Below are 56,277 nucleotides of genomic sequence, written 5' to 3'. Positions count from 1 at the left end.
AATAGTCTTCCAGGACGGCCGACATCTTGCCCACGTCCCTGACGGAATCGGCGTCCTTGAGGATGGTGCTGTGGCAGTACTCGCACACGGCAAGCACGGAAGCGTGCGAGCGGAAGTGGACTTCCGCGCCGCAGCTGGGACAGGAAACAGTTTGCATGCAGTCGTATTTCGCTAATATTTAGCCGATCAGTTTTTTCAGCAGTTCAGCCTTGGCGCCGTCGTAGTCGGCTGGCGAAATGAGACCTTTGTCGAGCAGGCCCTTGAGCTTTTCCAGGCGCGCCTCGATCGGCTCTTCCACGGGGGCCGGTGGCGCGGCCGGCGCTGGCGCCGGGGCAGGCTGCTGCAGCGCATTGCCCATGCCTTGCGCCATCACCTGACCGATCGACAGGCCGGCGCCGAGGCCCGCGCCGATGCCGGCCATGCCGCCTTCATTCTGCGCCGCCAGCGGGATGGCGTTGGCGACCTGGAATTTGGTGTAGCCGCTCATCTTGTCGGCCCCCAGGCCGCCCTTCATGCCGGCCGAAATGCGCTCGTCGAGCGCCGCCTGCAATTCCTCGGGCAGGCTGATGCTGGCCACGTTGAACTCGTCGAGGCCCACGCCGTAGCGCGCGAAGGCCTGCGCCAGGCCATCCTTGACCTCCTGCGCCATCAGCGCCTGGTTGGCCGCCATGTCGAGGAAGGGCACGTTCGCGCCGCCCAGCGAGCTGGCCATGCTGGACATCAGAATGCCGCGCAGCTGGTCTTCCACTTCATCGCGCGTGTAGACCTCGCGCGTGCCGCTGATTTCGGTGAAGAAGGTGCGGGCGTCGGCGATGCGGTACGAGTACATGCCGAAGGCGCGCACGCGGATCATGTCGAAATCCTTGTCGCGGATGGTGATCGGCTGCGGCGTGCCCCACTTGCGGCCCGTCTGCACGCGGGTGCTGAAGTAATACACGTCCGACTTGAAGGGCGAGTCGAACAGCTTGTCCCAGTTTTTCAAGTTGGTCAGCAACGGCAAGGTCTGCGTCGTCAGCTTGTGCGTGCCGGGGCCGAAGACGTCGGCGATCTTGCCTTCATTGACGAAGACGGCTACCTGCGATTCGCGCACATTGAGGATGGCGCCGTTCTGGATCTCGAAATCCTGCATCGGAAAACGCCAGGCCAGTACGCCTTCCGTCTCTTCGTTCCACTGCAGTACGTCGATAAACTGCTTCTTGATAAAGCTGCCGAGGCTCATGATGGATGTCCTTGAAGAAGATAAAGCGGTGTCAGGAAATGCAGGCGGCGTTGATGGCGCCGAGCGACAGGGAAATGGCGCCCAGCAGCCCGCCGAAGGCGCTGTTGTTCGATTCGATCTGGTCTTTCGACATGCGCAGCAGCCGCGTGGTTACCACATACACGAGCAGCTGCACCACCATGGCGCCGAAGGCCCAGGCGAAAAACTGCTGGTAGTCGGCCGTGTGCATCAGCGACGAGGCGATGGTGGCGGAAAAGCCCAGCAGCGCGCCGCCCAGCGACAGGGCCGCCGCGTGATTCCCCTGGCGGATCAGCAGCACTTCATTGTAGGGCGTGACGCGTGTATAGATGATAAAAAAGGCAATCAGCAGCGTGGCGGCCAGTATAAGATGGATCAGATAGTTTAGGATGGCGGGCACGGCATTCCTCGCAATGAGCATTTGATAACGTCAACGCATATTAGAACAAAAAAAGTCCCATGAACAAAAAGATTCTGATTTTGTCTGTCTTCGTGGTCGCCTCCTGCGGCCTCGCGTATGAACTGATCGCCGGCGCCATGTCCAGCTACCTGCTCGGTGATTCCATCCTGCAGTTTTCCACCATAATCGGCTGCTACCTGTTTGCCATGGGTGTGGGCGCTCACTTTTCAAAATATGTGAAGGACGACGACGTGCTCTCGCGCTTTGTCGACATCGAGCTGGCAGTGGGCTTGATCGGCGGCTTGTCGGCCGCGATCCTGTTCATGACATTTTCGTGGATGGCGGCGCCGTTCCGCACCTTATTGTATGTGATGGTGTTCCTGATTGGCGCACTGGTCGGCATGGAAGTACCGCTGGTGATGCGCGCCCTGAACACGCGGCAGACGGAATTTTCCGAGCTGGTCAGCCGCGTGCTGACCTTCGATTACCTGGGCGCGCTGGCCGTCTCGCTGCTGTTCCCGCTGGTACTGTCGCCGTATCTGGGCCTGGTGCGCACAGGCTTCTTGTTTGGCATGCTGAATGTGGGCGTGGGCCTGTGGAGCATCTATGTCTTCCGCGCGGAGCTGAAAAACCTCACGGGGCGCCTGCTGCGCGCCTGCGCCGTGATGCTGCTGCTCGTCGCCGGCTTTGCCATGTCGGACCGCATGGTGGCCTGGGGAGAGCACGGCCTGTTCGGCGACCAGATCGTGTATTCCACCACCACGCCCTACCAGCGCCTGGTGATCACGCGCTGGAAGGACGATACGCGCCTGTACATCAATGGCAATTTGCAGTTTTCCTCGCGCGACGAGTACCGCTACCATGAAGCGCTGGTGCACCCCGTGCTGGAAGCGCTGCCGTGGGCGCGCCGCGTGCTGGTGCTGGGCGGCGGCGACGGCCTGGCGCTGCGCGAAATCCTGCGTTATCCACAGATCGAACACGTCACCGTGGTCGACCTCGACCCGGCCATGACGGCCGCGTTTACCACGCGCCCGGAACTGGCCAAGCTGAATAATGGTTCGTTCTCGGACAAGCGCGTCACCGTCATCAACGCGGATGCCGCCGTCTGGCTGCGCAATAACCAGGAGATGTTCGATGCGGCCATCGTCGACTTCCCCGATCCGTCCAGTTTCGCGCTCGGCAAACTGTATTCGGTGCCGTTCTACGACCTGGTGAAAAAGCACCTGGCCGCCAAGGGCCTGATGGTGGTGCAATCGACGTCGCCATTTTTCGCACCGCACGCCTACTGGACCATCAATGCGACCTTGCACGAAGTGGGCATGCGCACCTGGCCCTATCACGCCTACGTGCCCTCGTTCGGCGAATGGGGTTTTATCCTGGCCTCGCCGCAGCTCGACTACACGCCGCCGACGACCTACCGCCTGCCCATGCGCTACCTGAATGCGGACACCACGCGCGAGATGTTCATCTTCCCGCCCGACATGCAGCCCTTGCCGATGGCGCCCAACCGCCTCAATACCCAGTCGCTCGTGCATGAGTTCGAGCAGGACTGGAACCGGGTGATCCGCTGATGCAGCGCCGTTCCTTCATGCTGTGGGCTGCCGGCGGCACTGCGGCGGCGGCAGCCGGCATCGGCAGCATCGCCGCCTATCTGCGCTGGCAGGAAATCACGCCAAGGGTGCTGTATCCGGGCCGCACGGAAGGCCATTATCTGCGCGAACTGCTGCGCGAGCACAAGGCCTTGCCGCCGCCCTCCGAGACCATCGTTACCGACGTGGCCATCCTCGGCTCCGGCATCGCCGGCTTGACGGCCGCATGGCGCCTGAACAAGCTGGGGCACCGGGACTTTCTCATGATCGATGGCCCGCAGCCGTATGGCAACGCGGCCGGCGGGCAGTTCGGCGAGCTGGCGTATCCGACCGGCGGCCATTACCTGCCGCTGCCGTCGCCCGAATCGACGCATGTGCGCGAAATCCTCTTCGACCTCGGCATCATCGAGCGCGACCCGATGGCGGAAAAACCCTATTACGACGAGCGTTATATTTTGCACGCGCCCGAGGAACGCCTGCTGTTCAACGGCCAGTGGCAGGACGGCTTCATTCCCACCGAAGGCGTCTCTGCCGATGAACTGGCGCAGCACGAGCGCTTTTTTGCCGAGGTGCGGCGCCTGCGCCAGACGCATGGCAATGACGGCAAGCGCGTGTTTGTCTTTCCCACCGTGGAGTCGTCGCAGGACCCCGCCTGGCGCTCGCTCGATGACATCACCCTGAAGCAGTGGATGGAGCGCGAGGGTTATACCTCGCCCACCCTGCACTGGTACCTGAACTACTGCTGCCGCGACGATTACGGCACCCGCTACGACCAGGTCTCGGCCTGGGCCGGCCTGCACTATTACTGCAGCCGCTGGGGACAGGCGGCAAATGCAGGCAATGGCGCCTGGCTGACCTGGCCCGGTGGCATGCAGCCGGTGGCCACGGCCATGGAACACGCCTCTGGTGTCAAGCGCCGCGCCGGCACGGTGGTCTCCGTGAAGACCACGGCGCAGGGCGTCGAAGCGCTGTGCCTGGAGCTGATCGATGGCCAGCCGCGCACCTATCTGCTCAAGGCGCGCAAGGCCATCTGCGCCATGCCCGTGTACGTGGCGGCCCGCGTGGTGGAGAACATCGCCAGCTATGGCTTTGACGCGAAGCGCGACACCCCCGCGTATGCGCCATGGATGGTGGCGAACTTTTTACTTAAACGCTTTCCCGACGAACTGCCGCATGCGCCCCTGTGCTGGGACAACGTGGTGTACCAGGAACCGGGTCTCGGCTATGTCGTCGCCACGCATCAGGATATCCGCGTGCGTCCGCCCGAGAAAACCGTCTTCAGCGCCTACGTGGCCCTGTCCGACCGCACGCCGCAGCAAGCCCGCAAGTGGCTCGATACGGCCAGCCCCGAAGAATTGCTGGCGCTGGCCAGCGTCGATTTGAAAACGGCGTATGGGCGCGATTTCGCCAGCTGCGTCGAGCGCGTTGACATCACTTTGCGCGGCCACGCCATGGCCGCGCCGCTGACGGGCTTTCGCAGCAATGCGGGCCTGAAAGCCCTGCGCGAGCATGATGGCGCGATTCTGTTTGCGCATGCCGATTTGTCGGGCTTTTCCGTGTTCGAGGAAGCGGCGTGGTGGGGTGACAGGGCGGCGCGGCTGGCGATCACATAAATGAAAAAGGCCGGCGCAAGCGCCGGCCAGAGCCCCCTAAGGCTCGAACCTGTGCTTCCTTGTTCTTCTCATTTATTTTTATTTATGACGTCGATGAACACGGCCGCCAGCAGCACAAGGCCCTTGATCACTTGCTGGTAGTCGATGCCGATGCCCATGATGGACATGCCGTTGTTCATCACGCCCATGATGAAGGCACCGATGACAGCCCCCATCACCTTGCCCACGCCGCCCGAGGCCGAGGCGCCGCCGATGAAGCAGGCGGCGATCACGTCCAACTCGAAACCCGTGCCCGCCTTGGGCGTGGCCGTGTTCAGGCGCGCGGCGAAGATCAGGCCGGCCAGTGCGGCCAGCATGCCCATGTTGACGAAGGTGTAGAAGCTGACACGTTCCGTCTTGATGCCGGACAGGCGCGCCGCCTTTTCATTGCCGCCCACTGCATACACGCGGCGACCCAGCACCGTGCGGTTGGTAACGAAGGTGTAGGCGACGATCAGCACCGACATCACGGCCAGCACATTGGGGAAACCGCGGTAGGACGCCAGCAGGTAGCTGAAATACACCATCACGGCGGCAAAGATGCCGTTCTTCAGCAGGAAGAAGGCGCGCGGTTCGTTTTCCATGCCGTGCCTGAGCTGCTTGGCGCGGCTGCGCAGCGAGGTGAGCAGCAGCGCGCCAGCGGCGATCACGCCCAGCAGCAGCGAGAAGCCGCGCAGGTTCTCGCCGCCGAACGGGTCGGGCAAAAAGCCCGAGCTGAGCATCTGGAAGCCTTCCGGGAAGGGGCCGACCGACTGGCCGGCCAGCAGCGCCAGGGTCAGGCCCTTGAACACCAGCATGCCGGCCAGGGTGACGATGAAGGACGGAATTTTAAAGAAGGCGACAAAATAGCCTTGCGCACCGCCAATGACGGCGCCGGCCAGCAGGCAGACGATGCTGGCGGCGACAAAGTTCATTTCATAGTTGACGATCAGGACGGCCGCCAGCGCGCCGACGAAGCCGACCACGGAGCCGACCGACAGATCGATATGCCCGGCCACGATGACCATCAGCATGCCAAGCGCCATGATGACGATGTAGCTGTTCTGCAGCACCAGGTTGGTCAGGTTCAGCGGCTGCATCAGGGTGCCGTCCGTCATGTACTGGAAAAAGCCCATGATGACGAGCAGCGACAGCAGCATGCCGTAGTCGCGCATATTGTTCTTCAGGAAGCCGGCGTAGCTCTTGGCTTGCGGCGCGCTGACGGGCGCGGCGCCCGGCACCGCGTCCGCGGTCAGTTTATTGTCCATGGTGTTCTCCGTGTGTGACGATGGCGCGCATGATTCTTTCCTGTGACGCCTCTGCTGCGCTTAATTCGGCCGCGAAGCGGCCTTCGTTCATGACATAGATCCGGTCGCACATGCCCAGCAATTCGGGCATTTCCGAGGAAATCATGATGATGCATTTGCCTTCGGCGGCCAGCTCGCTGATGATGCTGTAGATTTCGTACTTGGCGCCCACGTCGATGCCGCGGCTCGGCTCATCGAGGATCAGGATGTCGGGGCGTGAAAACAGCCACTTCGCCAGTACCACTTTCTGCTGGTTGCCGCCGGACAGGTTGACCACTTTTTGCAGGATGCTCGAGCAGCGGATTTTCAGCTTGCGGCGGAAATCGTCGGCCACGCCGAATTCGCGCGCCTCGTCGATCACCATATGGCGCGACACGGCGTCCAGGTTGGCCAGGCTGGTGTTTTTCTTGATGTCTTCTTCCAGGATCAGGCCCAGGCCCTTGCGGTCTTCCGTCACATATGCCAGGCCATGCGCGATGGCCTTGCCGATGGTGCTGACGTCGATTTCCTGCCCGTTCTTGAGCACCGTGCCGCTGATGCGCTGGCCATAGGCGCGCCCGAAAATGCTCATCGCCAGTTCCGTGCGTCCTGATCCCATCAAGCCGGCGATGCCGATGATCTCGCCCTTTTTGGCGTGCATGCTGATGCCCTTGATGACAGGGCGGTCGGCGTGCTCGGGATGGAACACGCGCCAGTCGCGCACTTCGAAAATGGTCTCGCCGATGCTGGGCGTGCGGGCCGGATAGCGGTCGGCCATTTCGCGTCCGACCATTTTCTCGATGATGCGGTCTTCGCTGACGGGCTCAATGCGACAGTCGAAGCTGTCGACCGTGTTGCCGTCGCGTAGCACCGTAATGGCATCGGCGACGCGCGAAATTTCGTTGAGCTTGTGCGAAATCAGGATCGAGGCGATGCCCTGGCGCTTCAGTTCCAGCAGCAGGTCGAGCAGGGCCGCGCTGTCGCTTTCGTTCAGGCTGGCCGTCGGCTCGTCGAGGATCAAGAGCTTGACGTCCTTGCACAGGGCCTTGGCGATTTCGATCAGCTGCTGCTTGCCCACGCCCAGGTTGGTGATCAGGGTGTCGGGCGACTCTTTCAAGCCGACCTTTTGCAGCAGTTCGCGCGTGCGGCTTTGCGCATATTCCCAGTCGATCACGCCCATGCTGGCCGGCTCGTTGCCGAGGAAGATATTCTCGGCGATCGACAGCAAGGGCACCAGCGCCAGTTCCTGGTGGATGATGATGATGCCGATTTCCTCGCTGTCCTTGATGCCGCGGAAATGCCGCGTCTGGCCCTGGTAATCGATATCGCCCGTATAGCTGCCGTGGCCGTAGACGCCGCTCAGCACTTTCATCAGCGTCGACTTGCCGGCGCCGTTTTCCCCCACGATGGCGTGGATTTCGCCGCTGCGCACCCGCAGGTTCACATTGTCGAGTGCTACGACGCCGGGGAAGGTCTTGCGTATCCCGCGCATTTCCAGGATCGTGTTTGTCATATAACCTCTCTGGGCCCGGCAGTGCCGGGCCTTGCATGCCGTCGATGCTTATTTCACTTGCGCTTCGGTGTAATAGCCGCTGCCCGTGACCAGCACCTGCTTCCAGTTCGCCTTGTCGACGGTGACGGGTTTGAGCAGGTAGGACGGCACGACCTTCACGCCGTTGTTGTAGGTCTTGGTATCGTTGACGGTCGGTGCCTTGCCCGACAACATGGCGTCGACCATGTTCGCCGTCACCTTGGCCAGTTCACGCGTGTCCTTGAACACGGTGGACGACTGCTCGCCACGGATGATGGATTTGACGGACGGGATTTCCGCATCCTGGCCCGTGACGACGGGGAACGGTTGTTTCGGCGTGCCGTAGCCGACGCCTTTGAGCGACGACAGGATGCCGATGCTCAGGCCGTCATATGGCGAGAGCACGGCGTCGACACGCGCATTGCCGTAGTAGGCGCTGAGCAGATTATCCATGCGCGCCTGCGCCACGGCGCCATCCCAGCGCAGGGTCGCCACCTTGTCCATGCCCATCTGCTTCGAGCGCACCACCAGCTTGCCGCTGTCAATGTAGGGTTTCAGCACCGACAGCGCGCCGTTGTAGAAGAAGTGCGCATTGTTGTCGTCGGCCGAGCCGCCGAACAGTTCGATATTGAACGGGCCCTTGCCTTCCTTGAGTTTCAGCGCCGATTCGATATAGCCCGCCTGCAGCACGCCGACCTGGAAGTTGTCGAAGGTGGCGTAGTAATCGATGTTCTTGGTGCCGCGGATCAGGCGGTCATAGGAAATGACCTTGATGCCCTTGTCGGCCGCCTTTTGCAGTACGTTCGACAGGGTGGTGCCGTCAATGGCGGCGATCACCAGTACCTTGGCGCCCTTGGTGATCATGTTTTCCACCTGCGCCAGCTGGTTCGGGATATCGTCGTCGGCGAACTGCAGGTCGGTCTTGTAGCCGCGCTCCTTGAATACCTTGACCATGTTGTCGCCATCGGCGATCCAGCGCATCGAGGATTTGGTCGGCATCGAGATGCCGATCGCGCCCTTGTCCGCGGCATTCGCCATGGGAACGACTGCCATACCGGACGTCGCCAGCACCAGGCTCGCGGCCAGCATTTTCATTGTTGTTTTCATTTCAGGTCTCCACCGTCTTTTGAGTGTGAATGTGCCGGCGTCGTGGCCTCTGCGGGCCGCCTCCATGCCGATGGCCGCATGTGGGCCACGGCTGATACTAGTTTGTCCATACCTGCCTCACCAATCACTTTTTTCGCATTGTCGATATCCAAAACGGTATCGATGGCACGATTGATGCGATGCGCCAAATTCCCTCTGCCGCAGGTGGAAGCGGGGGCTTGCAAGGGGGCTTTTCGCGGCATTTTTTGGTGCACCGCAATACCAATAATCATCATGCAATTTGGTGATTTTCGTAATTGCGGTGACCCATGGCGGCGCGCAGAATCGGTTCGACCTTGAAGCCCGACCACCCGATGACCGTCTTTTGAAAGCTGCCATGCTGCCGATTTCTCCCGCTTCCCTGCTACCCGCCGATCTGGCGCAAGCGACCCTGATTGGCCGCATCTGGCGCGACGGTCCCTGCATCGTCGCCGTGCGCGGCGGTGAAGTGGTCGATATCACGGACACCGTCGCCACGGTGGCCGAACTGTTCGAGAGCGACAATGCGCTGGGCATCGCCCGCCATGCGCCAGGCACCTCGCTCGGCCCCGTGCAGGCTTTGCTGGAACAGGCGCTGGTGGCGCCGCCGCATGCACCGCTGCTGCTGGCGCCATGCGATCTGCAGGCGATCAAGGCATGCGGCGTGACCTTCGCCGTCAGCCTGCTCGAACGCGTGATCGAGGAGCAGGCGGGAGGCGATGCGGCGCGCGCCGCCAGTTTGCGCGGCGCGCTGCAAGCCACCCTGGGCAGCGATCTGTCGGCATTGAAGCCAGGTTCCGATGCCGCGCAGCGCCTGAAGCAGCAACTGCAGCAGCGCGGCGCCTGGTCGCAGTACATGGAAGTGGGCATCGGCCCCGATGCGGAAGTATTCACCAAGGCGCAGGCCATGTCTTCGGTCGGCTGCGGCGCGCAAGTGGGCCTGCTGCCATCGTCCGCCTGGAACAACCCGGAGCCGGAGATCGTCCTGGCCGTCAACAGTCGCGGCCAGGTGCTTGGCGCGTCGCTGGGCAATGACGTGAACCTGCGCGACATCGAAGGACGCAGCGCCCTGTTGCTGGGCAAGGCCAAGGACAACAACGGTTCCTGCGCCATCGGCCCCTTCATCCGCCTGTTCGACGAGCACTTCACGCTCGATACCGTGCGCCAGGCGGAAGTGTCGCTGCTGATCGAGGGAGCGGACGACGGTTTTGTCCTGGAAGGCGCCAGTTTCATGCGCGAGATCAGCCGCGACCCGCTGGACCTGGTGCGCCAGACGGCCGGCGCCTACCACCAGTATCCGGACGGCTTCATGCTCTTCCTCGGCACCATGTTCTCGCCCGTGAAGGACCGCGGTGCGCAGGGCGGCGGTTTTACGCACCACCTGGGCGACCGCGTCACCATCGCCAGCGCCGCGCTGGGCGCGCTGGTCAACGAAGTGCAGCGCTGCGACGCGATCCCGCCCTGGACCTTCGGCGTGCGCGCGCTGTACCAGAACCTGGCGCAACGCGGCTTGCTTTGATCCGATTATTTTAAAAAGAGAGACACCATGCAGCATGCAACTTATCCCAGCCTGGCCAATAAACGCGTCGTCATCACGGGCGGCGGTACCGGCATCGGCGTTGCCATCGTCGAGGCATTCGCGCGCCAGGGTGCCCACGTTACCTTTCTCGACATTGCCCGTGACGCGTCGCTGGCGCTGCAGGAAAAACTCGCGCAGCTGCCGCAGCCGCCCGTGTTCCGCTACTGCGACCTGACGGACCTCGACGCCCTGGCCGCCACCTTCGCCGATATCGGCAACACCAGTGGCGCCACGGATATCCTCGTCAACAATGCGGCCAACGACGACCGCCATCAGCTGCAGGACGTCACGCCCGCCTACTGGGACGAACGCATCGCCGTCAACCTGCGTCACCAGTATTTCTGCGCCCAGGCCGTGGCGCCGGCCATGCGTGGCAAGGGCAGCGGCGTGATCCTCAACCTGGGCTCGATTTCCTGGCACCTGGCGCAAGCCAACCTGTCGATCTACATGACGGCCAAGGCGGGCATCGAAGGCTTGACGCACGGCCTGGCGCGCGACCTGGGCGCCGATGGCATCCGCGTCAATTGCATCATTCCCGGCGCCGTGCGCACGCCGCGCCAGGAGCGCCTGTGGCATACGCCGGAAGCGGAAGCCGTGATCCTGCAGGGGCAATGCCTGCAGACGCGCGTGGAACCGGAAGACGTGGCGGCGCTGGCGCTGTTCCTGGCGTCCGACAACGCGGCCAAGTGCACGGGACGCGAATATTTCGTCGACGCGGGATGGTACGGCGCATGAACGTCACCGCTAAAGCACCGCGGCGTTTCCGTTCGCAGGACTGGTTCGACAATCCCGACCACATCGACATGACGGCGCTGTACCTGGAGCGCTTCATGAACTACGGCATCACGGCCGAGGAACTGCGTTCGGGCCGGCCCATCATCGGCATCGCGCAAAGCGGCAGCGACATCAGCCCGTGCAACCGCATCCACCTGGAACTGGCGCAGCGCGTGCGCGACGGCATCCGCGATGCGGGCGGCATCCCGATGGAATTCCCGCTGCACCCGATCTTCGAGAACTGCCGCCGCCCCACGGCGGCGCTGGACCGCAACCTGGCCTACCTGGGCCTGGTGGAGATCCTGCACGGCTATCCGATCGACGCGGTGGTGCTGACCACGGGATGCGACAAGACCACGCCGGCGCAGCTGATGGCGGCCGCCACGGTCGATATTCCCGCCATCGTGCTGTCGGGCGGCCCCATGCTCGACGGCTGGATGGACGGTGAGCTGGTGGGCTCCGGCGCGGCCATCTGGAAGGGCCGCCGCCAGCTCTCCGCCGGCTTGATCGACAACGACAAATTTCTGCAGATCGCCGCCGCCTCGGCGCCGTCGGCCGGCCACTGCAACACCATGGGCACGGCATCGACCATGAATGCGCTGGCCGAGGCGCTGGGCATGTCCCTCACGGGCTGCTCGGCCATTCCCGCACCCTACCGCGAGCGGGGCCAGATCGCCTATGCAACGGGGCGCCGCATCGTTGGCATGGCGCACGACGACGTGCGCCCGTCGAGCATCCTCACGCGCGAGGCGTTTTTGGACGCCATCATCGTCAATGCGGCCATCGGCGGCTCGACCAATGCCCAGCCGCACCTGATGGCCATGGCGCGCCACGCGGGCGTGGAACTGCACTCGAGCGACTGGATGGCACACGGCTATGACGTGCCGCTGCTGCTGAACATGCAGCCGGCCGGCAAATACCTGGGCGAGCGCTTCCACCGCGCCGGCGGCGTGCCCGCCGTCATGTGGGAGCTGCAAGAGGCGGGCTTGCTGCACGCGGACCGCTTGACGGTCACGGGCCAGAGCATGGCGGCCAACCTGGCAGGGCGCGAAAGCGCGGACCGCGAGATGATCCGTCCGTTTGCCGCGCCGCTGAAGGAAAAGGCGGGCTTCCTGGCCCTGCAGGGCAACCTGTTCGATTTCGCCATCATGAAGACCAGCGTGATTTCGCCCGCTTTCCGCGAACGCTACCTGTCGCGTCCCGGCAGCGAGGGCGTGTTCGAGGCGCGCGCCATCGTCTTTGATGGTTCTGCCGACTACCACGCTCGCATCAACGACCCGGCCCTGGCGATTGACGACAGCTGCATGCTGGTGATGCGTGGCGCCGGTCCCGTGGGCTGGCCCGGCTCGGCCGAAGTGGTCAACATGCAGCCGCCCGATGCCTTGCTCAAGGCCGGCATTTTGAACTTGCCGACCCTGGGCGACGGACGCCAATCGGGCACCTCGGACAGCCCGTCGATCCTGAACGCGTCGCCGGAAAGCGCTGTCGGCGGCGGCCTGGCGCTGCTGCGCACGGGCGACATCATCCGCGTGGACTTGCATGCGGGGCGCTGCGACATGCTGGTCGATGCCGCCGAGCTGGCACGCCGCGCGCAGGAGCTGCCGCCACCCGTCAACGACAGCGCCACGCCATGGCAGGAGATGTACCGCGCCAGCGTGGGCCAGCTGGAAACGGGGGCCTGCATAGAGCTGGCGCTGAAATACCGCGCAGTCGGCCAGACCCTGCCACGGCATAACCATTAGCAGCACGTAGGTCGGCTTAGCGCTGCGCGCGTAAGCCGACAACACCACGATCAGCAAATTTTTCAGCAGTACCCGTAGTTAAAAAACGTCGTTAATAACATCCACAAGGAGACACACAATGAACAAGATCATCAGTGCAGCCATCATGACCGCCATGCTGGCATTGAGCAGCAGCGCCGCCCTGGCCGACGCGAAAAACCCGAAGATCGGTTTTTCCATCGACGATTTGCGCGTCGAGCGCTGGACGCGCGACCGCGATTTCTTCATCGCCGCCGCCGAAAAGCAGGGCGCCAAGGTCTTCGTGCAGTCGGCCGACGCCAGCGAACAGCGCCAGATTTCGCAAATCGAAAACCTGATCTCGCGTGGCGTGGACGTGCTGGTGATCGTGCCATTCAACGCCACTGTCCTCAACAACACCATCAAGGAAGCAAAAAAGGCCGGTATCAAGGTGCTGTCGTATGACCGCCTGATCCTGGGCGCCGATATCGACGCGTATATCTCCTTCGATAACGAGAAAGTGGGCGAGATGCAGGCCGAAGGCGTGGTCAAGCTGCAGCCGAAGGGCAATTACTACCTGTTGGGCGGCGCGCCGACGGACAACAACGCCAAGATGCTGCGCGAAGGCCAGATGAAAGTGCTCAAGCCCTACATCGACAAGGGCGATATCAAGGTGGTGGGCCAACAATGGGTGAAAGACTGGAGCGCCACGGAAGCCTTGTCCATCGTGGAAAACGCGCTGACGGCGAATAACAACAAGATCGATGCCATCGTCGCCTCGAACGACGGCACGGCGGGCGGCGCCATCCAGGCGCTGGCCGCGCAAAAGCTGGCGGGCAAGGTACCTGTCTCGGGCCAGGACGCCGACCTGGCGGCCGTCAAACGCGTGATCGCCGGCACGCAGGCGATGACCGTCTACAAACCGCTGAAAACCATCGCCGCCGAAGCGGCCAAGCTGGCCGTGCAACTGGCGCGCAATGAAAAGCCGGCCTACAACTCCAGCTATGACAATGGCTTGAAAAAGGTCAGCACCGTGCTGCTGAAACCGACGCCGCTGACCAAGGCGAATGTGAACATCCTCGTTGACGACGGCTTCTATACCAAGGCGCAGCTGGGTAATTAAGTTCCGCGAGAATATTGGACGTAGGTCGGATTAGCGTAGCGTAATCCGACACCCGCCGGCGCTTGCAAAGCGCTGGTGATGGTGTCGGGTTACGCGCTGCGCGCTCACCCGACCTACGCCGATCTTCCAGCCTGTGGTTTTCCCCGTATCCGCAACGAGAGTGAGCATGTCCGATTATCTGCTTGAAATGAAAGGCATCGTCAAACAGTTTGGCGGTGTTCGCGCCCTCGACGGCATCGACCTGCAGGTGCGGGCCGGCGAGTGCATCGGCCTGTGCGGCGAGAATGGCGCCGGCAAGTCGACCCTGATGAAGGTGCTGTCCGGCGTCTACCCGCACGGCAGCTGGGACGGCGAGATCCTGTGGGAAGGCCAGCCCCTGCGCGCGCACTCGATCCGCGACACGGAAGACGCGGGCATCATCATCATCCACCAGGAACTGATGCTGGTGCCGCAGTTGTCCGTGGCCGAGAATATCTTCATGGGCCGCGAACTCACCCTGCCCGGCGGACGCATGCACTATGCGGCCATGTACAAGCGCGCCGACGAACTGCTGCGCGAATTGAAAATCCCGCAGCTGAACGTGGCGCTGCCAGTGATGAATTACGGCGGCGGCCACCAGCAGCTGGTGGAAATCGCCAAGGCGCTCAACAAGAATGCGCGCCTGTTGATCCTCGATGAACCGTCGTCGTCGCTGACGGCGTCGGAAATCGCCGTGCTGCTCGACATCCTGCGCGCTTTGAAGGCGCGTGGCGTCACCTGCATCTATATTTCGCACAAGCTCGATGAGGTGGCCGCCATCTGCGACACCATTGTCGTCATCCGCGACGGCAAACACATCGCCACCACGCCCATGGCGCAGATGAATGTCGAGCGCATCATCGCGCAGATGGTGGGCCGCGAAATGAGCCAGCTGTATCCGCAGCGCGCAGCGGAAAACACAGCGGCCATCGGCGAGGTGCTGTTCGAGGCGCGCCACGTGACCTGCATCGATGCGGACAACCCGCAGCGCAAGCGCGTCGACGACGTGTCGTTCAGCCTGCGCAAGGGAGAAATTCTCGGCATCGCCGGACTGGTGGGCGCGGGGCGCACGGAGCTTGTCTCCGCCCTGTTCGGCGCCTACCAGGGACCGTGCCAGGCCGAAGTGTGGCTCGATGGCCGCCGCATCGATACGGGCACGCCGCAAAAAGCCATCGCCATGGGCCTGGCCATGGTGCCGGAAGACCGCAAGCACCACGGCATCGTGCCCGACCTGGACGTGGGACAAAACATCACCCTGGCCGTGCTGGAGGAGTTTGCGCGCGCCACGCGCATCGACGGCGAAGCGGAACTGGCGGCCGTGCGCGGCGAGATCGCCCAGCTGGAACTGAAAACGGCCAGCCCGTCGCTGCCCATTACAAGCCTGTCGGGCGGCAACCAGCAAAAGGCCGTGCTGGCCAAGATGCTGCTGACGCGACCCCGCGTGCTGATCCTCGACGAACCCACGCGCGGCGTGGACGTGGGCGCCAAATATGAAATCTACAAGTTGATGCTGGCGCTGGCTGACCGGGGCGTGGCCATCATCATGGTCTCGTCGGAGCTGGCCGAGGTGCTGGGCGTCTCCGACCGCGTGCTGGTGATGGGCGAAGGCCGGCTGCGCGGCGACTTCATCAACGATGGCCTGAGCCAGGAAACCGTGCTGGCAGCCGCGCTGTCGCAGCATCCGGCGCCCGCCGCCACCCCCGCAAACAAGGAACCCGCCGCATGAAACCGATGAACGTCAAACAGCTGTTCACCCAATACAAGATGCTGGCCCTGCTGATCGCCGTGGCGCTGATCTGGGCCTTCTTTTCCTGGAAGACGGAGGGCAGTTTCCTCACGCCGCGCAACCTGTCGAATCTGCTGCGCCAGATGTCCGTGACGGGCATCCTCGCCTGCGGCATGGTGCTGGTGATTATCGCCGGCGAGATCGACCTGTCCATCGGTTCCCTGCTGGGCCTGTTGGGCGGTATCGCCGCCGTGCTGGACGTGACGCAGCACTGGCCGCTGGCGCTGAACCTGGCGGCCGTGCTGGGTTGCGGCCTGGTGATTGGCCTCTTGAATGGCTATCTGACGGCGTACCGCGGCATCCCTTCATTTATCGTCGGCCTGGGCGGCATGCTGGCCTACCGTGGCATTTTGCTGGGCATCACGGGCGGCATCACCATCGCCCCCGTCTCCGAACCGATGGTCTACCTGGGGCAGGGCTACCTGCCCGCCGTGCCGGGCATCGCGCTGGGCATCGGCCTGTTCCTGCTGGCCGCCTTTTTGACGTGGCGCGCGCGCGCCAGCCGCGCCCAGCATGGCTTGCCGCAGCCGGCCGCGTGGCTCGACGGTTTGCGCGTGGCCGTCATCGGCGCCGTGCTGTATGCCTTCGTGCAGACGTTGAACGGCTATGAAGGCATTCCGCTGCCCGTGCTTCTGCTGCTGGCCCTGCTTGGCCTGTTCAGCTACATCACCAGCCAGACCGTGTTTGGCCGGCGCATTTACGCCGTCGGCAGCAATATGGAAGCAACGCGACTGTCCGGCATCAACGTCAAGGCCGTCAAGCTGTGGATCTTCGGCATCATGGGCCTGATGTGCGCATTGGCAGGGCTGATCAACACCGGCCGCCTGGCGGCCGGTTCGCCCTCGGCCGGCACCTTCAGCGAGCTCGATGCCATCGCCGCCTGCTTCATCGGCGGCACCTCGATGCGCGGCGGCTCGGGCACCGTGTACGGTGCCCTGATCGGCGCGCTGGTGATGGCCAGCCTGGATAACGGCATGTCCATGCTGGACGTGGACACTTACTGGCAGATGATCGTGAAAGGCAGTATTCTGACTCTCGCCGTCTGGGTTGATGTCAGTACAAGGGCGGGACGCCGGTAAGACCGATGCGTGACCGGCAGCCAGGGACGACGATACGTTCCGGCCGCCACATGGAGGAGACACCAGCATGAAGTTACCGACCGCGCACCGCATCGCGCTGCTGTTCAACGGGAATAAAATCTATGACCGCGACATCATCGCGGGCATCGCCGCCTACCTGAACACCACGCGCGTGTCGTGGGACCTGTTCCTGGAAGAGGACTTTCGATGCCGCCTGCCCGGCATCGAGCGCTGGCAGGGCGACGGCATCATCGCCGATTTCGACGATCCCGCCGTGTGCGCTGCGCTGGCCCATAGCCGCGTGCCCGTGGTGGCTGTCGGCGGCTCGTATGCGCGCGAAGCCGACTACCCGGCCGGCATTCCCTATGTCGCCACGGATAACTTCAAGATCGTCAAGCTGGCTTACGACCACCTGGTGGAAGCGGGCCTGACGCGTTTCGCCTGCTTCAGCCTGCCCGAGGCGGAGGTCAACCGCTGGGCGCAGGAGCGCGAAACGGCGTTTTGCGCGCTGATGCAGCGCGACCACCTGCGCGCCGACGTGTACCGGGGCGTGGCCACCAGTGCGCCCTCGTGGGACGAGGCGGTGGAGCAGCAGATCGCCTGGCTCAACAGCCTGGAAAAGCCCGTCGGCATCATCGCGGTGAGCGATGCGCGCGCGCGCCAGCTGCTGCAGGCCTGCATGCACGCGGGCATCGCCGTGCCGGAGCAAGTGGCCCTGATCGGCATCGACAACGACCCGCTGGCGCGCATGCTCACGCGCATTCCCTTGAGTTCCGTGATCCAGGGAACCGAGGAGATGGGCCGCACGGCGGCGCACCTGCTGCACCAGATGTTGAATGGCGCGCGCCTGGCCGGTACGCGCATCCTCGTGCCGCCGGCCGGCCTGAACGTGCTCGCTTCCACGCGCCACCAGCCGTTCCAGCATCCGCAGGTGATGCAGGCGCGCCATTTCATCCGCCAGTACGCCTGCCAGGGCATCAAGACGGAGCAGGTGGCCGATTACGTGGGCGTGTCGCGCTCCTCGCTCGAAGCGCATTTCCGCCATGAGCTGGGGCGCAGCGTGCACGACGAGATCCTGCATTTCAAGCTCGATGCGGCCAAGACGCTGCTGGCGCGCGAACCGGGCCAGGTGGCCGAGGTGGCCGTGCGTTGCGGCTTTACCACGGTGCAGTATATGCACGCCGTCTTCAAGCGCGAACTCGGTTGCACGCCGCGCGAATTCCAGCAGCGCAGCCGTCCGCCGCCATGACGGTTTTTACCTTGCACAACGCGCGCGGCATGCGCGTAGCGGTCGATGCCCACGACGCCAGCCTGCAATCATGGTGGGCGCCCGACCGCTATGGCCGCATGGCCGACGTGCTGGCCAGGGCAGTGCCCGGCGCGCCGGCGCTCAATGGCTGGCTGGGGAGCATGCCTGACGATGCCAGCCTGCTGCTGCAGCTGGCGCAGGATGGCCTGTCGGCGCGCCTGCTGTACCGGCTTGGCGACGATGGCGGCTTGCACCTGGCCTGCGAGGCCACGACGGACGCCGTGTCACGTTTCGCGCTGCCCGCGCCCCGCTTCAATCTGCAGGGCCGCAGCACCAGCGTGGCCGACCATGTGCTGCGCCTGGCGGCCGGCCGCTACCGACCGGTGGGGCGAACGCAGGAGGAGCCCGTCGATGTCGCGGGCAGCGCTTTCGATTTTCGCCAGCCGGCACCCGTGGGCGCACGGCTGGCCTGGCCGGCGCTGGCGGGGATGGCCGGTTTCGATCATGATTTTTACTGCGCCGGGGATGGCGCACTGCGGCAAGCGGCAGTAGTTGCCGAGCCCGCTTCGGCCCGGGTCCTGCGTTTTTCCAGCACGCAATCCAGTTTCCATTTGCGCACCGATGCGCGCGGTTTTTCCTGCGCCACGCAGGCGCTGGAACTGTTGCCTGGCGTGGCCGCGCGGCTGGCGTTGATCTACCGTCTGGGGGTGCAGGATATGGATGATTTTGACATATCTGAACCGGTATCAATGATGTTAAATAAGTGATTGGTCAGATATGCGGGGCAGTTCTACCATGAGGTAGTTTTTCCCCTTTCTTTTTTCTTACCGACGCTGCGAACCTGCCCATGAATATAGTCACCATCGATGCCGGCACCACCAATACGCGTACCCTGCTATGGCGCGACGGGGCCGTGCTGGCCCAGGCGCAGCAGGAAACGGGCGTGCGCAATACGGCCATCGATGGCCACAACGGCGCGCTGAAACAGGCGCTGCGCGAGACCATCGCCTCCGTGCTGGACAGTGCTGGCATCGCGCCGGGCGACCTGCACCTGGCGCTGGCGTCGGGCATGATCAGTTCGCCCATGGGCGTGCTGGAAGTGCCGCATTTGCCGGCGCCGGCCGGCCTGGCGCAGCTGGCGCAAGGCATGCAGGCGGTGGACTTGCCCGACGTGCTGGCCCAGCCCCTGTGGCTGATCCCCGGTGTGCGCAACCAGCATGGCGCCATCGGCCTGCATAACGTCGAAGCGATGGACATGATGCGCGGCGAAGAGACGGAAGTCATCGGCCTGCTGGAGCGGTTGCAGCTGCGCGGCGCGGCCACCATCATCGTGCCCGGCTCGCACACGAAATTGATCAGTGTGGACGAGCAGCGCCGCATCCTCGGCTGCAGCACCACCATCGCCGGCGAACTGCTGCAGGCGATTTCGCAGCATACGCTGATCAAGCAATCGGTCGAAGGCGGCTTTGCGCAGACCCTGGTGCCGAAGATGCTACTGGCCGGCGCCGCCGCCGCGCAAAAAACGGGACTGGCGCGCGCCTGCTTCAGCGTGCGCACCCTGGGCCAGTTCAGCACCGTCGACTGCAACGAGCGTGCCAATTTCCTGATGGGAGCCGTGCTCAGTGGCGACTTGCTGGCGCTGCGCAACAGCACGGCCATCCAGATGCGTCCCGACACGCCGCTCGTCATCGCGGGCAAGCCCATGCTGCGCCAGGCGCTGTCGCTGCTGATCGAGGAGCAGGGCTTCTTTTATGGCAAGCGCATCGTCGTCGACGACCAGCAGCAAAACCATCTGGCGGGCCATGGCGCCCTGCTGATCGCCGCCGCGCGCGGCCTGATTTTACGCAAGGAAGCAGCATGAGTGAATCGAAAGGCAAGCGCGCCCTGCGCTCGCAGGCATGGTTCGGCGGCGACGACAAGGACAGTTTCATCCACCGCAGCTGGATGAAGAACCAGGGCTATCCCAGCGATGCCTTCGATGGCCGCCCCGTCATCGGCATTTGCAATACCTGGTCCGAACTGACGCCCTGCAATGGCCATTTCCGCGACCTGGCCGAAGCCGTCAAGAAGGGCGTGCTGGAAGCGGGCGGCTTCCCCGTCGAGTTTCCCGTGATGTCGCTGGGCGAATCGAATCTGCGCCCGACGGCCATGCTGTTCCGTAACCTGGCCAGCATGGACGTGGAAGAATCGATCCGCGCCAACCCGATCGACGGCGTGGTACTGCTGACGGGCTGCGACAAGACCACGCCGGCGCTGCTGATGGGCGCGGCCAGCGTGGACTTGCCCACCATCGTGCTGTCCGGCGGCCCCATGTTGAACGGCAATTACCGTGGCCAGCCCATCGGCTCGGGCACGGACGTGTGGAAGTTTTCCGAGGATGTGCGCGGTGGCCGCATGACGCAGGCGCAGTTCCGCGAAGCCGAATCGTGCATGTCGCGCTCTTCCGGCCATTGCATGACCATGGGCACGGCGTCCACCATGGCCAGCATGGTCGAAGCGCTGGGCGTGACCCTGCCCGGCAATGCGGCCATTCCCGCCGTCGACGCGCGCCGCAAGCTGCAGGCGCAACTGACGGGCCGGCGCATCGTCGGCATGGTCGATGAAGACCTGAAACTGTCGCAGATCCTCACGCGCGAGGCGTTTGAAAACGCCATCATGGTCAATGGCGCCATCGGCGGCTCGACCAATGCGGTGATCCACCTGCTAGCCATTGCCGGGCGCATCGGCGTGGACATGCGCCTGGGCGACTGGGACCGCCTGGGGCGCGATATCCCGTGCCTGCTGAACCTGATGCCATCGGGGCAGTACCTGATGGAAGATTTTTACTATGCGGGCGGCCTGCCCGTCATCATCCGCGACTTGCTGGGCAAGTTGCATGGCGAGGCGCTGACGGTGACGGGCGCGACCCTGGCCGTGAACGTGGCCGAAGCGGAAAATTTCAACCCGCAGGTGATCACGCCGCTGGCGCAGCCATTCAAGGACGAAGGCGGCATCGCCGTCCTGCATGGCAACCTGGCGCCGCGCGGCGCCGTCATCAAGCCATCGGCCGCCACGCCCGCGCTGATGCAGCACCGCGGCCGCGCCGTCGTCTTCAACAGCATCGAACACTATAAAAAGCGCGTCGACGATCCGCAGCTCGATATCGATGCCAGCTGCGTGATGGTGCTGCAAAACTGCGGCCCGCAGGGCTATCCGGGCATGGCGGAAGTAGGCAACATGGGGCTGCCGAAAAAACTGCTGGAGCAGGGCGTGCGCGACATGGTGCGCATCTCGGACGCGCGCATGAGCGGCACGGCCTTTGGCACGGTGGTGCTGCACGTGGCGCCGGAAGCGGCCGTGGGCGGCCCGCTGGCGCTGGTGCGCGACGGCGACATGATCGAACTGGACGTCGAGGGCCGGCGTTTGCACCTGGACGTCGACGAGGCCGAACTGGCGCGCCGCCGCGCAGAGTGGGCCGCGCCGCAGCCAGCCATGAAGGGCGGCTACCAGTCCATGTACATCAAGCACGTGACGCAGGCCGATGAAGGCGCGGACCTCGACTTTCTCGTCGGCTGCCGCGGGTCGGCCGTGCCGCGCGAATCACATTAAAAAAGAAGGAAAAAATGATGGGGACACAGGCCCAATTACTGGTCGACGCGCAAAATTTCCTGGGCGAGGGCGTGCGCTGGTGCGAACGCAGCGGGCGGATTTTCTGGACGAATATCGAAGGCTGCCAGTTGCATGCGCTGGAGCTGGCCTCAGGGGAACGCCAGACCTGGGACATGCCAGAGCGCCTGGCCTGCTTCGCGCAGACGCATAGCGACGACATCCTGCTGCTGGGCCTCGCCTCGCGCCTGGCGTGGTTTGACGTGCGTAGCGGGGCCGTCACGCCCTTGCACACGGTGGAGGGCGACTTGCCCATGACGCGCCTGAACGATGGCCGCTGCGACCGCCAGGGACGCTTTGTCTTCGGCACGCTCGATGAACGTCCGTGCCGCGACGCCATCGCCAGCTTTTACCGCCTCAACCTGGATTTGACCCTGGAACGCCTGCCGCTGCCGGCGATCGCCATCTCGAACAGCATCTGCTTCAGCGTCGATGGCACGGCCATGTACTTTTGCGATTCGATGAAAAAGGCGATCTACCGCTGGGACGATTACCTGGGCGGCGATGCCAGCCGGGTGCGCGTGTTTGCCGTGCTCGAACCGGGTCCCGGCGCGGCCGATGGCGCCACCATCGACGCGGACGACCACCTGTGGAGCGCGCAGTGGGGCGGCGGCAAGGTGCTGCGCTTCGCGCCCGATGGCAGCGTCGAGCGCACGGTGACCTTGCCCGTGTCGCAGCCCAGCTGCGTGAGCCTCGGTGGCGGCACCTTTGACGAATTGTTCATCACGACGGCGCAGGAAAGCTTGAGCCCGGCGCAACTGGCGGCCGAACCTTTGGCCGGTGGCCTGTTCCATGCGCGCCAGCCCGGCGTGCGCGGCTTGCCGGAAGTGCGCTTCGGCGCCGTGCCGGCCTGAGAGGAGAAGGCATATGCAAAGAAACCTGGTTTTCAATGGCATCCTCGAACGGGGCATGGTCGGCATCGTGCGCGCCGGCTCGCCCGACGCCGCCCTGCAGATCGCCGAGGCGTGCATCGCCGGCGGCGTCACGGCGCTGGAAGTGGCCTTCACCACGCCCGACACCCTTGGCGTGCTGCGCACCCTGCGCGAACGCCATGGTCATGACGTGCTGCTGGGCGCGGGCACGGTGCTCGATGCGGAGACGGCGCGCGCCGCCATCCTGGCCGGTGCCCAGTTCATCATCTCGCCCGGCGTCAACGTCGAGACGATTACCCTGTGCCAGCGCTACCAGGTGCTGTCCATGCCGGGCGCGATGACGCCGACGGAAATCGTCACGGCCCTGCAGGCGGGTGCCGATATCGTCAAGGTCTTCCCGGCCGAGATGTTCGGTCCCGCCTACATCAAGGCGCTGCGCGCGCCGCTGCCGCAGGCGCCCTTGATGCCGACAGGCGGCGTGACGGTGGAAAACCTGCACGAATGGTTCGCCAGCGGCGCCGTGGCCGTGGGGATCGGCAGCAGCCTGAGTGGCCCGGGCGCCACGGGAGATTACGCGGCCGTGACGGCGCGCGCGCAAGCCTTCGTGGCAAAGATGGCGGCCGTGCGTTCTCAATAACGTCCTGCTGAGAAAACCGTAGCGAGCGGATGTGAGTTGTGGCTGAGAAGCGCAGCTGTGCGATGCACGGGGCCGCCAAGGCAGTGAGCATCGGAGGACGCAAATCGCGCCGCGTAGTAGGTTTTTTCTGCTACGCTAGGCGGGCAATGTCGCACGCCTGCCTATACAAACCATGTCCAACATCGCCCGCATCCTGCAAGACAGCCGCATTATCGCCATCGTCGGCATGTCCGACAAGCCGGAACGCGCCAGCCACGAGGTGGCCGACTACCTGCTGCGGCATGGCTACCGCGTGCTGCCCGTCAATCCGGCCCTCGCCGGCAAGGAAGTGCTGGGCCAGCGCGCCTTTGCCACCCTGGGCGACGCTGCTGCCGCTGTGGCCCCCGCGCGCATCGATATCGTCGACTGCTTCCGCAAGTCGGAAGACATCCTGCCGATCGCCGAGGAGGCCATCGCCGTCAAGGCGGGCTGTCTGTGGCTGCAACTCAATATCGTCAACGAAGCGGCGGCGCAGCTGGCGCGGGCGGCGGGGCTGGAGGTGGTGATGGACCACTGCACAAAAATTGAGCACCGCAAGCTGGCGGTGGCGGCATGAAGGCGCGCACGCAATTTCGCGCCGGTAAGGGCTATGCGCTGGACGAGGACTTCGCCGGCAAGCGCCTGCTGGGCGCGGCCACCAAGGCGGCCAACAAGAAGTTGACATCGGCCCAGTGCAAGGCCATGGACCGCGAGGAAACCGTGGCGCTGACGGCGCAGATCGCCGAGTGCCAGAGCATGCTGTACGCGCAGCACAAGAAAAAGGTCTTGCTGGTGTTGCAGGGCATGGACACCTCGGGCAAGGATGGCACCGTCAAGGCGATCTTCAGCAATATCAACCCGATGGGCATCCGCGCCGTGGCCTTCAAGGGCCCGACCGACATCGAACTGGCGCACGATTACCTGTGGCGCGTGCACCAGCACGTGCCCGTGAAGGGCGAGATCGCCATCTTCAACCGCAGCCACTACGAGGATGTGCTGATCACGCGCGTGCAGGAAATGATCGACAAGCCGGAATGCCAGCGCCGCTACGCGCAGATCCGCGATTTCGAGCGCATGCTGAGCGAGACGGGCACCGTCATCCTGAAAATCTTCCTGCATATTTCCAAGGACGAGCAGAGGGGACGGCTGCAGGAACGGCTCGATGATCCCGACCGCCAATGGAAGTTCGATCCCAACGATATCGCCCAGCGCAAGAAGTGGGATGCCTACCAGCGCGCCTATGAAACGGCGATCCGCGAGACGGACGCCGACCACGCGCCGTGGTATGTGGTGCCGGCCAATTCCAAGACCCAGCGCAATCTGGTGGTGGCGTCGCTGCTGCTGGAAACCCTGCAGGGCATGAAGCTCGCGTATCCGCCGCCGGACCCGAAGCTGTCGTCCTACAAGGTCGAGTAAAAGCGCGGGCGCTTCGGCTGTCCGCCTGCGGAATCGGCCGCGCTGTGGCATAGTATCTTCCGTCGATAATTCAAACCAGACCGGAGATCCATATGCTGCAGTTGAAAGATCCTACCTTGTTGCGTCACCAGGCTTACTTGAACGGAGCCTGGGTCGATGCCGACGGTGGCCAGACGATTAATGTGAGCAATCCCGCCACCGGCGAGCATATCGGCACGGTGCCCTTGATGGGCGCGGCCGAGACGCGCCGCGCCATCGAAGCGGCCAACGCGGCCTGGCCCGCCTGGCGCAAGAAGACGGCCAAGGAGCGCGCCGCCGTGCTGCGCCGCTGGCATGACCTGATCCTGGAAAACGCCGACGACCTGGCGCTGATCATGACCACCGAACAGGGCAAGCCGCTGCCGGAGGCGAAGGGCGAAGTGCAGTTCGGCGCTTCGTTCATCGAGTGGTTTGCCGAGGAAGGCAAGCGGGTCGCGGGCGACACCCTGCAGTCGCCATGGCCGGATCGCCGCCTGGTCATCACCAAGGAGCCGATCGGCGTGTGCGCCGCCATCACGCCATGGAATTTCCCCGCCGCCATGATCACGCGCAAAGTCGGCCCGGCCCTGGCCGCCGGCTGCCCGATGGTCCTGAAACCGGCCGAAGCGACGCCGTTTTCCGCGCTGGCGCTGGCCGTGCTGGCCGAACGCGCTGGCGTGCCGGCGGGCGTGTTCAGCATCGTCACCGGTGCGCCGAAAGACATCGGCGGCGAAATGACCTCGAACCCGATCGTGCGCAAGCTGACGTTTACGGGCTCGACCCAGGTGGGTCGTCTGCTGGCAGAACAATGCGCGCCGACGATCAAGAAGCTGTCGCTGGAACTGGGCGGCAATGCGCCGTTCATCGTCTTTGACGACGCCGACCTGGATGCGGCCGTGGAAGGCGCCATCGCTTCGAAATACCGCAACGCGGGCCAGACCTGCGTCTGCGCCAACCGCCTGTACGTGCAGGACAGCGTGTATGAAGCGTTCGCCGAGAAACTGGTGGCGGCCGTGGCCAAGCTGAAGGTCGGCAACGGCATCGAGGCGGGCGTCACGCAAGGTCCGCTGATCGATGACAAGGCTGTCGCCAAGGTGGAAGAGCACGTGGCCGACGCGCTGGGCAAGGGCGGCCGCCTGCTGGCCGGCGGCAAGCGCCATGCGCTGGGCAATGGCTTCTTCGAGCCGACCATCATCGCCGACGTGACGAACGACATGCGCGTGGCCACCGAAGAAACCTTCGGCCCGCTGGCGCCATTGTTCCGCTTCAAGACGGACGAGGAAGTCATCGGCCTGGCGAACAACACGGAATTCGGCCTGGCCGCCTACTTCTATTCGCGCGACATCGGCCGTATCTGGCGCGTGGCCGAAGGCCTGGAAACGGGCATGGTGGGCGTCAACACGGGCTTGATCTCGAACGAGATCGCGCCCTTCGGCGGCGTCAAGCAATCGGGCCTGGGCCGTGAAGGGTCGACCTACGGTATTGAAGACTACCTGGTCATCAAGTACATCTGCATGGGCGGTATCTAAGACCGCTGAATAAGACCGCTTAACGTGAGCCGCGGCGCGCAGCCAGACGATCCAGCATGCCCTTGACCGCCTCCATTTGCGTGCCGCTCCTGCGGTAGAAATCCGGGTCGATGGGGTTGACGCTGGTGTAGCCCCAGAAATCCCAGCAGCCTTTCGGGTTGTAGGGGTGGACGGGACTCGGCTCGGCCTGCGGATACAGCACGATGATCTTGTTGGCGTCCGCTACCTGGTTGTAGCCGGTGCTGGTGTAGAAGCGGTTGCCGATCGCCTGCGTCGTTTGCAGACAGCCGTGGAAGACCACGTGGACGCGGCAGGTTTCGCTGTCGCAGGCTTTCGGAATGTAGGCGTAGCCCGTATTGTTCATGCTGGAATACGCTTTGCGGATGAAGCTGCGCTGGTTGAAGGCGATTATCTTGCCCGTCGGGGTGGCCGCTGGCGCCTGCAGGTCCGGGTACAGATGCTGCAGGATGTCGCGCGCCTGCGTGTAGTCGCAGTCGTTGATGAACGGCGACTCTGTCACGGCGCAGGGCTTGTCGTTGGCGCTGTCCGTCAGGATGGCGTGGCCCGCGCCGACATTGTCGATGAAGCGGATCTGCGCCGCCGGCGTACCCGCCAACTGGTAGAACTGGCTCACCTGGTTGACCACGGGCCGTGTCACGGTCCGGTCTTGCGTTCCACTGAACAGATACACGCGCTGGCGCTTCAGGTTGGCCGTATCGTCGATCAGATTGGCGCGCGCGAAATCGTTGGCCGCGCGCAGCAATTCGCTGGCCACGGGTGGCGCCACCTGCGATTCGCCCGGATTCATGCACGTCGTCAGGGCGTTGGTCAGGTAGGGAATATACGGGAAGCGGCCCGGCTGGCCCGAGCAGAAGTACGGGCCGCCCGCGATGATGCCGGCGCCGGCAACGGTGGCCGAATAGGCGACGGCAAACTGCGCCGCCATGAAGCCGCCGGACGACAGCCCGGACACCGTGGTCTGACCCAGGTCGACCTGGTAGGCGGGCAGGGCGGGTGCATCGTTGGCCGCGGCGGGTTTGACGGCTTTGGCGGCCTTGACGGTCGTGGCGGCGTGCACGCCGGCTGGGGCCAGGAGCAGCAGGCTGGCGGCCAGCAGGGCGGCGGGGAATGCGGTCAGGTGCGGGTAGGGCATGGCAACTCCACAGGGCAAGGAAAGGGGCAGGAAGGCCGAGCATAGGTAAAAAAACTGTGTGCTGGGCAAGTACTGCACAGGCTTTGATGTCGCTCAAGCAATTGCTGTTGTTGTCTGCCTTGCACGCGCGCGCGGCGTTTGGCATAGAATGGTTTTTTCTTTTCGACCATGGTGCCCTTCATGTCCAAGATCCTAGCTCCGCTGTTTGCGTGTGCGGCCCTCGCTGCCAGCCTGGCCGTGCCGGCCCATGCCGCCACCCCTGCAGCTCCTGCAGCCGCCGCCGCGCCGGCCGCCTGCCCCGCCATCCTCAAGCAAACCTTCAACCGCCTGCAGGATGAAGCACCGCAAAACCTGTGCCAGTACGCGGGCAAGGTCGTGCTGGTGGTGAATACGGCCAGCTATTGCGGTTTTACCAATCAATACGAAGGGCTGGAAGCGCTGTACGCCAAGTACGGCGGCAAGGGCCTGGTGGTGCTGGGTTTCCCGTCGAACGATTTCGGCAAGCAGGAACCGGGCAACAGCAAGGAAATCGCCGATTTCTGCTACAACACCTATGGCGTCAAATTCCCCATGTTCGCCAAGTCGGTGGTTTCCGGCCCGGCGCCCAATCCGCTGTACCTGGACCTGATCAAGCAGACGGGCAAGACGCCGGCCTGGAATTTCCATAAATACCTGATCGACCGCCAGGGCAAGGTGGTGGAAAGCTTCCCCAGCAAGGTGACGCCGGACGACAAGAAACTGGTTGGTGCGGTGGAAAAGGCGCTGGCGATGTAAGTTGTCGAGACACAAGCAGGCTTGAATGCCTGCTTTTTTTTAATGCCGCGCTTGTCGTCTTGCCATCATTGTCCTAAGCTGGTTGTTCATCTTTTGAACAACCCTCAAGGAGATCATCATGGCGTATGTCGATGGATTTGTGGTGCCCGTACCGAAAGCCAGGCTCGATGACTATCTGGCCATGTCGCGCAGCTGCGCCGCCGTCTGGCGCGAATATGGCGCGCTGGAGTTTCGCGAATGCGTGGGCGACGATGTCAAGCCGGGCAAGCTGACGTCGTTCCCGCAGGCGGTGGACTTGCAGGATGGCGAAGTGGTGGTGTTTTCCTGGATCGTGTACGAGTCGCGCGCCAAGCGCGATGAAATCAACGACAAGGTCATGAAAGACCCCCGCCTGGCCGAGATGATGGACCCGGCCAAGCTGCCGTTCGATGGCAAGCGGATGATCTATGGCGGCTATGAAATGCGCATAGATCTTTAAGTTGCCAGCACGGCCGGCAGCGCGCCGCGCAGCGCATTGCACACGACGATGGCTTCGGCGCGCGCCAGCATGGCGCGCGTGATGACGGTTTCCTGCGCGTTCCAGGCGGGATCGGCCAGCATGGCCGCGCGCTGCACGCCGGGCAGCAAACCGCAGGACAGGGGTGGCGTGTGCCAGCGCCCATCGAACTGCACGAAGACATTGCTGCGCCCGCCTTCCGTCAATTCTCCCCGCTCGTTAAAAAACAGCATGTCAAAGCCGCCTTGCGCCTCGGCCGCGCGCCAGGCCGCGTCGTAGCGCGTGCGCACGCTGCTCTTGTGGCGCAGGAACAGGTCGTCCGCCGCTGTAGTGTCGGGCGCCAGCATGACCTTCACGGTGTCAGGCAAGGCGCTCAGGGCGCCGCTTTGCACGTTGAACTGGCCGTCGCAGCGCAGCGCCAGGCGCAGGCGGAAGGGGGCGTCGTCGGGGCGCGCCGCGCAGGCCGCGTGCAGCGCCGCGCGGGCCGCATCCGCATCCCAGGCAAAACCAAAATAGGCGCAGGACGCGGCCAGGCGCGCCAGGTGGCGCTCCTGCTGGCGGCAGCCATGGCCACGGCTGGCGTGCAGGGTCTCGAACAGCTCGAAGTCGTTCGTCAGGCCCGTCAGGAAGCGCGCCTTGAGCTGGCATTCCGCGAATTCCTCGTGTGGTTCGCTGTCCAGCACGATGCCGGCGCCCACGCCCATCTCGCCGCGCCGGGTGCCCTTCGCTCCTGGGGGCTGCAAGGCCAGGGTGCGGATCGGCACGGACATGCAGAAGTCGCCCACAGCGTGACCAGCGCCGGCGCCTGGCGGGTCGAACCAGCCGATGGCGCCCGTGTAGATGCCGCGCGGCGCCGGCTCCAGTTCGGCGATGATTTCCATGGTGCGGCGTTTCGGCGCACCCGTGATCGAGCCGCACGGATACAGGGCCTGGAAGATGTCGGCCAGGCTGGCATCCTGGCGCAGGCGCGCCTGCACGGTGGAGGTCATTTGCAGCACGCTGCTGTAGCGCGTCACCTGGAACAGCGCCGGCACCTTGACGGAACCCGTGACGGCGATGCGGCCGATGTCGTTGCGCAGCAGGTCGACGATCATCAGGTTTTCCGCGCGGTTCTTCGGATCGGCAGACAGGGCGCTGGCGCGGCGCGCGTTTTCTTCCGCCTGTTCGGCTGGGGCGGCCGGCGCCGTGCCCTTCATGGGGCGCGCCGTCAGCTCGCCCTGCGCATGGCGCACGAACAGTTCGGGCGACAGCGACAGCAGGGCGCCGCCATCGGGCAGCATCACCAGCGCGCCGTAGGGCACGGGCTGGCGCGCGCGCAGCCGCGCATACAGGGCCAGGGGCGAGCCGAAGGCGTCGAAGCGCAAGCGATACGTGTAGTTGACCTGATAGGTGTCGCCGGCCACGATGTAGTCGTGGATGCGCTTGAGCGCGCGCGTGAATCCGGCCTGGTCGACATTGGCGTCGATGCCGGCCACGCCGGCAGGTGCGGCTGTCGCCGGCGCGTGCTCCACCAGCCACTGCGCCACTTCGTCCTGCGACAGCTGGGTGCAGTGCTCGAAGACGAGCACCTGCGCCAGCGGCGGCGCGTCAAGGCTGGCCGCGCGCGGCGGCATGGCCAGCAGGTGGGCACCGAGTTCGTAGCTGCACACGCTGACGGCGTACTTGCCGCGATCCAGGGCACCTTGCAGGCCTTCCAGCAGGGCCGGCCACTGTTGCTCCTCGGTGCACTGCAAGACCGCCGCCAGGCCCGTGTACAGGCGCGAACCGGCGCCGGGGGTGCTGGCGTCGTCGAGCAGGGCGAAACAGGCGGTAGGCATGGGCACAGCGACGGCGGTGATTTATCCCAGCAGCATGGCGATTTGCAGCGCCGCTTCCTGGGATGGGTTGATCTTGAAGCCGCTCTTGGCGTAGCGGTGCCAGCGTCCGATGACGAAGCTGACGATCAGGGTGGCGCGCGCTGCCACTTCGCTTTCCTTGCCATGGCCTTCGGCCGCGGCCACGCGCAAGGCCTGCTTGAGCGCCAGTTCCACGCGGTCGTAGAACTGGTTCATGCGCACTTGCAGGCGCTCGTCTTCATTGACCAGGGCGTCGCCGATCAGCACGCGCGTCATGCCCGGATTGCTGATGGCGAAATTGAGCAGCATGCCGACGATGTCGCGCGTCTGCGTCATGCCGTCGCTGTGTTTTTCCGCGATCTGGTTGATCAGGCCGAAAACGCTCGACTCGATGAATTCGATCAGCCCTTCGAACATTTGCGCCTTGCTGGCGAAATGGCGGTACAGGGCCGCTTCCGATACGGTCAGTCTGGCCGCCAGTGCGGCGGTGGTGATCTTTTCGCCTTTCGGCTGCTCCAGCATTGCGGCGAGGGCCTGAAGAATTTGTAGCCTGCGTTGGCCCGGCGGTGTGCTTGCCATATTTTCTCTTGTCGTTAAAAAAAATGCTGCCTTGATGGGAAGGTCCGTCACCGCCGCTAGCGGTGCGGCTTCCGGTGTCAACCGGAGGCCCAGGAGTTCCCTTCAACGCAGACGGTGAAGGCGGCGTGCCAAATGCCGGACAGATTTTACTTTGACATCGACGTAAGCGGGGCGATTTAACGCCTTGGGCAGTTTTGCCACGCCGATCGGATCGGCCATTTTCAGGTATTGCGTGACCCAGGCCGTGCGCAGGCCCAGTCTTTTTGCGCCCTTCAGGTTGGCCAGCGTATCTTCCACCAGGATGCAGCGGCCGGGACGGATCTGATGTTTTCGCATCAGTTTGCGCAGCATCAGGGTCGATGGCTTGGGCCGCAGCTGGCGGTGCACCTGCATCGCCTCGATGGCGATGTGGTGTGAAAAGTGCTGGCGCAGTCCCAGGTGGCGCATCACGTCGCTTGAATAGCGCAGCGGCGCGTTGGTGAGTAAAATTTTACGGCCAGGCAGGCGCTTGAGTAAAGCCCCCAGTCCCCGCTCGGCGCGTATCATCGCCGGCAAATCGTCGAAGGCATGCGTCTCGTGCAGGAAATGCGCGGCCTGTACCTGGTGGTGCCTGACCATGCCCAGCAAGGTGGCGCCATAGCGGCGCCAGTAGGCCGCGCGCGCCGCATTGACGATGGCATCGTCGGCCGGCGTCACGCCGTCGCCCAGCACACGGGCAATATACGTATTCATATTGGCCGTGATGGTGGGGAAAATGGCATGCGAGGCATTGTGCAGCGTGTTGTCGAGGTCAAACAGCCAGACCGGCGACGAGCGGTTAAGATGGGGCACAGGCACAGGAGTCTTTAAGCAAAGATGAAAAATTCAACAATCAGGAAAACCATGCGACGCCAGATTATAGTGATGTTTTGCGGATTATTCTTGCTGCCCTTGCAGGCGGTCCGCGCCGAAGCGCCGCCCGTGACGCAAAACCGGGGTGCCCTGTTCAAGGTGCAGGATGCCAACCACACCCTGTATTTGTTCGGCACCATCCACGTCGGCGCCGCCGATTTTTACCCGCTCGAGCCGACCGTGACGCAGGCGCTGGAAGGCGCCGGCGCGCTGGCGCTGGAGATCGATCCTGGCGCCGATCCGCATAGCGCCATTCGCGCCGTGCTGAAATATGGCATGGAGGCGCCGGGCAGCAAGGTGCCGCCAGACTGTCGCCAGGCCCTGGCGCCGCGCCTGGCGCCGCTGCTGAAAAGATACGGCATCGCGCCTGAAGCTGTGGCGCCGATGAAGCCGTGGATGCTGGCCAGCATGCTGGCCATCGGCGAGTTTTCCACCCTCGGCTACCGCTCGGAGCTGGCGGTGGACAATTACCTGTCGCAGCAAGCCAAGGCGCGCAAGATCCCCGTGCTGGAACTCGAATCGATGGAAGGCCAGATGGCGCTGTTCGGCGCCATGACGCCGGCTGACCAGTGCCGCTTCCTCGAAGACGGCGTGGCCTCGATCGAAGACCAGGAGCAAAGCCAGGAAGCTCGCGAGATCGCCAATGCCTGGCGCACGGCAGACGCGGCCGCCTTCGACAAGCTGGCAGCCAAGGCGGCGACCGACCCCTCGTTCTCCGCGCAGTTCGTGCAAAAGGTGTTGCTCGATGGCCGCAATCCCGCCCTGGCCGACGGCATCGCCAGCCTGCTGTCGCGCGAAAAGTCCAGCCTGGCCGCCATCGGCGTGCTGCACCTGGTGGGAACGAAAAGCGTGCCTGAGCTGTTGCGCCAGAAGGGCTTGAAGGTCGAGCGGGTGTATTAGGGTAGCGCTAGCTCAGCCGCGCAACAACCGGCGGCAGAGCAGCTGGAAAAGTCTTCAGGACAAGGTGGACTGACGAAGACAGTACGAATGGTCGGCGAGGAAGGACAACGCTGCCATGGACAGTTTTACCATGGGGAGATAACGGCAGAGTAGATGAAAAGTGTTCAGGGCAAGGCGCCGAGACGAAGGCAGTACGCATGGTCGGCGAGGCGAGGCAACGCAGCCATGGACATTTGAATTACGGGGAGATAACGGCAGAGCAGATGGAAAAGTGTTCAGGGCAAGGCGGACTGACGAAGACAGTACGCATGGTCGGCGAGGAAGGACAACGCTGCCATGGACAGTTTTACCATGGGGAGATGACGGCAGAGTAGATGAAAAGTGTTCAGGGCAAGGCGCCGAGACGAAGACAGTACGCATGGTCGGCGAGGCTAGGCAACGCAGCCATGGACATTTGAATTACGGGGAGATGACGGCAGAGCAGATGGAAAAGTGTTCAGGGCAAGGCGGACTGACGAAGACAGTACGAATGTACGGCGAGGAAGGACAACGCTGCCATGGACAGTTTTACAGCTGCGGGGAAAGGATACTGGTGCCCTTGACGTGGATCGAACACGTGGCCTCTCCCTTACCAAGGGAGTGCTCTACCACTGAGCTACAAGGGCAAATTAAAAGCGGCGCCAGGTGATCTGCGCCGCCAAACTACTCGCTGTGATGCATTGCGATTTTTTTAGTGCGAACGGATCATAGTACCAAAAGCCTGCTCGGTCAACACTTCCAGCAATAATGAGTGTTCGATGCGGCCATCGATGATGTGCACGGTGTTCACGCCGGACTTGGCGGCGTCGAGGGCGGAGGAGATCTTCGGCAGCATGCCGCCCGAGATCGTGCCATCGGCGAACATCTCGTCGATTTCGCGTGCCGACAGGTCGGTCACCAGATTGCCCTGCTTGTCCTGGACGCCGGCGATGTTGGTCATCATGATCAGCTTTTCCGCTTTCAGGATTTCCGCGATCTTGCCCGCCACTACGTCGGCGTTGATGTTGTAGGCCTGGCCATCCTGGCCAAAACCGATCGGCGAGATGATGGGAATGAAGGCGTCGTCCTGCAGCGCCTTGACGACGGCCGGGTTGATCGCGTCGATCTCGCCCACAAAACCGATGTCGAGGAATTCGCCCGGATGTTCGCGGTCCGGCATCTGCATCTTGCGCGCGCGGATCAAGCCGCCATCCTTGCCCGTCAGGCCGACGGCCTGGCCGCCGTAATGGTTGATCAGCATGACGATATCCTGCTGCACTTCGCCGCCCAGCACCCATTCCACCACTTCCATGGTTTCTTCATCGGTGATGCGCATGCCTTGTACAAACGTGCCTTGCTTGCCGATTTTTTTCAGCGCGTTGTCGATTTGCGGTCCGCCGCCGTGTACCACGACAGGGTTCATGCCGACCAGCTTGAGCAGGATGACGTCGCGCGCGAAGCCGTGCTTCAGGCGCTCGTCCGTCATGGCATTGCCACCGTATTTGATGACGATGGTCTTGCCGTGGAAATTGCGGATGTAGGGCAGGGCCTCGGCCAGAATCTGCGCCTTGATTTGCGGCGACACCGCCGTCAAGTCGTCATTCATGTCCAGGTTCAAGTTAGCTAGTTGATTCATGGCGAGTCCGGAAAATAGATTTGTGCGATTTTACAGGGAAGAAGAAAATCCTGGAGGCATTATAGGGCGATCTTGTTGTATTTTCCCTGATGATCCTATAGTCTGGCCCGATATGCCTCCCAGCCAGCCCTTTTACCGCCAGTTACATGTGCGACAGCCGCAATGCCGGCATGTCACACACTTGCCAATTCACACACAGCCATGAGCCAGTGCAGCCGTTGCGGCGCCACGTTCGAGTGTGGCCAGCTTGACCCGGACGCCAGCACGCCGTGCTGGTGCGTGGCCCTGCCGCCCGCCCTCCCCGTGCCCGGCAGCGCCGCCGCTGCCTGCTGGTGCCCCGCCTGCCTGCAAGCCCATATCGACGCATTGACGCCGCCTGAAAAAGACGCAACAGCCGCCAAATAAGCGCTTTGGCGCGCAAATCCTTTGCAAAAGACCTTGCATTTTGTAGGGGAATAAGGTCAGACTGCCGTTTTTAAGAATTTCTGATAGGAAACTGTCATGCGTTTCACGGATATCCGGATCGGCGTGCGCATCAACGCGGGCTATGCCATGCTGATCGTGCTGATGCTGGTCGTCATCGTCCTGTCGGGCAGCCGCATTTATGCGATCCGCGCCGAGACGGACAATATCCTGCAGCGCGACTGGGTCGCCGCCAAGGCCACCAGCAAGATCCACGCCCTGGCGCGCGAGGCGGCCACGCGCATCGCCAGTCTGCCGAGCCAGCACCAGCTGCCGCTGCGCCAGGCGAACCAGGAGCGCCTGGAGGCGATCAAGCTGGGCATCGACGAGCAGGTGCGCATCCTCGATGGCCTGAAGGCGCGCACCGAGGAGTGGCATCTGCTGGCGCAGATGCACCGCGCGCGCGCCGACTATTACGTTTCGCTGCAGGCGCTGTTCGCGCTGGTCGGGCAGGGTGACCAGGCCGGCGCGGAGCAGGCCATGCAGACGCAAACCTTGCCCGTGCTGGAAAAGGTGCTGCTGTACGTGGGCCAGCTCGACGACTTGCAGCAGCGGCAGATCGGCGACAGCGCGGCCAGGATACGCAACGATATCGACACCTCTCTTACCCTGATGGGCGGCATCGGCCTGGCCGCCTTGCTGGTCGGCCTGGCCTTTGCCTGGTCGGCCCGCTCGATTACGCGGCCGCTGGGCGAAGCGGTGGCGATCGCCACGCGCGTGGCCAATGGCGACTTCAGTTCCGCCATCGAAGTGACCTCGCGCGACGAGACGGGCGAATTGATGCAGGCGCTGAAAAACATGAGCACCAGCCTGGCCGTGGAGCAGGACTTGCGCCATGCCGTCGAGGTGGCCGAGGATGCGACCAAGATGAAGTCCGATTTCCTGGCGAATATGTCGCATGAAATCCGCACGCCGATGAACGGCATCATCGGCATGACGCATCTGGCGCTGCAGACGGAGCTCACGCCAACCCAGCGCAACTACCTCGAGAAGGTGGAATCGGCATCCAAGAACCTGCTGGCCATCATTGACGACATCCTCGATTTCTCGAAGATCGAGGCGGGCAAGATGGCCTTCGAGAAGGTCGATTTTTTCCTGGAAGACGTGCTGGCGCAGATCGCCGATCTGTCCGTGATGCGGGCCCAGGACAAGGGCCTGGAATTGCTGTTCGACGTCGCCGCCGACGTGCCCAACGCGCTGCAGGGCGACCCGCTGCGCCTGGGCCAGGTGTTGATCAATCTGACCAACAACGCCATCAAATTTACGGACAAGGGCGAGATTGTCGTCACCATCTGCCTGCAGCAGCGCGACGAGCATGCGGCCGTCCTGCGCGTGGCGGTGCGCGACACGGGTATCGGCCTGACGCCGGCCCAGCGCAGCAAATTGTTCCAGGCATTCACCCAGGCCGACACGTCGACCACGCGGCACCATGGCGGCACGGGACTGGGCCTGACCATCAGCAAGCGCCTGGTGGAAATGATGGAAGGCGAGATCGACCTGGAAAGCGAAGCAGGCGTGGGCAGCACCTTCTTCTTTACGGCCCGCTTCGGCCTGGCCGCCGTGCCGCGCGACAGCCAGCAGCCACTGCAGCACCAGCAGCAGTTCAAGGGGCTGCGCGTGCTGGTGGTGGACGACAATCCCAGCGCGCGCGAGATTTTCGTCAGCATGCTGTCGGCGCTGGGCTTCGAGGCCCGTGCCGTGTACAGCGGCGCGCTGGCCATCGGCGCCGTGGCGCAGGCGCGCACCGAGGGGCGGCCATATGGCTTGCTGCTGATGGATTGGCGCATGCCCGACATGAATGGCCTCGATACCCTGGCCGCCATCCGCGCCGACGCCGCCGGCATCGACGCGACGCCGGCCTGCATCATGATCACCGCCTATCACCGCGAGGCGCTGCAGGAGGCGGCGCGCCAGCGCGACCTGCGGCTCGATGGCGTGCTGACCAAGCCGGTCAGCGCCTCGACCCTGCTCGACCAGATTGCCTTCGTGTTTGGCGGCGTGACGGGGCAGAGCCGCAAGACCCGGCGCCAGAGCAGCTACCGCGACGATGAGCGCGCCCTGCGCGGCGCCTGGCTGCTGCTGGTGGAAGACAATGAAGTCAATCAGGAAGTGGCGCAGCAGATTCTCAGCGATGCGGGCATCCGCGTCGATATCGCCGGCAATGGCGCCATCGCCTTGGCGAAAATCGCGGAAAACGCCTATGACGGCGTGCTGATGGATTGCCAGATGCCGGTGATGGACGGCTACCAGGCGACGCGCAAACTGCGCCAGGATCCCCGTTATTCGGACTTGCCCGTGATCGCCATGACGGCCAATGCCATGGTCGGCGACAAGGAGAAATGCCTGGATGCCGGCATGAACGATTTCATTGCCAAGCCGATCGACGTGGCACAGTTGTTCGGTACCCTGGCGCGCTGGATCGCGCCGGCCGAACCGCAGGACGACGCGCAGATGACGGTGGCGCAGCCGGAAGCGGAACTGCCCGCCATCGCCGGCCTGAAAATGGCCGAAGCCATGCGCCGCGTGGGCGGGAATGCCGCTTTGATGCGAAAATTGCTGGACCGGTTCGTGGAAACCCAGTTCGATGCCATGCTGCGCATCGCGACCGCCATCGAGAACAACCAGCTGGAAACGGCGATCCGCGAAGCGCATACGCTCAAGGGCCTGGCGGGCAATATCGGCGCCGGCGGCCTGGCCGACAGCGCCGCGCGGGTAGAGCATTTGCTCAGCCTCGGTTCGCATGACGGCTTGCCGCAGGCGCTGGCCGCCTGCACCCTGGCGCTTGATGAACTGGTGCCGAAGATCGTGCTGGCCATGCAGTCGCGTGCCGCCTCTGCGGAGCCGGCCGGCGCCGTGCCGGTGCCGGCACCAGTGGACCGCATGCGCCTGGAGGCCGGCTTGCGCGAGCTGTCGCAGCTGCTGCTGCAGGATGACGCGCAGGCCGTCAGGCATCTCGACGATTTCGGCCCCGTGCTGGTGGCGGCAGGCCAGGCGGAACACGCGCGCCAGCTGAAGCGCATGCTGGGACAATACGACTTCGAGGGCGCGCTGGCGCAGCTGGGCGAAGTGGCCGAGGCGCTGGAGCTGACACTGTGACAAGGACAGAAATGAAGAGCGAAGGAAGGGCATGAAAGCCTTGAATAGCAAGCCCACCATCCTGGTGGTGGATGACACGCCGGACAATATCGACCTGCTGCGCGCGGTGCTGGAAGGCGAGTACCGCACCAAGATCGCCGTCAATGGCGAGCGCGCGCTGAAGATCGCCGCTGGCAGCGACCAGCCCGATCTGATCCTGCTCGATATCATGATGCCGGGCATGAGCGGCTACGACGTGTGCCGCGCGCTGAAAGCCGATCCCGCCACCGCCGGCATCCCCGTGATTTTCGTCACCGCCATGAGCGAAGTGGCCGACGAGCAGCTGGGCCTGGCCATGGGCGCCGTCGACTACATCACCAAGCCGATTTCAGCGCCCATCGTGCTGGCGCGCATCAAGACCCAGCTGGGCATGAAGCAGATGCAGGATTTTTTGCGCGACCAGAACCATTACCTGGAAACGGAGGTGGAACGCCGGGTACAGGAAGTGGCGGCGCTGCAGGATGTCACCATCCACGCCATGGCCTCGCTGGCCGAGACGCGCGACAGCGAAACGGGCAACCATATCCGCCGCACCTCGCACTACCTGAAGGCGCTGGCTGAAAAGGTGCGCGACCTGCCGCGCTTCCGTGATTTTTTGACGGACAAGAATATCGCGCTGTTGTTCAAGACGGCGCCGCTGCACGACATCGGCAAGGTGGGCATCCCCGATCATATCCTGCTCAAGCCGGGCCGCTTCGAGCCGCATGAAATGGCCATCATGAAGACGCATACGACCCTCGGGCGCGACGCCATCCTGGCGGCCGAACATGAACTGGGCATCGAGGTCGATTTTCTCAAGTATGCGAAAGAGATCGCCTACAGCCACCATGAAAAATGGGATGGCAGCGGCTACCCGCAAGGGCTGGCGGGCGAGGCGATCCCGATCTCGGCGCGCCTGATGGCGCTGGCCGACGTATACGATGCCCTGATCAGCCGGCGTATCTACAAGCAGGGCATGGGCCATGCGCAGGCCGTGCAGATCATCAGCGAAGGACGCGGCACGCATTTCGACGCCGAGATCGTCGACGCCTTCCTGGCGATCCAGGACCAGTTCATCGCCATCTCGAACCGCTACGCCGACGGCGTCTGCGAGATCGCCGACAAGCAGCGGCAGATCGCGCCGTTCGTCGGCACAAGCAGCTGACGGATCAGCTGACCGTCTTGAAAAAGCGCAGCATCTCGCGGCTGGCGTCCGGTCCTTTGCCATCGGTATAGCTGCCGCTGTCGCTGCCGCCCGACCACGCATGGCCGGCACCGTGGATGACCCAGTATTCCCCCAGCGGAGAACCGTCGGCCTGGCTGTGCGTGGTGCGCGTGTAGCGGTGGCCATTCGGTACGCTGCCATCGGTGGAGGCGGCCCTGGCGGCTTTGCCGCCCGCCTGGCTGCGCACGCCCTGGGCGATCAGTTCATCGCCATTGCGCAGGTTGACGGTGGTGTCGCGGTCGCCATGGAAGACGATGATGGGCACGCCGCCTGCCGGCGCCTGGCGTTTCGGATTGGGCATGGCGCCGCCCTTCATGGCGGCCAGCGCCGACGGCAAGTCCTGCGCCGAGGCGAAGGGCAGGCCCGAATGCACGCCGACGGCGGCAAACAGTTCCGGGTACAAGGTGCCGACGATGACGGCCATGGCGCCGCCCGCCGACAGGCCGGCAACGAACACTTCGCGTTCGTTGACCGGGTATTCGTCGATGACTTGCTGGGCGATGCCGGCAATCAGCGATGGTTCGCCCTGGTCGCGCTGCTGGTCGAGCGCATTGAACCAGTTCCAGCAGCGCGAGCTGTTGGCGCCCTGCGTCTGCGCCGGATAGACAACAAAGCATTCCTTCTCTTCGGCCAGCGCGTTCATCTGCGTGCCGGCGGCGAAATCGTCGGGGTTCTGCGTACAGCCGTGCAGCATGACGATCAGCGGCATGGCCTGGCCATGGTAGCTGCTGGGGATATACAGCTTGTACGAACGCGTGCCCGCATGGTTGCGGTACACGCCGTCGATGAATTGGGCACCGGCCGGCACGTCGACCGGCGTGGCGGCGGGCGCATTGAAACCGGGCGGATGAAAATTCGGCAGTTCGAAGCTGGGCATGTCGAAGCTGTGCTGCCCCAGGCCGGCTGGCACGCCCAGGCGTGACATGAAATCCTGGGCGAACTCCTGCGCCGCCTGTGCGGGCGTGGGAGCGGCGGCAGGCGCTTCCTGCGCGGCGGCCGCTTGTGGCTGTGCGCCGGCTGCCGGCGCTGGCGGCGGCGCAGGTGGTGGATTAATGTCGCGCATCGGCTGCTGCTGCTGCTGCTGCTGTTGCGTGGCCGCCGCTTGCGGCGCCAGGCCGGCGGCGGACAGTGCCTGTTGAATGGCTTCGGTGGCGGCGGCAGGGCCGCTGCCCATCAGATTACGGGTTGCGGCGCGCATCTGCGCCAACATGTCTTGAGCTAGTTTCATGACCATCCTTAACGGTGCCGCGCATCGGCCGGGTCATCGCCGCGAACCAATACGCTAGTGAATTCGCCCTGCGAGCGCCGTCTTGACGACGGTGCTGGCGTGCAGGGCACCTAATACGAAGATCGACTCGATGGTGGCCAGTGCCAGTTCCACCGAGACGTCGCTGGCGATGCTGGCCAATCCCAGCACCTGTATCTGCAAGCGCTGGCCGGCTGCCTGGATCGCTTCCAGGTCGGCGCGCGAATAATGCTGCATGCCCAGGACCAGGCTTTTACGCGCGACAGTTTGTTTCACCACGTCGGCGTGGGTGCCCAGCTGGTTGCGTATGGCCGTACGGATCAGATCCGTGCGGTTGGAATAAAATCCCTCCTGGACCAGCAGATCGATCTGCCCCAGGTCGATCAAGCCGAGATTGATCGTGATTTTTTCGGATTCCCCAATTTTGGGCTTGCTTTCTTGCTTGGCCATAAGTCTCCAGAACTCCCTGTGGCATCCAATTGCCATCTGCATGGATGGTAGTATAGTTCTGAAAGATCTCAAGTCAAGCAGGATTTGGCCTGGTCCGGCTGTAGGAGCGGCTGCCACAGAGTGAAAAGCCGGCAAAAAATAAATGTGCGGCAGATAGGTTTTTGATCATGCTTCCTGCTCAAAAATATAGCAGAAGAAACATTGCAGGGCGATGCCAGCGCCGCGCCGGCACGGATTCGCGGCATAATGCATGCCTGTACATTCACCGATGCCGCTTCATGATGGTCGCTACCCCACCTCCGCCAGCCGTCCCGCCCTCCTTGCCGTCGCCGGTACCGTCGCCGTGCGTCAGCCTGTGCAAGATGAACCGCAACAGCGGCTTGTGCGAAGGGTGTTTGCGCACGCTCGACGAGATCATTGCCTGGAGCAAGGCCGACGACGACTTCAAGCGCGCCGTCTGGGCCGAATTGCCGGGCCGCGAGTCGCTGCTCGATTTCGAACCCGACTACTGAGGTAGCCCATGCCGCGATCGCCAGCGCTGTTCCCCGATGCGATGCAGGTATTTGAACGCGGCTGGCTGTCGTCGAATAACATCCTGTTCCAGGGCAGGGACGAGACGGCGCTGATCGACAGCGGCTATGTCACGCACGCGCCGCAAACCCTGGCTCTGGTGCGCCACAGTCTCGATGGCCGTCCCCTGGACCGCCTGTTCAATACCCATCTGCACTCCGACCACTGCGGCGGCAACGCGCTGCTGCAAGGCGCATACGGCTGCCGCACGGCCATCCCCGTGACGGAGGCCGACAAGGTGCGCACCTGGGATGTCGACGCCCTCAGTTTCCAGGCCACGGGCCAGCAATGCCCGCGCTTCGGCTTTGACGCTACCCTCTCGCCCGGCGACATGCTGACTCTGGGCGACCTGGCCTGGCAGGCGCTGGGCGCGCCCGGCCACGATCCGCATTCGCTGATTTTCTATTGCGCCGACGAGGGCATTTTGATCTCCGCCGACGCGCTGTGGGAAAACGGTTTTGGCGTGATTTTCCCGGAACTCGATGGCGGCTCCGGCTTCATCGAGGCGCGCGCCACCCTCGACCTGATCGCCAGCCTGGACGTGCGCGTCGTCATCCCCGGCCACGGACGGCCATTCACGGATGCCGCCGGCGCCCTGCAGCGCGCCTGGTCGCGCCTCGATTACCTGGCGTCAGACCCGGTGCGCAATGCGCAGAACGCGGTGAAGGTGCTGCTGAAATTCCTGCTGCTGGAACGCCAGCGCATCGCCATCGCCGAGGTGCCGGCACTGTTGCGCGGCATGCCCATCTTCGAAGAGGCCAACCGGCGCTTCCTGCGCCAGGAGGTTAGCGCGCTGGCCGAGTGGGCCATTTCCCAATTGGTGAGGGCAGCGGCGGCACGTGTCGAGGGTGAGCACTTGCTTAATGAGGGATAGCGCGGCATCGAATTAAATTCAGCACGACCGTACTTTTTCTGCACTATAATCGTTGCTCTGGTGTTTAATCCTTTTGTCCGATCCACTTTTCAGCGAGTCCGCCATGGCATTGCCTGCAGCGTTACAAAACCTCTCCTTACCCGTTATCGCGTCGCCGATGTTCATCGCCAGCGGCCCGGCCCTCGTCGCGGCGCAGTGCAAGGCCGGCATCGTCGGCTCCTTCCCTGCCCTGAACGCGCGTCCCGCTGAACTGCTCGACACCTGGCTCACCGAGCTGCAAGCCGAACTGGCCGCCTTCCAGGCCGCCAATCCCGACAAGAAAGTCGGGCCAATCGCCGTCAACCAGATCGTGCACCAGTCGAACGACCGCCTGGCGCATGACGTTGACGTGTGCGTGAAACACCGCATTCCCATCATCATTTCCTCGCTGCGCGCGCCGCCCAAGGAAATGCTCGACGCCATCCACAGCTATGGCGGCATCGTGCTGCATGACGTGATCTCGATTCGTCACGCGAAAAAGGCGCTGGAAGCAGGCGTCGATGGCCTGATCCTGGTGGCCACGGGCGCCGGCGGCCATGCAGGCACCCTGTCGCCGTTCGCGCTGGTGGGTGAAGTGCGCAAGTTCTTCGACGGTCCGCTGGCGCTGTCCGGCTCCATCGCCACGGGCGATGCCGTGCTGGCCGCGCAGGCCATGGGCGCCGACTTTGCCTATATCGGCTCGCGCTGGCTGGCGACCAAGGAATCGAACGTCAGCGACGGCTACCGCGACGCCATCGTCGATTCCAGCGCGGCGGACATCGTCTACACCAACCTGTTTACGGGCGTGCACGGCAATTACCTGAAAAAATCGATCGAAGCGGCCGGACTCGATCCGGAAGCCTTGCCGGAAGCGGACAAGAGTTCGATGAACTTCGGTTCGGGCAGCGCCAAGGCATGGCGCGACATCTGGGGCGCGGGCCAGGGCGTGGGCTTGATGGATGACGTGCCGACGGTGGCGGAGATGGTGGCGCGCCTGCAGGCCGAATACGATGCGGCGCGCGCGCGCTTGAAGCTGTAGCGTTGGTGTCGGATTACGCGCTGTGCGCTAATCGGACCTACCAGTGCCCGGTGGCGTAGGTCGGATTAGGCCGAAGGCCGTAATCCGACGACACCGCAATTACTCCAGTCACTCCTGCTTCAAATCCTCTGGCTTGATGGCCCACAGGCCTGGCAGGTTGCGCCAGTAGCCATATGCATCCATGCCGAAGCCGACGACGAAGCGGTTCGGGATCACCAGGCCGACGATGTCGGCTTGCACGGGTTTTTTCTTGCCGATGGCCTTGTCGGCGAACACGGCCAGGATGACTTCCGAGGCGCCCATGTCCAGCAGGCGCTGCTTGACGTGCGCCAGGGTTTCGCCTTCGTCGAGGATATCGTCGAGCACGATCACGGTACGGCCCGAGACGTTCGAGCGGGGGATGACTTTCCACACCACTTCGCCGCCCTTGTCGTCGTCGCCGTAGCGGCTGACGTGGATGTAGTCGAACTCGAGCGGGAAGCTCAGCTGTGGCAGCAGGTTGCCGGTGAATACCACGGCGCCGCCCATCACGCCCAGCACCAGCGGGAATTCTTTCGATTCCTCGGCGTTGAAACGCGTGTTGAGCACATCGGCCATGCGCGTGATCGACGCCTGCACGGCATCTTGGTCGAACAGCAGTTCCGCGTTCTTGATCAGGTCACGGGCACGGTTGTGATGAAATTCTTGCATGGACTCTTGCATGGCGATGAATGGGGCTGATGGTGAATGCGGGTATTATCCCGCAAACGCCAGCAGCGCGCTACGCCTAGCTGTAATCGCGTATATCGTCGATTATTTTTCCATCTTGCGCCAGGCTGCCCACGGCCACCAGCAGCACTTCGCCCCGCAGCTTGGTCAGTTCGCGGATCGAGCCGATGATGGCTTCCACATTGCTGGCGTCCGTCGGATCGGCGACTTCGCAATGCAAAGTCATCTCGTCGTTGGCCATGCGGCCCGTCACCACCAGCCGCGCCTTGGTGATCTGCGGGTGGCGGCGCGCGATCTCGTGTACCTGCGACGGATGCACGAACATGGCGCGCACCTTGGTGGTCTGGTCGGCGCGGCCCATCCAGCCTTTGATGCGCGTATTCGTGCGCCCGCACGGCGACGCCGGCGCGTCCGTCAGCACGGCCGACAGATCGCCCGTGGCAAAGCGGATCAGCGGGTAGTCGGCATTGAAGACGGTGACGACCACCTCGCCCACTTCACCCGGCGCGACGGGAATGCCGCTACCCGGATGGACGATTTCCAGCAGCACGTTCTCATCGATGACCATGCCCGGGTTGAGCTTGCCATTGCTCGCCGTTTCATAGGCGATGCTGCCGATATCGGCCGAGGCATAGGTCTGGAACACGTGCGGCACGCCGTTCGCGGCAAACCAGCTGCGCAGCGATTCGGGCAGGGCTTCGGCGCCCATCACGGCCTTGGTGACGCTGCTGATATCGGCGCCCATTTCGCGCGCCTTTTCGATGATCAGTTTTAAAAAGGACGGCGTGCCGATATACGTGTCCGGCTTGAGGTCAGCCATCGCCTGCACCTGCATTTCCGTCTGGCCAATGCCGGCCGGGATGACGGTGCAGCCGATGCGCGCGGCGCCGCCTTCGACCATGAAGGCGGCCGGCGTGAAGTGATACGAAAAACAGTTCTGCAGCAGGCCGCCGGCGCGCACGCCGGCCGCATACATGGGGCGCGCGAAGCGCCACCAGTCGGGCCCGCGGCCTTCCGGATCGAAGATGGGGCCGGGCGAGACGAAGACGCGCGAGAGGGCGTTTTTCGGCGTCGTGTTCAAGCCGCCGAACGGCAGCTGCGCATGCTGCAATTGCTTGAGATCGGACTTGCGCGTGACGGGCAGCAGTGCCAGCGCCGCGCGGCTGGTAATGCTGGCCGCATCGATGCCATCGAGGATGCGGGCCCAGCCCGGCGCCTGTTGCGCCCGCGCGATCAGCTGCGGCAGGCCGGCCATCAATTCGCGTTCGCGGGCATCGGGGGCGCGCGTTTCCAGACTGTCGAGCGTATCGGTCATGTTACGGATTCTCCAATGTCAATTGCAGTTTTTTCGTCAGCCTGGCAACAATCAGGCGGTATGAACGGTGCAGCAGGGCGGCCATTTCAGCGTCGTCAAGCGCGTCGGGGCGGGCCACCAGAACCCATCCAGCCCGGGCCAGGTAGGGCGCCGGGCGAAAGCCGGGGCGGTCCGTCAGTTCCAGGAAGCGTTCCGCATCGACCTTGAAGCTCATGCCGCGCGTACTGTGCGCTTCCGCGCCGCACAGGGCGAACAGCCTGCCGCCGACGGAGAACGCCAGCACATTGCTCCACTTGATGTCTTCGGTCGCGCCGGGAAAGCTGCGGCAGACTGCCTTCGCCCGTTCCAGGTCCATGGCCTGTCTCCGGCGTCAGGCCAGCCAGCGCTTGCGGCGGCGGTAGAACTTCATGTCGCGGAAGCTCTTGCGCCCGGCGGTGGACACCCCCAGGTAAAATTCCTTGACGTCCTCGTTGTTGGCCAGTTCCTGCGCTTGCCCTTCCATCACGACCCGTCCGTTTTCCAGGATATAGCCGAAGTCGGCATAGCGCAGCGCCACGTTGGTGTTCTGCTCGGCCAGCAGGAAAGAGACGTTTTCCTTGTGGTTCAAGTCCTTGACGATGCCGAAGATCTCTTCGACGATCTGTGGCGCGATGCCCATCGACGGTTCGTCCAGTAAAATCATCGATGGCTTGGCCATCAGCGCGCGGCCGATCGCGCACATCTGCTGTTCGCCGCCGGAGGTATAGCCGGCCTGGCTGCTGCGCCGCGTTTTCAGGCGCGGGAAATAGTGGTAGACCTTCTCCAGCGCGTCTTTCAGTTCGCCGCGCGACAGGCTGCGCGTGTAGGCGCCCGTCAGCAGGTTTTCCTCGATGGTCAGGTGGCCGAAACAGTGGCGTCCCTCCATCACTTGCGACAGGCCGCGTTTCACCAGTTCATTCGGCGTCAATTGATCCACGCGCTCGCCCTTGAACTGGACTTCGCCCTTGGTGACGTCGCCCCGTTCGCCGCGCAGCAGGGTCGAGATGGTTTTCAGGGTGGTCGACTTGCCGGCGCCGTTCGCGCCCAGCAGCGCCACGATCTTGCCCTGCGGGACTTGCAGCGACACGCCTTTCAGGACCAGGATCACGTGGTCGTAGATGACTTCGATATTGTTGACCGACAGGTACGGCGGCGCGGTGTCCGGTGTTTGCGTGGCAGTGGGTGTCATGGCTGCTTCGTTTTCATGTGATGTTGGTGCTTGTCGGATTACGCTACGCTAATCCGACCTACGTGGATGCGGCGTAGGTCGGATTAGGCCGCAGGCCGTAATCCGACACCACCCCGAAAGCCGCTTACTTCATGCACGCCGGCGTGATTTTTTTCTCGTCGGCGTACTTGCCCGACGATTCCTCAACGAGTTTGCGCACCAGGGCCTTGTCGCCGACGATCCATTTCGGCGTGATGGCGGTCCACTTCTTACCATCCCACTGCTGCACCTTCACGGCGCCCGAGCCTTCATGGTCGTCGCAGCTGGTTTTCACGGTCGGGAACATGCCCAGCGCGCCCACGGCTTTTTGACGCGCATCGTCGACGTTCAGGTTTTCCAGGCCCCAGCGCATCTGCTCGCCCGTGATCGGCTTGCCCTTGCCAAATTTTTCCTGCGCCGTGCGGATGGCTTCGACCCACAGGATGCCGGCCGTCACGCCGCGCATGTGGTAGACGGAACCGATGCGCGACTGGTCGGACAGGTTGCCCTTGCCGGACGCATAGAGCTTCTTGCGGATGTCGTCCAGCACGGGGTAGTTGCCGGGGGTATTAAAGGTCATCGCCGTGTAGCCCTTGGCCGCGTCGCCCGATGGGATCGTGTCTTCCTCGGAACCGGCCCACCAGACGCCCAGCATCTTGTCGCGCGGGAAGCCGTTGCGCTGCGCCGTCTTGATGGCCACGGAGTTCATCACGCCCCAGCCCCACAGGATCACGTGGTCCGGCTTGGCCTGGCGGATCTGCAGCCATTGCGACTGCTGTTCGCTGCCGGGCGGCGCGACGGGAATTTTGACCAATTCAAAGCCGTACTGTTTCGACAGCGCTTCGAGCACGGGCAGCGGCTCCTTGCCGAAGGCCGAATCGTGGTACAGGTGGACGATTTTTTTACCCTTCAGCTTGTCCATGCCGCCATCCTTGTCGCCCAAATACTTGATCATGGCGGCGGCCTGGCTCCAGTAGCTGGAGATCAGCGGATACACATATGGGAAGACCTTGCCGTTGGCGGCGTCCGAGCGGCCGTAGCCGATCATCGTCATGGGGATCTTGTCCTGCGCCACGCGGTCAAGGATGCCGTAGGCGACACCCGTGGACAGGGTTTCCACCAGGGTGGCGCCGCCCTGCTTGGTTTTCAGGCGTTCATAGCATTCCACGCCGCGCGACGGGTTGTATTCCGTTTCGCATTCTTCCCAGCTGATTTTGACGCCATTGACGCCGCCGGCCTGGTTGACCAGGTTGAAGTAGTCGATGATGCCGCCGTAGAAGCCGGAACCGCCGGCCGCGTACGGCCCCACGCGGTACGATGGCAGGGCGATGTACTGCTCCTTTTCCTGGGCCTGCGCGCTGGCCGAGATGGTGAGTGCGGCACTGGCGATGGCCGTGGCCAGCATGAGCGATTTGATGTGTTTCATTGTGTCTCCTCTTGTTTTATGTGGTATTCAAGTGAACCGACATCGACTGCAAAAACTTAATGAGGGAAGGGCCAGAGTCGCAACTTTTCTTTCGCGATCTGCCACAGCCTGGCCAGGCCGTGAGGCTCGACGATCAGGAAGAAGATGATCAGCGCGCCGAACACCATCAGTTCCAGGTTCGAGGCCACGCTGGTGGGCAATGCCAGGCCGTGCGCGATGGTGTTCAGGAAGACGGGCAGCAGCACGATGAAGGCCGCGCCGAGGAAGGACCCGAGAATTGAGCCGACGCCGCCGATGATGATCATGAACAGGATGCGGAAGGACAGGTCCAGGTTGTACGCTTCCGGTTCCACCGTGCCCAGGTAGGCGTAGGCATACAGTGCGCCGGCAACGCCGCAGTAGAACGAGCTGACGGCAAAGGCCAGCAGCTTGGTGCGCATCAGCCGGAAACCGATCACTTCGGCCGCCATGTCCATGTCACGCACGGCCATCCACGAGCGGCCCACGTTCGAGCGGATCATGTTCTTGGCCAGCAGGGCCATGCCGGTGACGATGGCCAGCACCAGCAGGTATTTGCTTTGCGGCGTATCGAACTGGTAGCCGAGGATGCTCATCTTCTGCACCGTGATCACGCCCGAGGAGCTGTAGTTGGTGAGATACGGGATCTTGGTCAGGCACCAGACAACAAAGAACTGCGTCGCCAGGGTGGAGGCGGCCAGGTAGAAGCCGCGGATGCGCAAGGACGGCAGGCCGAAGGCGATGCCCACCATGGCCGCGCACAGGCCGCCCAGGATGAAGGACACCAGCAGCGGCAAGCCTGGCAGGCGCGCCATGAAGTTATACGAGGCAAACGCGCCCACGGCCATGAAGGCGGCCGTGCCCAGCGACAGCTGCCCCGCGTAGCCCGTCAGGATGTTCAGGCCCAGTGCCGCCAGGGCGAAGATCAGGAACGGGATCAGGATCGCCGAGAGCATGTACGGCGAGGCGAAATACGGCAGGATGAACACGGCGGCGATCAGGGTCGCCGTCAAGGCCAGGCGGTCTTGCCGGATCGGGAAGATCTGGTTGTCAGCCTGGTAGCTGGTCTTGAATTGTCCTGCTTCACGGTAAATCATGGGATGGTCCTTTGCTCGCTGTGTTGGCTGTTGTCGGGTTACGCGCCATGCGCTAACCCGACCTACGATGCTGTGACGGTGGCGTTATATTCGCCGGATGATCTTTTCGCCGAACAGGCCTTCCGGGCGCACCAGCAGGAACAGCAGGGCCAGCACATACGGGAACCAGCCTTCGATGCCGCCGCCGACCATGGGGCCGATGTAGACTTCCGCCAGTTTTTCCGAGGCGCCGATGATCAGGCCGCCGACGATGGCGCCTGGCACCGAGGTAAAGCCGCCGAGGATCAGCACGGGCAAGGCCTTCAAGGCAACGAAGGTGAGGGCGAACTGCACGCCGTTGCGGGCGCCCCACAGCAAGCCGGCCACCAGGGCCACCAGGCCCGCCACGCCCCACACGACGGCCCAGATGCGCTGCAGCGGTATGCCCACGGCCAGCGCCGCCTGGTGGTCGTCGGCGACGGCGCGCAGGGCGCGGCCCACCTTGGTCTTCGAGAACAGCAGGGCCAGGCAAATCACCAGCAGCGCGCAGATGCCTGCCGCCACCACGTCGAACTGCGAGACGATGATATTGAAATGGTCCATCAGGAAGGGCATCGGCACGTCTTCGATGGGCAGGTCCAGCTTGTGCACCTGCGAACCCCACATCAGCTGGGCCAGGCCTTCGATGAAGAAGGTCAGGCCGATGGTGGCCATGAAGAGGGTGATCTCGGGCTGGTTGACGAGCGGGCGCAAGACCACTTTTTCAATCGCCATGCCCAGCACGATCATGGTCACCATCGTCAGCGGAATGGCCAGCCACAGCGACAGGCCGAACTTGTCCATGAAACCCACGCAGGTGAGCGCGGCGAAGAACACCATCGCCCCTTGCGCGAAATTGAACACGCCCGACGCCTTGTAGATCAGCACAAAACCGATGGCCACCAGCGCGTACATGACGCCCGACAGCAGGCCGCCGATCAGCACTTCAAAGAAAAAATTGATATTCATTGTTATCCCTGGTCTGGTGCTAGTGGGCTACACCCAAGTACGCGTTGATGACATCCTGGTTGCTGCGCACCTCGTCGGGCGTGCCGTCGCCGATCTTCTTGCCGTAGTCGAGCACCACCACGCGGTCCGAGATATCCATCACCACGCCCATGTCGTGTTCGATCAGCACGATGGTCGTGCCCAGCTGATCGTTGACGTCGAGGATGAAGCGGCACATGTCCTGTTTTTCTTCCACGTTCATGCCGGCCATCGGTTCATCGAGCAGCAAAATTTCTGGCTCGGCCACCAGCGCGCGGCCCAGTTCCACACGCTTTTGCAAGCCGTAGGGCAAACGCCCCACCGGCGTCTTGCGGATGGCCTGGATTTCCAGGAAGTCGATGATCTCCTCGGCCTTCTTGCGGTGCTCGATTTCCTCGCGCCGCGCCGGACCCCAGTACAGGGCCTGCAGCAGGAAATTCGACTTCATCTTGAGGTTACGCCCCGTCATGATGTTGTCCAGCACCGTCATGCCCTTGAACAGGGCGATGTTCTGGAAGGTACGCGCGATGCCCGACTTGGCGGCCGCATAGCAGTCCATGCCGCGCCGGTGTTCGCCGCGGTAGATGATCTCGCCCTGCTGCGGGCGGTACACGCCGTTGATCACGTTGAGCATCGAGCTTTTGCCGGCGCCGTTCGGGCCGATGATGGCGCGGATTTCATGCTGCTTCACGTCGAAGGAAATGTCGGTCAGCGCCTTTACGCCGCCGAACGACAGCGAGATATTCTTCAGGTCGAGAATCACGGGGCCGGCCTTGCGGGCCGTGCCGAAATGGGCGTCGGGTTCGTTCATTAGCATCGTGCTGTGCTCCATCATGCGGCCAGGCCCTGGGGCCGGTACGTTTTGCTGTCCCAGATCTGTAGGTCGGCGCTGGTTGAACCGGTGCGGCCGTCCTCGAATTTCACCTGGGTCTCGATGTACTGCGTTGTCTTGCCGTCGTACAGGGCGGAAATGAGCACCGCGTATTTTTCGGCGATGAATTTGCGCCGCACCTTGCGCGTGCGGGTCAGTTCATCGTCATCGGGATCGAGCTCCTTGTGCAGCACCAAGAAGCGGTGCACCTGCGTGCGGTCCATCAGCGGATCGGCGGCCAGTTCCGCGTTGACCTGCTCGATGCAGTCGCGGATCAGGCCATAGGTTTCGGCGCGTGCCGCCAGGTCCGTGTAGCCGGAATAGGCGATGCCGCGCCGCTCGGACCAGTTACCCACGGCTTCGATGTCGATATTGATGAAGGCGCAGACCTGGTCGCGCGCATGGCCGAAGGCCACCACCTCCTTGATGAAGGGGAAGAACTTGAGCTTGTTTTCGATGTAGTTGGGGGCGAACATGGCGCCGCAGTTCATCTTGCCGACGTCGGCCGCGCGGTCGATGATTTTCAGATGTCCTTCGCTGTCGAACACGCCCGCGTCGCCCGTATGGAAGTAGCCGTGATCGTCGATCACTTCGGCCGTGGCGTCAGGGCGCTGGAAGTAGCCGCTCATGGTGGCGGGCGACTTCACCAGCACTTCGCCATTCGCCGCCAGTTTGACTTCCACGCCGGGTGCGGGCAAGCCGACGCTGTCGAACTTGATGTTGCCATCGGGCTGCAGGCACACATAGGCGCAGGTTTCGGTGGAACCGTACAGCTGCTTGAGGTTGACGCCGATGGAGCGGTAGAAGCGGAACAGGTCCGGGCCGATGGCGGCACCGGCCGTATAAGCGACGCGCACGCGCGACAGTCCCAGCACATTTTTCAACGGGCCGTAGACAAGCAGGCTGCCCAGCTGGTAGCTGAGGCGGTCCGCCAGCGGGACGGGCTTGCCATCGAGGATCTGCGCGCCGCAGCGCTTGGCCACGTCCATGAAATGGCTGAACATGCGGCGCTTGATGCGGCTGGCGTCTTCCATGCGTATCATCACGCTGGTGAGCATGTTCTCGAACACGCGCGGCGGCGCAAAATAGCAGGTGGGGCCGATCTCGCGCATGTCGATCATCACCGTGTCGCCCGATTCGGGGCAGTTGACGGTAAAGCCCGCCACCATGGCCTGCGCCAGTGAGAACAGGCAGTCGCCCACCCACGCCATCGGCAGGTAGGACAGGATGTCTTCATTGTCGGTGAGCTTGTCGAAGGCGACGCAGCCTTCGCCCGCGGCCAGCAGCGCCGTGTGGCTCTGGCACACGCCCTTCGGTTTGCCCGTGGTGCCCGAGGTGTAGAGGATCACGGCCGAGTCGCTGCCGGCACCCGCCGCCACGGCGGCGTCGAAAAAGCCCGGATGTTCGCGGTCATAGGCCCGCCCCAGCGTCTGCAGGGCGGCAAACGACATCAGTTCCGGCTGGCGGTAGTGGCGCATGCCGCGTTCATCGTCATAGGCGATGTGGGCCACGTGCGGATACAGAGCTTTGAGTTCGAGCAGCTTGTCGACCTGCTCCTGGTCTTCGACGATGGCGTACTGGATGTGCGCATCCTGCAGCACATACGCCATGTCGGCGGCTGGCGCGTCCTGGTACAGGGGCACGGGCACGCCGCCCAGGCTTTGCGCGGCCAGCATGGCCCAGTACAGGCGCGGGCGGTTGTCGCCAATGATGGCCAAATTCATGCCGCGCTGGAAACCGATGGCGGCCAGGCCGCAGGCCAGCGCGCGTACTTCGTCATTCACCTCGGACCAGGTCCAGGTTTGCCAGATGCCCAGGTATTTTTCGCGAAAGGCGGGCTTGTCGGATCGTACTGTCCCGTGTTGCAATAAGCGCCGCGGAAAAGTCGGCATTGCTGCTGTGGTATTCGTTTGCACCAGTGTCTCCCTGTTGCTTGTCTCAGGCCCCACCTCGTTGGATGGCGCTCTGTGTTTTTTATGTGTAAGGCGTTTGTGCAATGATAGTAGCTTGCGTTAGTTTGCCGAGTTGTCTTTTCGGGGACATTTACCCACTTTTCGATGGTGCATCGCACAATGACCAACCCTGATATCAGCCTCAAGGATGCCGTGCGCGCGGCCCACTGGGCACAGCTGCTCGACCCCGCCCAACTGGCGCGGGTCGAGGCGGATGTGTTTGAAACGTTCGTGCCGAAAGGCGGCTTTGTCTGCCGCAAGGGCGAGCCGGTGGACAACTGGATCGGCGTCATCAGCGGCATGGTCAAGATGAATAATTTTTCCGCCTCCGGCAAGGCCATGACCTTCATCGGCGTGCCGCCTGGCAGCTGGTTCGGCGAAGGCTCATTGCTGAAGAATGAAATCCGCAAATACGACACCATGGCCCTGCGCGACACGCGCGTGGCGCGCCTGCCCGGCGCGACCTTCCACTGGCTGCTGGAAACAAGCCTGCCGTTTACGCGCTTTCTGCTGATGCAGCTCAACGAGCGCCTGGGCCAGTTCATCGGCATGGTGGAAAACGAGCGCCTGCTGGACCTGAACACGCGCGTGGCCCGTTGCCTGGCGTCGATGTTCAACTCGCATCTGTATCCGGGCGTGGAAACCCTGGTGCAGCTGTCGCAGGAGGAAATCGGCCTGCTGTCCGGTTCTTCGCGCCAGCGCGCCAACCAGGCCTTGCAGGTGCTGGAAAAAAAGGGTTTGTTGCGCCTCGATTACGGCGGCATCCGCGTGCTGGACCTGGACGGCTTGCGCCGCTACGAGGCCGATGATGCCGAATGAAGCCGAATGAAGCCGCGCCGCCGCAACGCCCTGCAAGCGCCCGGCTAATCGCGGTATCATAGGCGCTTCCCAGCACCGCACCTTTTCGCCGCCATGCAGACATCCGTCCAGAGTACCCCCGCCTCCCGTTTGACCGAACTGCGCGCCGCCATGCGCGCGCAGGGAATCGATGCCCTGATCGTGCCCTCGGCCGACCCGCATTTGTCCGAATACCTGCCGGCGCGCTGGCAGGGCCGCGAATGGCTGTCGGGTTTTACGGGCTCCGTCGGCACCCTGGTCGTCACGCAGGATGTTGCCGGCGTGTGGACCGATGGCCGCTACTGGGAGCAGGCGGAAACGGAACTGGCCGGCAGCGGCATCGTCCTGAAGAAAATCCCGTCCGGCGCCAGCGTGCTGTATATCGACTGGCTGGGCGAAACCATCCAGCCGGGGCAGACGGTGGCCGTCGACGGCGCCGTGCTGGGCCTGGCCAATGCGCGCTTGCTGCGGCAGGCGCTGGGCGCGCAAGTGACCCTGCGCACGGATACCGACGTGCTGCACGGCGTGTGGCCCGAACGCCCGGCCATGCCGGCCGCACCCGTATACGAGCACGTGGCCGCATATCCGGCCCTGTCGCGCACGCAGAAACTGGCGGCCCTGCGCGCCAGCATGGCGGCGCACGGCGCCAGCCACCATGTGATTTCCACGCTCGACGATATCGCCTACCTGTTCAACCTGCGCGGCGCCGACGTCAGCTACAACCCCGTCTTCCTGGCCCATGCGCTGGTGGGCCCCGAGCGCGCCACCCTGTTCGTCGCCGACGGCAAGATAGCCGCCGCCCTGCGCGCCACCCTGGAGAGCGAAGGCGTGGACGTGGCCGCATATGACCGCACGGCCGCCGCGCTGGCCGCCTTGCCGGCCGATGCTACCTTGCTGCTCGACCCGCGCCGCATCACCTTCGGCACGCGCCAGGCCGTGGCCGACGGCGTGCGCGTGGTGGAAGCGATCAACCCCACCACGTTTGCCAAGTCGCGCAAGACGGACAGCGAAGCGGCGCACGTGCGCGCCGCCATGGAGCAGGATGGCGCCGCCCTGTGCGAATTTTTCAGCTGGTTAGATCGCACCCTTGCCGATCCGCAGCGCGCGCCGTTGACGGAAATCGGCGTCGACGAACACCTGACGGCCGCGCGCGCCCGCCGTGCCGGCTTTGTCAGCCCCAGTTTCGGCACCATCGCCGGCTTCAATGCGCACGGCGCCATCATGCATTACCACGCGCATGCCGGTAGCGAGGCGACGATCGAAGGCGACGGCCTGCTGCTGATCGATTCGGGCGGCCAGTACCTGGGCGGCACCACGGACATCACGCGCGTGGTGCCCGTCGGCAGTATCACGGCCGAACACAGGCGCGATTTCACCCTGGTCTTGCGCAGCATGATCGCGCTGTCGCGCGCGCAGTTCCCGCGCGGCGTGAAGTCGCCCATGCTCGATTCCATCGCCCGCGCGCCGCTGTGGGCAGAAGGCATCGATTTTGGCCATGGCACGGGCCATGGCGTGGGCTTCTTCCTGAACGTGCACGAAGGGCCGCAGTCGATTTCGCAATCGGCCATGCCGGAGCCGCAGACGGCCATGGAGCCGGGCATGATCACTTCCGTCGAGCCGGGTATCTACCGTCCCGGCCAGTGGGGCATCCGCATCGAGAACCTGGTGCTGAACGTAGCGGCCGACACGACGCAGTTCGGCGAGTTTTTACGTTTTGAGACCCTGACCCTGTGCCCGATCGACACGCGCTGCGTCGAGCGTTCGCTGCTGCGCGACGACGAGGCGGCCTGGCTGAACGACTACCACGCCACGGTGCGTGCGCGCCTGGCGCCGCTATTGTCGGGCGATGCGCTGGCGTGGCTGGAACAGCGCACGGGAGCCATCTGATGCGCTCGACCCGCGCCACCTCCGCCATCGAGCGGCTGAAGGAACGCACCGGCCACCGCCTGTACACGATGGCACGCACGGGCGACGAGCTGTTCTTCCTCACCGAAGGCCCCGGCTTGCCGCCTTTGTGCCCGCCGCTGGAACTCGATGCCTTTGTCGCCTTCGTCAATGGCCTGGGGCCGCAAAAGGCGCGCCGCGTCAGCAAGCTCGATGTGGCGTTTGAAAAGCAGCTGACCAAAAAGTCCCAGGACTAAATGCCGACCATCGACTTCCTGCGCGCGTACTGGTCGCCGGCCGAACTGGCGACGAATGGCGTGATCCTGCTGAACATGCTCGGTGCGCTGCTGCTGGGTCTACTGGTCGGCTATGAGCGCT

Annotated in this window: 53 protein-coding genes and 1 tRNA gene (2 of these 54 only partly in view); 30 read left to right on the top strand and 24 right to left on the bottom strand. The window is 63.7% G+C overall.

Annotation, left to right across the window (positions count from 1 at the left end):
- The 3 genes in view from ACQ4WR_RS12760 to ACQ4WR_RS12750 are tightly spaced (at most 31 nt apart) and all read right to left on the bottom strand, a layout consistent with a single transcriptional unit that may run on beyond the window.
- Positions 1–157, bottom strand: the 5' portion of a protein-coding gene (locus tag ACQ4WR_RS12760) for a DUF4178 domain-containing protein (protein WP_102293010.1). Its footprint begins 1,307 nt before the window's first position; only the first 157 of its 1,464 coding nucleotides appear in the window; its start codon is at positions 155–157; its stop codon lies beyond the left edge, outside the window.
- Between the two features lie 21 nt (positions 158–178).
- Entirely contained in the window at positions 179–1,219 is a 1,041-nt protein-coding gene (locus tag ACQ4WR_RS12755) for an SPFH domain-containing protein (protein WP_102293009.1), read from the bottom strand.
- 31 nt (positions 1,220–1,250) lie between these two features.
- On the bottom strand, positions 1,251–1,637 hold the full coding sequence (locus ACQ4WR_RS12750) for a DUF350 domain-containing protein (RefSeq protein ID WP_102293094.1): 387 nt from the start codon (positions 1,635–1,637) through the stop codon (positions 1,251–1,253).
- Between the two features lie 59 nt (positions 1,638–1,696).
- On the opposite strand from ACQ4WR_RS12750, the gene ACQ4WR_RS12745 reads away from it, so the two are divergent.
- Both ACQ4WR_RS12745 and ACQ4WR_RS12740 read left to right on the top strand, forming a co-directional pair.
- A complete protein-coding gene (locus ACQ4WR_RS12745; protein ID WP_436487624.1) occupies positions 1,697–3,208 on the top strand; it encodes a polyamine aminopropyltransferase in 1,512 nt (503 codons plus the stop codon).
- Complete coding sequence (locus ACQ4WR_RS12740) at positions 3,208–4,839, top strand: NAD(P)-binding protein (protein ID WP_102293007.1); 1,632 nt, start codon at positions 3,208–3,210, stop codon at positions 4,837–4,839. The genes ACQ4WR_RS12745 and ACQ4WR_RS12740 overlap by 1 nt, the downstream gene beginning before the upstream one ends.
- 68 nt (positions 4,840–4,907) lie before the next feature.
- Here ACQ4WR_RS12740 and mmsB read toward each other — a convergent pair whose 3' ends face one another.
- Genes mmsB through ACQ4WR_RS12720 form a run of 4 tightly spaced genes read right to left on the bottom strand, consistent with a single transcriptional unit; the run spans position 4,908 to position 9,056 of the window.
- Positions 4,908–6,125, bottom strand: a complete 1,218-nt coding sequence (gene mmsB, locus ACQ4WR_RS12735) for a multiple monosaccharide ABC transporter permease (RefSeq protein ID WP_436487622.1) — start codon at positions 6,123–6,125, stop codon at positions 4,908–4,910.
- Complete coding sequence (mmsA, locus tag ACQ4WR_RS12730; protein ID WP_436487620.1) at positions 6,115–7,656, bottom strand: multiple monosaccharide ABC transporter ATP-binding protein; 1,542 nt, start codon at positions 7,654–7,656, stop codon at positions 6,115–6,117. The genes mmsB and mmsA overlap by 11 nt, the downstream gene beginning before the upstream one ends.
- Positions 7,657–7,704: 48 nt before the next feature.
- Positions 7,705–8,727 (bottom strand): multiple monosaccharide ABC transporter substrate-binding protein, encoded by a 1,023-nt coding sequence (gene chvE / locus ACQ4WR_RS12725; protein WP_308410556.1) that lies wholly within the window; start codon positions 8,725–8,727, stop codon positions 7,705–7,707.
- Positions 8,728–8,777: 50 nt separating this feature from the next.
- On the bottom strand, positions 8,778–9,056 hold the full coding sequence (locus ACQ4WR_RS12720; RefSeq protein WP_436487618.1) for a hypothetical protein: 279 nt from the start codon (positions 9,054–9,056) through the stop codon (positions 8,778–8,780).
- A 101-nt stretch (positions 9,057–9,157) separates the two neighbouring features.
- On the opposite strand from ACQ4WR_RS12720, the gene ACQ4WR_RS12715 reads away from it, so the two are divergent.
- The 15 genes from ACQ4WR_RS12715 to gabD all read left to right on the top strand — a co-directional run bounded on the left by ACQ4WR_RS12715 (position 9,158) and on the right by gabD (position 26,281).
- The gene (locus ACQ4WR_RS12715) at positions 9,158–10,318 is read left to right on the top strand and encodes a fumarylacetoacetate hydrolase family protein (protein ID WP_436487617.1); all 1,161 of its coding nucleotides are present in this window, start codon (positions 9,158–9,160) and stop codon (positions 10,316–10,318) included.
- Between the two features lie 27 nt (positions 10,319–10,345).
- Positions 10,346–11,113, top strand: coding sequence for a D-xylose 1-dehydrogenase (gene xylB, locus ACQ4WR_RS12710; protein WP_436487615.1), 768 nt, complete (start codon positions 10,346–10,348; stop codon positions 11,111–11,113).
- Positions 11,098–12,894: an IlvD/Edd family dehydratase gene (locus ACQ4WR_RS12705; protein ID WP_436487613.1), complete on the top strand. Its 1,797-nt coding sequence runs from the start codon at positions 11,098–11,100 to the stop codon at positions 12,892–12,894. The genes xylB and ACQ4WR_RS12705 overlap by 16 nt, the downstream gene beginning before the upstream one ends.
- Positions 12,895–13,039: 145 nt before the next feature.
- Positions 13,040–14,014 carry a D-xylose ABC transporter substrate-binding protein gene (gene xylF, locus ACQ4WR_RS12700; RefSeq protein ID WP_436487838.1) on the top strand — a complete coding sequence of 325 codons (975 nt, stop codon included), beginning with the start codon at positions 13,040–13,042 and terminating at the stop codon, positions 14,012–14,014.
- Positions 14,015–14,180: 166 nt separating this feature from the next.
- Entirely contained in the window at positions 14,181–15,758 is a 1,578-nt protein-coding gene (gene xylG, locus ACQ4WR_RS12695) for a D-xylose ABC transporter ATP-binding protein (RefSeq protein ID WP_436487611.1), read from the top strand.
- The gene (locus ACQ4WR_RS12690; protein WP_102293000.1) at positions 15,755–16,897 is read left to right on the top strand and encodes a sugar ABC transporter permease; all 1,143 of its coding nucleotides are present in this window, start codon (positions 15,755–15,757) and stop codon (positions 16,895–16,897) included. The genes xylG and ACQ4WR_RS12690 overlap by 4 nt, the downstream gene beginning before the upstream one ends.
- Before the next feature lie 67 nt (positions 16,898–16,964).
- Positions 16,965–18,146, top strand: coding sequence for a XylR family transcriptional regulator (locus ACQ4WR_RS12685; protein WP_102292999.1), 1,182 nt, complete (start codon positions 16,965–16,967; stop codon positions 18,144–18,146).
- Positions 18,143–18,913, top strand: a complete 771-nt coding sequence (locus tag ACQ4WR_RS12680) for an aldose epimerase family protein (RefSeq protein ID WP_436487608.1) — start codon at positions 18,143–18,145, stop codon at positions 18,911–18,913. Before ACQ4WR_RS12685 ends, ACQ4WR_RS12680 begins: the two co-directional genes overlap by 4 nt.
- An 80-nt stretch (positions 18,914–18,993) precedes the next feature.
- Entirely contained in the window at positions 18,994–20,007 is a 1,014-nt protein-coding gene (locus ACQ4WR_RS12675) for a 2-dehydro-3-deoxygalactonokinase (RefSeq protein WP_436487606.1), read from the top strand.
- Positions 20,004–21,734 (top strand): L-arabinonate dehydratase, encoded by a 1,731-nt coding sequence (araD, locus tag ACQ4WR_RS12670; protein WP_102292996.1) that lies wholly within the window; start codon positions 20,004–20,006, stop codon positions 21,732–21,734. Before ACQ4WR_RS12675 ends, araD begins: the two co-directional genes overlap by 4 nt.
- 14 nt (positions 21,735–21,748) lie before the next feature.
- A complete protein-coding gene (locus tag ACQ4WR_RS12665; RefSeq protein ID WP_436487603.1) occupies positions 21,749–22,645 on the top strand; it encodes an SMP-30/gluconolactonase/LRE family protein in 897 nt (298 codons plus the stop codon).
- A gap of 13 nt (positions 22,646–22,658) precedes the next feature.
- A complete protein-coding gene (locus tag ACQ4WR_RS12660) occupies positions 22,659–23,300 on the top strand; it encodes a bifunctional 2-keto-4-hydroxyglutarate aldolase/2-keto-3-deoxy-6-phosphogluconate aldolase (protein ID WP_436487602.1) in 642 nt (213 codons plus the stop codon).
- Between the two features lie 172 nt (positions 23,301–23,472).
- On the top strand, positions 23,473–23,895 hold the full coding sequence (locus tag ACQ4WR_RS12655) for a CoA-binding protein (protein WP_436487601.1): 423 nt from the start codon (positions 23,473–23,475) through the stop codon (positions 23,893–23,895).
- Positions 23,892–24,734, top strand: a complete 843-nt coding sequence (locus tag ACQ4WR_RS12650; protein ID WP_436487600.1) for a PPK2 family polyphosphate kinase — start codon at positions 23,892–23,894, stop codon at positions 24,732–24,734. The genes ACQ4WR_RS12655 and ACQ4WR_RS12650 overlap by 4 nt, the downstream gene beginning before the upstream one ends.
- A 92-nt stretch (positions 24,735–24,826) precedes the next feature.
- A complete protein-coding gene (gene gabD, locus ACQ4WR_RS12645) occupies positions 24,827–26,281 on the top strand; it encodes an NADP-dependent succinate-semialdehyde dehydrogenase (protein WP_102292991.1) in 1,455 nt (484 codons plus the stop codon).
- Positions 26,282–26,300: 19 nt separating this feature from the next.
- On the opposite strand, the gene ACQ4WR_RS12640 is transcribed toward gabD, so the two are convergent.
- Positions 26,301–27,434, bottom strand: coding sequence for an extracellular catalytic domain type 2 short-chain-length polyhydroxyalkanoate depolymerase (locus ACQ4WR_RS12640; RefSeq protein ID WP_436487597.1), 1,134 nt, complete (start codon positions 27,432–27,434; stop codon positions 26,301–26,303).
- Between the two features lie 180 nt (positions 27,435–27,614).
- Between ACQ4WR_RS12640 and ACQ4WR_RS12635 the strand changes: the two genes are divergently transcribed.
- Together ACQ4WR_RS12635 and ACQ4WR_RS12630 are read left to right on the top strand one after the other, a co-directional pair.
- Entirely contained in the window at positions 27,615–28,208 is a 594-nt protein-coding gene (locus ACQ4WR_RS12635; RefSeq protein WP_102293091.1) for a glutathione peroxidase, read from the top strand.
- A gap of 118 nt (positions 28,209–28,326) precedes the next feature.
- Positions 28,327–28,686 carry a DUF1428 domain-containing protein gene (locus ACQ4WR_RS12630; protein WP_102292989.1) on the top strand — a complete coding sequence of 120 codons (360 nt, stop codon included), beginning with the start codon at positions 28,327–28,329 and terminating at the stop codon, positions 28,684–28,686.
- On the opposite strand, the gene pabB is transcribed toward ACQ4WR_RS12630, so the two are convergent.
- From pabB to ACQ4WR_RS12615, 3 genes are all read right to left on the bottom strand, one after another.
- Positions 28,683–30,521, bottom strand: coding sequence for an aminodeoxychorismate synthase component I (pabB, locus tag ACQ4WR_RS12625; protein ID WP_436487595.1), 1,839 nt, complete (start codon positions 30,519–30,521; stop codon positions 28,683–28,685). The two genes, ACQ4WR_RS12630 and pabB, sit on opposite strands and share 4 nt — an antisense overlap.
- Before the next feature lie 21 nt (positions 30,522–30,542).
- A complete protein-coding gene (gene slmA, locus ACQ4WR_RS12620; RefSeq protein WP_086137299.1) occupies positions 30,543–31,118 on the bottom strand; it encodes a nucleoid occlusion factor SlmA in 576 nt (191 codons plus the stop codon).
- A gap of 102 nt (positions 31,119–31,220) precedes the next feature.
- Positions 31,221–31,955, bottom strand: coding sequence for a pyrimidine 5'-nucleotidase (locus tag ACQ4WR_RS12615; protein ID WP_436487593.1), 735 nt, complete (start codon positions 31,953–31,955; stop codon positions 31,221–31,223).
- 84 nt (positions 31,956–32,039) lie between these two features.
- Here ACQ4WR_RS12615 and ACQ4WR_RS12610 point away from each other — a divergent pair, with 84 nt between their 5' ends.
- Complete coding sequence (locus tag ACQ4WR_RS12610) at positions 32,040–32,909, top strand: TraB/GumN family protein (RefSeq protein WP_436487592.1); 870 nt, start codon at positions 32,040–32,042, stop codon at positions 32,907–32,909.
- 590 nt (positions 32,910–33,499) lie between these two features.
- Here the strand turns inward: ACQ4WR_RS12610 and ACQ4WR_RS12605 are convergent.
- Positions 33,500–33,574 (bottom strand) — tRNA-Thr (locus ACQ4WR_RS12605).
- Between the two features lie 65 nt (positions 33,575–33,639).
- On the bottom strand, positions 33,640–34,533 hold the full coding sequence (argB, locus tag ACQ4WR_RS12600) for an acetylglutamate kinase (RefSeq protein WP_010393729.1): 894 nt from the start codon (positions 34,531–34,533) through the stop codon (positions 33,640–33,642).
- A 231-nt stretch (positions 34,534–34,764) separates the two neighbouring features.
- On the opposite strand from argB, the gene ACQ4WR_RS12595 reads away from it, so the two are divergent.
- The 3 genes from ACQ4WR_RS12595 (at position 34,765) to ACQ4WR_RS12585 (ending at position 39,304) form a co-directional block, all read left to right on the top strand.
- Complete coding sequence (locus ACQ4WR_RS12595) at positions 34,765–34,968, top strand: cysteine-rich CWC family protein (RefSeq protein ID WP_436487591.1); 204 nt, start codon at positions 34,765–34,767, stop codon at positions 34,966–34,968.
- 96 nt (positions 34,969–35,064) lie between these two features.
- Entirely contained in the window at positions 35,065–38,121 is a 3,057-nt protein-coding gene (locus ACQ4WR_RS12590; protein ID WP_436487590.1) for a response regulator, read from the top strand.
- A gap of 31 nt (positions 38,122–38,152) precedes the next feature.
- Positions 38,153–39,304 (top strand): response regulator, encoded by a 1,152-nt coding sequence (locus ACQ4WR_RS12585; RefSeq protein WP_436487588.1) that lies wholly within the window; start codon positions 38,153–38,155, stop codon positions 39,302–39,304.
- A gap of 4 nt (positions 39,305–39,308) precedes the next feature.
- Here ACQ4WR_RS12585 and ACQ4WR_RS12580 read toward each other — a convergent pair whose 3' ends face one another.
- Positions 39,309–40,592 carry an extracellular catalytic domain type 1 short-chain-length polyhydroxyalkanoate depolymerase gene (locus ACQ4WR_RS12580; protein ID WP_436487586.1) on the bottom strand — a complete coding sequence of 428 codons (1,284 nt, stop codon included), beginning with the start codon at positions 40,590–40,592 and terminating at the stop codon, positions 39,309–39,311.
- 54 nt (positions 40,593–40,646) lie between these two features.
- The gene (locus ACQ4WR_RS12575; RefSeq protein ID WP_102292781.1) at positions 40,647–41,060 is read right to left on the bottom strand and encodes a CopG family transcriptional regulator; all 414 of its coding nucleotides are present in this window, start codon (positions 41,058–41,060) and stop codon (positions 40,647–40,649) included.
- Positions 41,061–41,338: 278 nt separating this feature from the next.
- Here ACQ4WR_RS12575 and ACQ4WR_RS12570 point away from each other — a divergent pair, with 278 nt between their 5' ends.
- The 3 genes from ACQ4WR_RS12570 (at position 41,339) to ACQ4WR_RS12560 (ending at position 43,561) form a co-directional block, all read left to right on the top strand.
- Complete coding sequence (locus ACQ4WR_RS12570; protein ID WP_102292780.1) at positions 41,339–41,572, top strand: DUF1289 domain-containing protein; 234 nt, start codon at positions 41,339–41,341, stop codon at positions 41,570–41,572.
- Between the two features lie 8 nt (positions 41,573–41,580).
- Positions 41,581–42,504: an MBL fold metallo-hydrolase gene (locus tag ACQ4WR_RS12565; RefSeq protein ID WP_436487584.1), complete on the top strand. Its 924-nt coding sequence runs from the start codon at positions 41,581–41,583 to the stop codon at positions 42,502–42,504.
- Positions 42,505–42,607: 103 nt separating this feature from the next.
- Entirely contained in the window at positions 42,608–43,561 is a 954-nt protein-coding gene (locus tag ACQ4WR_RS12560) for an NAD(P)H-dependent flavin oxidoreductase (protein WP_102292778.1), read from the top strand.
- Between the two features lie 108 nt (positions 43,562–43,669).
- Here ACQ4WR_RS12560 and ACQ4WR_RS12555 read toward each other — a convergent pair whose 3' ends face one another.
- The 9 genes from ACQ4WR_RS12555 to ACQ4WR_RS12515 all read right to left on the bottom strand — a co-directional run bounded on the left by ACQ4WR_RS12555 (position 43,670) and on the right by ACQ4WR_RS12515 (position 53,118).
- Positions 43,670–44,251, bottom strand: a complete 582-nt coding sequence (locus ACQ4WR_RS12555) for a hypoxanthine-guanine phosphoribosyltransferase (protein WP_102292777.1) — start codon at positions 44,249–44,251, stop codon at positions 43,670–43,672.
- A 76-nt stretch (positions 44,252–44,327) separates the two neighbouring features.
- Positions 44,328–45,584 carry a phenylacetate--CoA ligase family protein gene (locus tag ACQ4WR_RS12550; RefSeq protein ID WP_102292776.1) on the bottom strand — a complete coding sequence of 419 codons (1,257 nt, stop codon included), beginning with the start codon at positions 45,582–45,584 and terminating at the stop codon, positions 44,328–44,330.
- A 1-nt stretch (position 45,585) separates the two neighbouring features.
- Positions 45,586–45,939 (bottom strand): MmcQ/YjbR family DNA-binding protein, encoded by a 354-nt coding sequence (locus tag ACQ4WR_RS12545; protein ID WP_436487581.1) that lies wholly within the window; start codon positions 45,937–45,939, stop codon positions 45,586–45,588.
- Positions 45,940–45,954: 15 nt separating this feature from the next.
- Positions 45,955–46,791, bottom strand: coding sequence for an ABC transporter ATP-binding protein (locus tag ACQ4WR_RS12540; protein ID WP_436487580.1), 837 nt, complete (start codon positions 46,789–46,791; stop codon positions 45,955–45,957).
- 124 nt (positions 46,792–46,915) lie between these two features.
- A complete protein-coding gene (locus ACQ4WR_RS12535) occupies positions 46,916–48,235 on the bottom strand; it encodes an ABC transporter substrate-binding protein (protein WP_102292773.1) in 1,320 nt (439 codons plus the stop codon).
- Between the two features lie 56 nt (positions 48,236–48,291).
- Positions 48,292–49,350 (bottom strand): branched-chain amino acid ABC transporter permease, encoded by a 1,059-nt coding sequence (locus ACQ4WR_RS12530; RefSeq protein WP_436487578.1) that lies wholly within the window; start codon positions 49,348–49,350, stop codon positions 48,292–48,294.
- Positions 49,351–49,434: 84 nt separating this feature from the next.
- Positions 49,435–50,331: a branched-chain amino acid ABC transporter permease gene (locus ACQ4WR_RS12525; protein WP_180979265.1), complete on the bottom strand. Its 897-nt coding sequence runs from the start codon at positions 50,329–50,331 to the stop codon at positions 49,435–49,437.
- Positions 50,332–50,356: 25 nt separating this feature from the next.
- Positions 50,357–51,172, bottom strand: coding sequence for an ABC transporter ATP-binding protein (locus tag ACQ4WR_RS12520; protein ID WP_436487577.1), 816 nt, complete (start codon positions 51,170–51,172; stop codon positions 50,357–50,359).
- Positions 51,173–51,186: 14 nt separating this feature from the next.
- Positions 51,187–53,118 (bottom strand): AMP-binding protein, encoded by a 1,932-nt coding sequence (locus ACQ4WR_RS12515; protein WP_436487575.1) that lies wholly within the window; start codon positions 53,116–53,118, stop codon positions 51,187–51,189.
- A 180-nt stretch (positions 53,119–53,298) separates the two neighbouring features.
- Between ACQ4WR_RS12515 and ACQ4WR_RS12510 the strand changes: the two genes are divergently transcribed.
- From ACQ4WR_RS12510 to ACQ4WR_RS12495, 4 genes are all read left to right on the top strand, one after another.
- On the top strand, positions 53,299–53,997 hold the full coding sequence (locus tag ACQ4WR_RS12510; protein WP_102292768.1) for a Crp/Fnr family transcriptional regulator: 699 nt from the start codon (positions 53,299–53,301) through the stop codon (positions 53,995–53,997).
- A gap of 93 nt (positions 53,998–54,090) precedes the next feature.
- Complete coding sequence (locus ACQ4WR_RS12505; RefSeq protein ID WP_436487573.1) at positions 54,091–55,902, top strand: aminopeptidase P family protein; 1,812 nt, start codon at positions 54,091–54,093, stop codon at positions 55,900–55,902.
- On the top strand, positions 55,902–56,156 hold the full coding sequence (locus ACQ4WR_RS12500; protein WP_102292766.1) for a hypothetical protein: 255 nt from the start codon (positions 55,902–55,904) through the stop codon (positions 56,154–56,156). The genes ACQ4WR_RS12505 and ACQ4WR_RS12500 overlap by 1 nt, the downstream gene beginning before the upstream one ends.
- Positions 56,157–56,277, top strand: partial view of an MgtC/SapB family protein gene (locus tag ACQ4WR_RS12495; protein ID WP_436487571.1) — the 5' portion only. 620 nt of this gene lie beyond the right edge of the window; only the first 121 of its 741 coding nucleotides appear in the window; it begins with the start codon at positions 56,157–56,159; the stop codon falls past the right edge of the window.

Source organism: Janthinobacterium amylolyticum, assembly GCF_051380655.1.
GTDB lineage: Bacteria > Pseudomonadota > Gammaproteobacteria > Burkholderiales > Burkholderiaceae_D > Janthinobacterium.
The sequence above is the reverse complement of the archived record's forward strand: the minus strand, read 5'-3'. Positions and strand labels throughout refer to the sequence as shown.

Excerpts from the sequence above, each read along its gene's own strand:
- ACQ4WR_RS12755 (WP_102293009.1), bottom strand. The coding sequence starts at position 1,219 with ATGAGCCTCGGCAGCTTTATCAAGAAGCAGTTTATCGACGTACTGCAG.
- ACQ4WR_RS12745 (WP_436487624.1), top strand. The coding sequence starts at position 1,697 with ATGAACAAAAAGATTCTGATTTTGTCTGTCTTCGTGGTCGCCTCCTGC.
- ACQ4WR_RS12740 (WP_102293007.1), top strand. The coding sequence starts at position 3,208 with ATGCAGCGCCGTTCCTTCATGCTGTGGGCTGCCGGCGGCACTGCGGCG.
- mmsB (WP_436487622.1), bottom strand. The coding sequence starts at position 6,125 with ATGGACAATAAACTGACCGCGGACGCGGTGCCGGGCGCCGCGCCCGTC.
- mmsA (WP_436487620.1), bottom strand. The coding sequence starts at position 7,656 with ATGACAAACACGATCCTGGAAATGCGCGGGATACGCAAGACCTTCCCC.
- chvE (WP_308410556.1), bottom strand. The coding sequence starts at position 8,727 with ATGGCAGTCGTTCCCATGGCGAATGCCGCGGACAAGGGCGCGATCGGC.
- ACQ4WR_RS12720 (WP_436487618.1), bottom strand. The coding sequence starts at position 9,056 with ATGATGATTATTGGTATTGCGGTGCACCAAAAAATGCCGCGAAAAGCC.
- ACQ4WR_RS12715 (WP_436487617.1), top strand. The coding sequence starts at position 9,158 with ATGCTGCCGATTTCTCCCGCTTCCCTGCTACCCGCCGATCTGGCGCAA.
- xylB (WP_436487615.1), top strand. The coding sequence starts at position 10,346 with ATGCAGCATGCAACTTATCCCAGCCTGGCCAATAAACGCGTCGTCATC.
- ACQ4WR_RS12705 (WP_436487613.1), top strand. The coding sequence starts at position 11,098 with ATGGTACGGCGCATGAACGTCACCGCTAAAGCACCGCGGCGTTTCCGT.
- xylF (WP_436487838.1), top strand. The coding sequence starts at position 13,040 with ATGACCGCCATGCTGGCATTGAGCAGCAGCGCCGCCCTGGCCGACGCG.
- xylG (WP_436487611.1), top strand. The coding sequence starts at position 14,181 with ATGTCCGATTATCTGCTTGAAATGAAAGGCATCGTCAAACAGTTTGGC.
- ACQ4WR_RS12690 (WP_102293000.1), top strand. The coding sequence starts at position 15,755 with ATGAAACCGATGAACGTCAAACAGCTGTTCACCCAATACAAGATGCTG.
- ACQ4WR_RS12685 (WP_102292999.1), top strand. The coding sequence starts at position 16,965 with ATGAAGTTACCGACCGCGCACCGCATCGCGCTGCTGTTCAACGGGAAT.
- ACQ4WR_RS12680 (WP_436487608.1), top strand. The coding sequence starts at position 18,143 with ATGACGGTTTTTACCTTGCACAACGCGCGCGGCATGCGCGTAGCGGTC.
- ACQ4WR_RS12675 (WP_436487606.1), top strand. The coding sequence starts at position 18,994 with ATGAATATAGTCACCATCGATGCCGGCACCACCAATACGCGTACCCTG.
- araD (WP_102292996.1), top strand. The coding sequence starts at position 20,004 with ATGAGTGAATCGAAAGGCAAGCGCGCCCTGCGCTCGCAGGCATGGTTC.
- ACQ4WR_RS12665 (WP_436487603.1), top strand. The coding sequence starts at position 21,749 with ATGATGGGGACACAGGCCCAATTACTGGTCGACGCGCAAAATTTCCTG.
- ACQ4WR_RS12660 (WP_436487602.1), top strand. The coding sequence starts at position 22,659 with ATGCAAAGAAACCTGGTTTTCAATGGCATCCTCGAACGGGGCATGGTC.
- ACQ4WR_RS12655 (WP_436487601.1), top strand. The coding sequence starts at position 23,473 with ATGTCCAACATCGCCCGCATCCTGCAAGACAGCCGCATTATCGCCATC.
- ACQ4WR_RS12650 (WP_436487600.1), top strand. The coding sequence starts at position 23,892 with ATGAAGGCGCGCACGCAATTTCGCGCCGGTAAGGGCTATGCGCTGGAC.
- gabD (WP_102292991.1), top strand. The coding sequence starts at position 24,827 with ATGCTGCAGTTGAAAGATCCTACCTTGTTGCGTCACCAGGCTTACTTG.
- ACQ4WR_RS12640 (WP_436487597.1), bottom strand. The coding sequence starts at position 27,434 with ATGCCCTACCCGCACCTGACCGCATTCCCCGCCGCCCTGCTGGCCGCC.
- ACQ4WR_RS12635 (WP_102293091.1), top strand. The coding sequence starts at position 27,615 with ATGTCCAAGATCCTAGCTCCGCTGTTTGCGTGTGCGGCCCTCGCTGCC.
- ACQ4WR_RS12630 (WP_102292989.1), top strand. The coding sequence starts at position 28,327 with ATGGCGTATGTCGATGGATTTGTGGTGCCCGTACCGAAAGCCAGGCTC.
- pabB (WP_436487595.1), bottom strand. The coding sequence starts at position 30,521 with ATGCCTACCGCCTGTTTCGCCCTGCTCGACGACGCCAGCACCCCCGGC.
- slmA (WP_086137299.1), bottom strand. The coding sequence starts at position 31,118 with ATGGCAAGCACACCGCCGGGCCAACGCAGGCTACAAATTCTTCAGGCC.
- argB (WP_010393729.1), bottom strand. The coding sequence starts at position 34,533 with ATGAATGACGACTTGACGGCGGTGTCGCCGCAAATCAAGGCGCAGATT.
- ACQ4WR_RS12595 (WP_436487591.1), top strand. The coding sequence starts at position 34,765 with ATGAGCCAGTGCAGCCGTTGCGGCGCCACGTTCGAGTGTGGCCAGCTT.
- ACQ4WR_RS12590 (WP_436487590.1), top strand. The coding sequence starts at position 35,065 with ATGCGTTTCACGGATATCCGGATCGGCGTGCGCATCAACGCGGGCTAT.
- ACQ4WR_RS12585 (WP_436487588.1), top strand. The coding sequence starts at position 38,153 with ATGAAAGCCTTGAATAGCAAGCCCACCATCCTGGTGGTGGATGACACG.
- ACQ4WR_RS12580 (WP_436487586.1), bottom strand. The coding sequence starts at position 40,592 with ATGAAACTAGCTCAAGACATGTTGGCGCAGATGCGCGCCGCAACCCGT.
- ACQ4WR_RS12575 (WP_102292781.1), bottom strand. The coding sequence starts at position 41,060 with ATGGCCAAGCAAGAAAGCAAGCCCAAAATTGGGGAATCCGAAAAAATC.
- ACQ4WR_RS12570 (WP_102292780.1), top strand. The coding sequence starts at position 41,339 with ATGATGGTCGCTACCCCACCTCCGCCAGCCGTCCCGCCCTCCTTGCCG.
- ACQ4WR_RS12565 (WP_436487584.1), top strand. The coding sequence starts at position 41,581 with ATGCCGCGATCGCCAGCGCTGTTCCCCGATGCGATGCAGGTATTTGAA.
- ACQ4WR_RS12560 (WP_102292778.1), top strand. The coding sequence starts at position 42,608 with ATGGCATTGCCTGCAGCGTTACAAAACCTCTCCTTACCCGTTATCGCG.
- ACQ4WR_RS12555 (WP_102292777.1), bottom strand. The coding sequence starts at position 44,251 with ATGCAAGAATTTCATCACAACCGTGCCCGTGACCTGATCAAGAACGCG.
- ACQ4WR_RS12550 (WP_102292776.1), bottom strand. The coding sequence starts at position 45,584 with ATGACCGATACGCTCGACAGTCTGGAAACGCGCGCCCCCGATGCCCGC.
- ACQ4WR_RS12545 (WP_436487581.1), bottom strand. The coding sequence starts at position 45,939 with ATGGACCTGGAACGGGCGAAGGCAGTCTGCCGCAGCTTTCCCGGCGCG.
- ACQ4WR_RS12540 (WP_436487580.1), bottom strand. The coding sequence starts at position 46,791 with ATGACACCCACTGCCACGCAAACACCGGACACCGCGCCGCCGTACCTG.
- ACQ4WR_RS12535 (WP_102292773.1), bottom strand. The coding sequence starts at position 48,235 with ATGAAACACATCAAATCGCTCATGCTGGCCACGGCCATCGCCAGTGCC.
- ACQ4WR_RS12530 (WP_436487578.1), bottom strand. The coding sequence starts at position 49,350 with ATGATTTACCGTGAAGCAGGACAATTCAAGACCAGCTACCAGGCTGAC.
- ACQ4WR_RS12520 (WP_436487577.1), bottom strand. The coding sequence starts at position 51,172 with ATGCTAATGAACGAACCCGACGCCCATTTCGGCACGGCCCGCAAGGCC.
- ACQ4WR_RS12515 (WP_436487575.1), bottom strand. The coding sequence starts at position 53,118 with ATGCCGACTTTTCCGCGGCGCTTATTGCAACACGGGACAGTACGATCC.
- ACQ4WR_RS12510 (WP_102292768.1), top strand. The coding sequence starts at position 53,299 with ATGACCAACCCTGATATCAGCCTCAAGGATGCCGTGCGCGCGGCCCAC.
- ACQ4WR_RS12505 (WP_436487573.1), top strand. The coding sequence starts at position 54,091 with ATGCAGACATCCGTCCAGAGTACCCCCGCCTCCCGTTTGACCGAACTG.
- ACQ4WR_RS12500 (WP_102292766.1), top strand. The coding sequence starts at position 55,902 with ATGCGCTCGACCCGCGCCACCTCCGCCATCGAGCGGCTGAAGGAACGC.